Source organism: Clostridium sp. MCC344 (assembly GCF_018785365.1).
In the GTDB taxonomy this organism is placed as follows: Bacteria; Bacillota; Clostridia; order Lachnospirales; family Lachnospiraceae; genus Pilosibacter.
Map to the genome: position 1 here is coordinate 115344 of NZ_WQPQ01000006.1, position 57671 is coordinate 173014.

At 48.5% G+C, this 57671-nt stretch carries 61 protein-coding genes, 1 tRNA gene and 1 pseudogene (2 of these 63 cut by a window edge); 28 read left to right on the forward strand and 35 right to left on the reverse strand.

Annotation, left to right across the window (positions count from 1 at the left end):
* Positions 1-584, forward strand: the 3' portion of a protein-coding gene (gene larE, locus GPK90_RS01115; protein ID WP_215701933.1) for an ATP-dependent sacrificial sulfur transferase LarE. 247 nt of this gene lie to the left of the window's left edge; 584 of the gene's 831 nt are visible here — the last part of the coding sequence; the start codon falls outside the window, past its left edge; the stop codon is at positions 582-584.
* Positions 585-755: 171 nt separating this feature from the next.
* Here larE and GPK90_RS01120 read toward each other — a convergent pair whose 3' ends face one another.
* The gene (locus GPK90_RS01120; RefSeq protein ID WP_215701934.1) at positions 756-1010 is read right to left on the reverse strand and encodes a hypothetical protein; all 255 of its coding nucleotides are present in this window, start codon (positions 1008-1010) and stop codon (positions 756-758) included.
* Positions 1011-1132: 122 nt separating this feature from the next.
* Here GPK90_RS01120 and GPK90_RS01125 point away from each other — a divergent pair, with 122 nt between their 5' ends.
* Both GPK90_RS01125 and GPK90_RS01130 read left to right on the forward strand, forming a co-directional pair.
* Positions 1133-2347 (forward strand): metallophosphoesterase, encoded by a 1215-nt coding sequence (locus tag GPK90_RS01125; protein WP_215701935.1) that lies wholly within the window; start codon positions 1133-1135, stop codon positions 2345-2347.
* A gap of 60 nt (positions 2348-2407) precedes the next feature.
* On the forward strand, positions 2408-3583 hold the full coding sequence (locus tag GPK90_RS01130; protein WP_215701936.1) for a M20 metallopeptidase family protein: 1176 nt from the start codon (positions 2408-2410) through the stop codon (positions 3581-3583).
* A 57-nt stretch (positions 3584-3640) separates the two neighbouring features.
* On the opposite strand, the gene GPK90_RS01135 is transcribed toward GPK90_RS01130, so the two are convergent.
* The 5 genes from GPK90_RS01135 to trmB all read right to left on the reverse strand — a co-directional run bounded on the left by GPK90_RS01135 (position 3641) and on the right by trmB (position 6326).
* Entirely contained in the window at positions 3641-4609 is a 969-nt protein-coding gene (locus GPK90_RS01135; protein WP_015552862.1) for a P1 family peptidase, read from the reverse strand.
* Between the two features lie 260 nt (positions 4610-4869).
* Positions 4870-4942: transfer RNA gene (locus GPK90_RS01140), tRNA-Lys, on the reverse strand.
* A 192-nt stretch (positions 4943-5134) separates the two neighbouring features.
* The gene (trxA, locus tag GPK90_RS01145; RefSeq protein WP_215701937.1) at positions 5135-5452 is read right to left on the reverse strand and encodes a thioredoxin; all 318 of its coding nucleotides are present in this window, start codon (positions 5450-5452) and stop codon (positions 5135-5137) included.
* 16 nt (positions 5453-5468) lie between these two features.
* Positions 5469-5606 carry a hypothetical protein gene (locus GPK90_RS01150; RefSeq protein ID WP_166462232.1) on the reverse strand — a complete coding sequence of 46 codons (138 nt, stop codon included), beginning with the start codon at positions 5604-5606 and terminating at the stop codon, positions 5469-5471.
* A gap of 54 nt (positions 5607-5660) precedes the next feature.
* Positions 5661-6326: a tRNA (guanosine(46)-N7)-methyltransferase TrmB gene (gene trmB / locus GPK90_RS01155; protein ID WP_118531249.1), complete on the reverse strand. Its 666-nt coding sequence runs from the start codon at positions 6324-6326 to the stop codon at positions 5661-5663.
* 333 nt (positions 6327-6659) lie between these two features.
* Here trmB and GPK90_RS01160 point away from each other — a divergent pair, with 333 nt between their 5' ends.
* Positions 6660-7466: an SH3 domain-containing protein gene (locus GPK90_RS01160; RefSeq protein ID WP_215701938.1), complete on the forward strand. Its 807-nt coding sequence runs from the start codon at positions 6660-6662 to the stop codon at positions 7464-7466.
* Positions 7467-7580: 114 nt separating this feature from the next.
* Here the strand turns inward: GPK90_RS01160 and GPK90_RS01165 are convergent, their stop codons facing one another.
* Positions 7581-8495, reverse strand: a complete 915-nt coding sequence (locus tag GPK90_RS01165) for a LysR family transcriptional regulator (RefSeq protein WP_215701939.1) — start codon at positions 8493-8495, stop codon at positions 7581-7583.
* 274 nt (positions 8496-8769) lie between these two features.
* Between GPK90_RS01165 and GPK90_RS01170 the strand changes: the two genes are divergently transcribed.
* The 10 genes from GPK90_RS01170 (at position 8770) to GPK90_RS01215 (ending at position 18193) form a co-directional block, all read left to right on the forward strand.
* Positions 8770-9081, forward strand: coding sequence for a hypothetical protein (locus GPK90_RS01170; protein ID WP_015552856.1), 312 nt, complete (start codon positions 8770-8772; stop codon positions 9079-9081).
* A gap of 3 nt (positions 9082-9084) precedes the next feature.
* Positions 9085-10140, forward strand: a complete 1056-nt coding sequence (locus tag GPK90_RS01175; protein WP_015552855.1) for a V0D/AC39 family V-type ATPase subunit — start codon at positions 9085-9087, stop codon at positions 10138-10140.
* Positions 10141-10157: 17 nt separating this feature from the next.
* Positions 10158-12086, forward strand: a complete 1929-nt coding sequence (locus GPK90_RS01180) for a V-type ATP synthase subunit I (RefSeq protein ID WP_215701940.1) — start codon at positions 10158-10160, stop codon at positions 12084-12086.
* A gap of 39 nt (positions 12087-12125) precedes the next feature.
* Complete coding sequence (locus GPK90_RS01185; protein ID WP_015552854.1) at positions 12126-12557, forward strand: ATP synthase subunit C; 432 nt, start codon at positions 12126-12128, stop codon at positions 12555-12557.
* A 45-nt stretch (positions 12558-12602) separates the two neighbouring features.
* Positions 12603-12911 carry a V-type ATP synthase subunit F gene (locus tag GPK90_RS01190; protein WP_118531239.1) on the forward strand — a complete coding sequence of 103 codons (309 nt, stop codon included), beginning with the start codon at positions 12603-12605 and terminating at the stop codon, positions 12909-12911.
* A 73-nt stretch (positions 12912-12984) separates the two neighbouring features.
* Positions 12985-13566 (forward strand): V-type ATP synthase subunit E, encoded by a 582-nt coding sequence (locus tag GPK90_RS01195; RefSeq protein WP_346011192.1) that lies wholly within the window; start codon positions 12985-12987, stop codon positions 13564-13566.
* An 87-nt stretch (positions 13567-13653) separates the two neighbouring features.
* Complete coding sequence (locus tag GPK90_RS01200) at positions 13654-15420, forward strand: V-type ATP synthase subunit A (protein WP_215701942.1); 1767 nt, start codon at positions 13654-13656, stop codon at positions 15418-15420.
* Between the two features lie 14 nt (positions 15421-15434).
* Positions 15435-16832, forward strand: a complete 1398-nt coding sequence (locus GPK90_RS01205; RefSeq protein ID WP_215701943.1) for a V-type ATP synthase subunit B — start codon at positions 15435-15437, stop codon at positions 16830-16832.
* Positions 16833-16844: 12 nt separating this feature from the next.
* On the forward strand, positions 16845-17465 hold the full coding sequence (locus GPK90_RS01210) for a V-type ATP synthase subunit D (protein WP_215701944.1): 621 nt from the start codon (positions 16845-16847) through the stop codon (positions 17463-17465).
* A complete protein-coding gene (locus GPK90_RS01215) occupies positions 17462-18193 on the forward strand; it encodes a TIGR01906 family membrane protein (protein WP_215701945.1) in 732 nt (243 codons plus the stop codon). The genes GPK90_RS01210 and GPK90_RS01215 overlap by 4 nt, the downstream gene beginning before the upstream one ends.
* A gap of 119 nt (positions 18194-18312) precedes the next feature.
* Here the strand turns inward: GPK90_RS01215 and GPK90_RS01220 are convergent, their stop codons facing one another.
* The 8 genes from GPK90_RS01220 to GPK90_RS01255 form a co-directional block, all read right to left on the reverse strand.
* Positions 18313-19086: an SDR family NAD(P)-dependent oxidoreductase gene (locus tag GPK90_RS01220; protein WP_215701946.1), complete on the reverse strand. Its 774-nt coding sequence runs from the start codon at positions 19084-19086 to the stop codon at positions 18313-18315.
* A 28-nt stretch (positions 19087-19114) separates the two neighbouring features.
* Positions 19115-20269 (reverse strand): galactonate dehydratase, encoded by a 1155-nt coding sequence (gene dgoD / locus GPK90_RS01225; protein ID WP_215701947.1) that lies wholly within the window; start codon positions 20267-20269, stop codon positions 19115-19117.
* Between the two features lie 38 nt (positions 20270-20307).
* On the reverse strand, positions 20308-21480 hold the full coding sequence (gene dgoD, locus GPK90_RS01230) for a galactonate dehydratase (protein ID WP_215701948.1): 1173 nt from the start codon (positions 21478-21480) through the stop codon (positions 20308-20310).
* 14 nt (positions 21481-21494) lie between these two features.
* Complete coding sequence (locus GPK90_RS01235) at positions 21495-22259, reverse strand: MBL fold metallo-hydrolase (protein WP_215701949.1); 765 nt, start codon at positions 22257-22259, stop codon at positions 21495-21497.
* A gap of 26 nt (positions 22260-22285) precedes the next feature.
* Positions 22286-23365 carry a TRAP transporter substrate-binding protein gene (locus GPK90_RS01240; RefSeq protein WP_215701950.1) on the reverse strand — a complete coding sequence of 360 codons (1080 nt, stop codon included), beginning with the start codon at positions 23363-23365 and terminating at the stop codon, positions 22286-22288.
* A gap of 52 nt (positions 23366-23417) precedes the next feature.
* Positions 23418-24692: a TRAP transporter large permease gene (locus GPK90_RS01245; protein ID WP_215701951.1), complete on the reverse strand. Its 1275-nt coding sequence runs from the start codon at positions 24690-24692 to the stop codon at positions 23418-23420.
* Positions 24693-24695: 3 nt separating this feature from the next.
* The gene (locus GPK90_RS01250) at positions 24696-25196 is read right to left on the reverse strand and encodes a TRAP transporter small permease (RefSeq protein WP_215701952.1); all 501 of its coding nucleotides are present in this window, start codon (positions 25194-25196) and stop codon (positions 24696-24698) included.
* Between the two features lie 82 nt (positions 25197-25278).
* On the reverse strand, positions 25279-25959 hold the full coding sequence (locus tag GPK90_RS01255) for a GntR family transcriptional regulator (RefSeq protein WP_215701953.1): 681 nt from the start codon (positions 25957-25959) through the stop codon (positions 25279-25281).
* A 214-nt stretch (positions 25960-26173) separates the two neighbouring features.
* On the opposite strand from GPK90_RS01255, the gene GPK90_RS01260 reads away from it, so the two are divergent.
* The 5 genes from GPK90_RS01260 (at position 26174) to GPK90_RS01280 (ending at position 31270) form a co-directional block, all read left to right on the forward strand.
* Complete coding sequence (locus GPK90_RS01260; RefSeq protein WP_215701954.1) at positions 26174-27049, forward strand: hypothetical protein; 876 nt, start codon at positions 26174-26176, stop codon at positions 27047-27049.
* A gap of 14 nt (positions 27050-27063) precedes the next feature.
* Positions 27064-27828, forward strand: coding sequence for an SDR family NAD(P)-dependent oxidoreductase (locus GPK90_RS01265; protein WP_215701955.1), 765 nt, complete (start codon positions 27064-27066; stop codon positions 27826-27828).
* Positions 27829-27865: 37 nt separating this feature from the next.
* Entirely contained in the window at positions 27866-28504 is a 639-nt protein-coding gene (locus tag GPK90_RS01270) for a bifunctional 4-hydroxy-2-oxoglutarate aldolase/2-dehydro-3-deoxy-phosphogluconate aldolase (protein ID WP_215701956.1), read from the forward strand.
* 23 nt (positions 28505-28527) lie between these two features.
* Positions 28528-29502, forward strand: coding sequence for a 2-dehydro-3-deoxygalactonokinase (locus GPK90_RS01275; protein ID WP_252197319.1), 975 nt, complete (start codon positions 28528-28530; stop codon positions 29500-29502).
* A gap of 172 nt (positions 29503-29674) precedes the next feature.
* A complete protein-coding gene (locus GPK90_RS01280) occupies positions 29675-31270 on the forward strand; it encodes a D-alanyl-D-alanine carboxypeptidase family protein (RefSeq protein WP_215701958.1) in 1596 nt (531 codons plus the stop codon).
* Between the two features lie 127 nt (positions 31271-31397).
* Here the strand turns inward: GPK90_RS01280 and GPK90_RS01285 are convergent, their stop codons facing one another.
* Positions 31398-32372: a 3'-5' exonuclease gene (locus GPK90_RS01285; RefSeq protein WP_215701959.1), complete on the reverse strand. Its 975-nt coding sequence runs from the start codon at positions 32370-32372 to the stop codon at positions 31398-31400.
* Positions 32373-32625: 253 nt separating this feature from the next.
* Between GPK90_RS01285 and GPK90_RS01290 the strand changes: the two genes are divergently transcribed.
* Positions 32626-33030 (forward strand): VOC family protein, encoded by a 405-nt coding sequence (locus tag GPK90_RS01290; protein WP_215701960.1) that lies wholly within the window; start codon positions 32626-32628, stop codon positions 33028-33030.
* A gap of 126 nt (positions 33031-33156) precedes the next feature.
* On the opposite strand, the gene hcp is transcribed toward GPK90_RS01290, so the two are convergent.
* Entirely contained in the window at positions 33157-34794 is a 1638-nt protein-coding gene (gene hcp / locus GPK90_RS01295) for a hydroxylamine reductase (protein ID WP_215701961.1), read from the reverse strand.
* A 427-nt stretch (positions 34795-35221) separates the two neighbouring features.
* Here hcp and GPK90_RS01300 point away from each other — a divergent pair, with 427 nt between their 5' ends.
* Together GPK90_RS01300 and GPK90_RS01305 are read left to right on the forward strand one after the other, a co-directional pair.
* On the forward strand, positions 35222-36559 hold the full coding sequence (locus tag GPK90_RS01300) for a TrkH family potassium uptake protein (protein ID WP_215701962.1): 1338 nt from the start codon (positions 35222-35224) through the stop codon (positions 36557-36559).
* Positions 36560-36578: 19 nt separating this feature from the next.
* Positions 36579-37226, forward strand: a complete 648-nt coding sequence (locus GPK90_RS01305; protein ID WP_021904010.1) for a potassium channel family protein — start codon at positions 36579-36581, stop codon at positions 37224-37226.
* 157 nt (positions 37227-37383) lie between these two features.
* Here GPK90_RS01305 and GPK90_RS01310 read toward each other — a convergent pair whose 3' ends face one another.
* Positions 37384-37905, reverse strand: coding sequence for a succinylglutamate desuccinylase/aspartoacylase family protein (locus tag GPK90_RS01310; RefSeq protein WP_252197314.1), 522 nt, complete (start codon positions 37903-37905; stop codon positions 37384-37386).
* Positions 37906-38148: 243 nt separating this feature from the next.
* On the opposite strand from GPK90_RS01310, the gene GPK90_RS01315 reads away from it, so the two are divergent.
* The 5 genes from GPK90_RS01315 (at position 38149) to GPK90_RS01335 (ending at position 42519) form a co-directional block, all read left to right on the forward strand.
* Complete coding sequence (locus GPK90_RS01315; protein ID WP_215701963.1) at positions 38149-39138, forward strand: nucleotidyltransferase family protein; 990 nt, start codon at positions 38149-38151, stop codon at positions 39136-39138.
* A 67-nt stretch (positions 39139-39205) separates the two neighbouring features.
* On the forward strand, positions 39206-39883 hold the full coding sequence (locus GPK90_RS01320; RefSeq protein WP_252197315.1) for a DUF3990 domain-containing protein: 678 nt from the start codon (positions 39206-39208) through the stop codon (positions 39881-39883).
* The gene (locus GPK90_RS01325) at positions 39864-40523 is read left to right on the forward strand and encodes a helix-turn-helix domain-containing protein (RefSeq protein WP_118531220.1); all 660 of its coding nucleotides are present in this window, start codon (positions 39864-39866) and stop codon (positions 40521-40523) included. Before GPK90_RS01320 ends, GPK90_RS01325 begins: the two co-directional genes overlap by 20 nt.
* A 227-nt stretch (positions 40524-40750) precedes the next feature.
* The gene (locus tag GPK90_RS01330) at positions 40751-41182 is read left to right on the forward strand and encodes a MarR family winged helix-turn-helix transcriptional regulator (protein ID WP_215701964.1); all 432 of its coding nucleotides are present in this window, start codon (positions 40751-40753) and stop codon (positions 41180-41182) included.
* Between the two features lie 5 nt (positions 41183-41187).
* Positions 41188-42519 carry an MATE family efflux transporter gene (locus tag GPK90_RS01335; protein WP_215701965.1) on the forward strand — a complete coding sequence of 444 codons (1332 nt, stop codon included), beginning with the start codon at positions 41188-41190 and terminating at the stop codon, positions 42517-42519.
* A gap of 258 nt (positions 42520-42777) precedes the next feature.
* Here GPK90_RS01335 and GPK90_RS18910 read toward each other — a convergent pair whose 3' ends face one another.
* The 7 genes from GPK90_RS18910 to GPK90_RS01370 all read right to left on the reverse strand — a co-directional run bounded on the left by GPK90_RS18910 (position 42778) and on the right by GPK90_RS01370 (position 50237).
* Positions 42778-43017, reverse strand: a complete 240-nt coding sequence (locus GPK90_RS18910; protein ID WP_252197316.1) for a hypothetical protein — start codon at positions 43015-43017, stop codon at positions 42778-42780.
* Between the two features lie 183 nt (positions 43018-43200).
* Positions 43201-44556, reverse strand: a complete 1356-nt coding sequence (locus GPK90_RS01345; protein ID WP_215701966.1) for an amidohydrolase — start codon at positions 44554-44556, stop codon at positions 43201-43203.
* A gap of 83 nt (positions 44557-44639) precedes the next feature.
* Complete coding sequence (locus GPK90_RS01350; protein ID WP_215701967.1) at positions 44640-46358, reverse strand: adenine deaminase C-terminal domain-containing protein; 1719 nt, start codon at positions 46356-46358, stop codon at positions 44640-44642.
* 16 nt (positions 46359-46374) lie between these two features.
* On the reverse strand, positions 46375-47487 hold the full coding sequence (locus tag GPK90_RS01355) for an ABC transporter substrate-binding protein (RefSeq protein WP_021904005.1): 1113 nt from the start codon (positions 47485-47487) through the stop codon (positions 46375-46377).
* An 87-nt stretch (positions 47488-47574) separates the two neighbouring features.
* A complete protein-coding gene (locus GPK90_RS01360) occupies positions 47575-48615 on the reverse strand; it encodes an ABC transporter ATP-binding protein (protein ID WP_021904004.1) in 1041 nt (346 codons plus the stop codon).
* A gap of 13 nt (positions 48616-48628) precedes the next feature.
* Positions 48629-49411: an ABC transporter permease gene (locus tag GPK90_RS01365; RefSeq protein WP_021904003.1), complete on the reverse strand. Its 783-nt coding sequence runs from the start codon at positions 49409-49411 to the stop codon at positions 48629-48631.
* A complete protein-coding gene (locus GPK90_RS01370) occupies positions 49404-50237 on the reverse strand; it encodes an ABC transporter permease (RefSeq protein ID WP_118531193.1) in 834 nt (277 codons plus the stop codon). Before GPK90_RS01370 ends, GPK90_RS01365 begins: the two co-directional genes overlap by 8 nt.
* 174 nt (positions 50238-50411) lie before the next feature.
* Between GPK90_RS01370 and GPK90_RS01375 the strand changes: the two genes are divergently transcribed.
* A complete protein-coding gene (locus GPK90_RS01375) occupies positions 50412-51335 on the forward strand; it encodes a LysR family transcriptional regulator (protein WP_118531191.1) in 924 nt (307 codons plus the stop codon).
* A 79-nt stretch (positions 51336-51414) separates the two neighbouring features.
* On the opposite strand, the gene GPK90_RS19335 is transcribed toward GPK90_RS01375, so the two are convergent.
* The 10 genes and pseudogenes from GPK90_RS19335 to GPK90_RS01410 all read right to left on the reverse strand — a co-directional run.
* Entirely contained in the window at positions 51415-51546 is a 132-nt protein-coding gene (locus GPK90_RS19335) for a hypothetical protein (RefSeq protein WP_275950552.1), read from the reverse strand.
* Positions 51527-51706: a hypothetical protein gene (locus tag GPK90_RS01380; protein WP_215701968.1), complete on the reverse strand. Its 180-nt coding sequence runs from the start codon at positions 51704-51706 to the stop codon at positions 51527-51529. Before GPK90_RS01380 ends, GPK90_RS19335 begins: the two co-directional genes overlap by 20 nt.
* A 69-nt stretch (positions 51707-51775) precedes the next feature.
* Complete coding sequence (locus GPK90_RS01385) at positions 51776-52366, reverse strand: nitroreductase family protein (RefSeq protein WP_215701969.1); 591 nt, start codon at positions 52364-52366, stop codon at positions 51776-51778.
* A 96-nt stretch (positions 52367-52462) separates the two neighbouring features.
* Positions 52463-52573 (reverse strand): annotated as a pseudogene (locus tag GPK90_RS19480) (FUSC family protein); the annotation flags it as partial.
* 145 nt (positions 52574-52718) lie between these two features.
* Positions 52719-53471 (reverse strand): peroxide stress protein YaaA, encoded by a 753-nt coding sequence (yaaA, locus tag GPK90_RS01390; protein WP_118736265.1) that lies wholly within the window; start codon positions 53469-53471, stop codon positions 52719-52721.
* A complete protein-coding gene (bcp, locus tag GPK90_RS01395) occupies positions 53471-53926 on the reverse strand; it encodes a thioredoxin-dependent thiol peroxidase (RefSeq protein ID WP_118531187.1) in 456 nt (151 codons plus the stop codon). The genes yaaA and bcp overlap by 1 nt, the downstream gene beginning before the upstream one ends.
* Positions 53920-54078, reverse strand: a complete 159-nt coding sequence (locus tag GPK90_RS19700) for a DUF6219 family protein (RefSeq protein ID WP_483879993.1) — start codon at positions 54076-54078, stop codon at positions 53920-53922. Before GPK90_RS19700 ends, bcp begins: the two co-directional genes overlap by 7 nt.
* 123 nt (positions 54079-54201) lie before the next feature.
* Complete coding sequence (locus tag GPK90_RS01400) at positions 54202-54975, reverse strand: DUF134 domain-containing protein (RefSeq protein ID WP_215701970.1); 774 nt, start codon at positions 54973-54975, stop codon at positions 54202-54204.
* A 217-nt stretch (positions 54976-55192) separates the two neighbouring features.
* Positions 55193-56995 carry an ABC transporter ATP-binding protein gene (locus GPK90_RS01405; RefSeq protein ID WP_215701971.1) on the reverse strand — a complete coding sequence of 601 codons (1803 nt, stop codon included), beginning with the start codon at positions 56993-56995 and terminating at the stop codon, positions 55193-55195.
* Positions 56992-57671 carry the end of an ABC transporter ATP-binding protein gene (locus GPK90_RS01410; protein ID WP_142410742.1) on the reverse strand. The gene runs 1114 nt beyond the window's last position, so 680 of the gene's 1794 nt are visible here — the last part of the coding sequence; its start codon lies beyond the right edge, outside the window — the gene reads right to left on this strand; the stop codon is at positions 56992-56994. Before GPK90_RS01410 ends, GPK90_RS01405 begins: the two co-directional genes overlap by 4 nt.

Sequence of the window (57671 nt, forward strand, 5' to 3'; positions counted from 1 at the left end):
CCTTTGATGTGCTGACGGATAAAGTCGTAAAGAGCAATCCGAAAGACCGCTGTTACTACTGCAAGAATCAGGTATTCAGCGGAATCCTGAAAGCCGCAAAGGAGGACGGCTTTACCGAGATCATGGACGGAACGAATGCCTCCGATGACGCCGGTGACCGCCCGGGCATGCGCGCTTTAAAAGAAATGAAGGTACTGTCCCCGCTGCGCCTTTCCAGAGTGACAAAAACGGCACTCCGGGAATACTCCCGAAATGCCGGATTATTTACATGGAACAAGCCCGCCTACGCCTGTCTTGCGACGAGAGTTCCATCGGGAATTTCCATCGAATCTTCTGTATTAAAGGATGTGGAATGGGCGGAGAAATCCCTCTCCGACCTTGGATTCCGTGACTTCCGCGTCCGCGTGTACCCGGATCCTGCTGCCGGTGATACAAACCCCGACGCGCCGTGGTGTGCGAAGCTCCAGCTCACCGAGGACATGATCCCGAAGCTTATGGAGCAGCGGAAGGAGATCTGCGCGCTCTTAAAGCAGAGATTTAAGGATGTGACACTGGATCTTGTGGCGAGAACACCGTCGATGTAGGGAACGTCTCCCACATCTGTACATCAGATCTAATGCTCTGTATACGCAGATCAGCTAAAGTCTATAAAACAAGGAACGAGTATAACCGGCTTAACTTCACCGGTCATACTCGCTCTTAAAATATTTTTCACCCCGGAAACTTCCGGGCCTTTTTGTATACAGGATTTCTCTCTATGTCACCTCATTCAGCCACGCTACTGCCGCTTTGATCCCGTCCTCGCTGAACTCAAATTCCTGATACGTCTTTTTTTCATCTTCCGTCACAGAAAAAATAAACGGCCCCGGCCAGGTGACCGCCTGAATCTTATCCGGCTCGCCTTCCTCTCCGCTGATCTTCCGGATCATAAAATTCGTTCCCTTTTCACTTCCGGTAAATACTGTTTTCTTTAAATACGGAATGGAGATCATTCCTGTCAGATCGATCATAACAACCTCTTTTCTTCTTTTCCATTGCAAATTGCTAAAGTGTTCGCTATACTTACACCATAAACCACTTGTACAGGAATCATTATACACCATTCCTGTCCACGAAGCATCAGGAGTATCTCATGTTAGCTGTATTTTTATCTCCGATCTACCTGTTATTTCAGGCATACATTCTTTTATGGCTCTACGCCTGGGCGGATTCCTGCTCCCCGGCGCTTCATTCACTGTTTTTCAGGATCCCTGTCACAGTCCTCTATCTATTTTTTGCCGTCAGCCCGCTGACCGGATTTCTGATCACAAAAGAACCACTTCACCATTTTCTCCGGGTGATCAGCAACTACTGGCTCGGCACTCTGGAATATATCCTGCTTTTTATCATCACCTTCGACGTGATCCGCCGTGTCACCGGCCATTCCTTCTTTATGAAATACCGGTATCCGGCCATGCTGCATACCATGCCGAAAAATCTCGTGATCTTTGGCGGCTTTGTCATTGGCCTGATCCTTATGGTCAGCATTTACGGTGTCCTGCATGCAAGACGGGTCTATGTGCGGCAGGATCCGGTCGTCATCGAAAAGAGTTCTTCTCTTCCGGGACTTAAGATCGCCCTGATCGCGGATCTTCACCTTGGATACAACTCCACGAAGTCCCATGTAAGAAAGATCGTAGACACCATTAACTCCCAAAATGTCGATCTCGTCTGCATTGCCGGAGATCTCTTCGACAATGATTACGACGCGATCAAAGACCCGGATAAGGTGGCTGACATTCTATCCGATATCAAGAGCCGGTACGGCACATACGCCTGCTGGGGCAACCATGACGTAAGCGAGAAGATCCTCGCCGGATTCACATTTCCACAGAAGGAAACGATCGTCCGGGACGGGCGGTTTACGGAATTTCTGCACCACGCCGGTATCACGATGCTGGAGGACGAGACCGTCTGCATCAATAATGCATTCTATCTTGTCGGCCGCCGGGATAAGGATATGGCAAAAAAAGAACAGCTCCCGCGGAAAACCTTTGCTGAGATCACCGAACCACTCGATCCCTCACTTCCCATCATCGTCATGGATCACCAGCCGGGAGAATTGTCAGAGGCCTCCGATGCCGGTGTCGACCTGGACCTCTCCGGCCATACCCACGATGGGCAGATGTTTCCGGCAAACCTTGTGGTCCATTTTCTCTGGGAAAACGCCTGCGGAGTCCTGAAAAAGGGGTCTATGACGTCTATTGTCACCTCCGGTGCCGGTGTCTGGGGACCGGCGATGCGGGTCGGGACTAACAATGAAGTCGTGATCGCAAATGTGTCGTTTGATCCAGCCACAGACCAATAATCTGTTGTTCCTATAAGTTGTTCCTATAAATAGTATAAACGAGAAAAACGGAGGTCTTATATGAAAGAATTTGTCAAGTCCATCACAAGCCCTTATGAAAAAGAACTGATCGAAACACGCCGTTACCTGCACCGACACCCGGAGCTCTCCTTTCAGGAGACAGACACTGCCGCTTACATCCGCAGCACCCTGAATGCCCTGGGCGTCCCGCTGATGAAAGGGATCTCCGGAACCAGCACGGTCGCTGTCATAAAAGGCGAAAAAACCGGTCCATGCATCGCGTTCCGCGCGGACATCGACGCGCTCCCGGTGGAGGAAGAAAATGATCTCCCGTTTAAGTCCGAGGTTCCCGGCGTTATGCATGCCTGTGGACACGATATCCATACCGCAGTCCTTTTAACCTTCGCAAAGGTCCTCACAGCCCATCCAGAGCTTGTCCGTGGAACTGTGAAGCTGATCTTTCAGGCAGCCGAGGAAAAGCTCCCGGGAGGCGCTAAGGCGCTCTGCGAGGAAGGTGTCATGAAGGATGTCGATCTCATCTATGGTTTCCACTGTGCTTCCGCGTTTCCGCTCGGCACCATCGCCGTGACTCCCCGGGCGTATTCCGCAGCGATCGGTATTTATGAAGTGAAGATCCATGGAAAGGGCGGTCATGGCGGTTATCCGCAGAATGCCCTGAACCCGGTCCCCGTGGCCTGCATGGTCGGATCTGCTTTAAACCAGATCCTGGCTGAGAAAAAGAATCCGCTGGAAGGCGGTGTTCTTACGGTTTCCTATATAAATGGCGGCCAGTATCCGAATATCATCACGGACACTGTGACTCTCGGCGGCAATGTCCGCACTTTAAACAATGACCTGATCGACAAAGTCTTTGACTCCATCCACTCCATCAGCAGGGGGATCTGCGCCGGATTCGGCCTCACCTGCGATGTGACCACGACTCTGGGCTATCCGGCAGCCATCAACGTGCCGGAGGAGATCGAAACGGTCCGCAGTGTCACAAGAGACCTCGGATATACCGTCTACGAGCGCCCGGATGCCCTTGGCGGTGAGGATTTTGCCTACTATCTTCTTGAGAAGCCGGGTGCCTACTTCCAGATCGGAATGGCTGATCCCGAACGCCCGATTACCTCTTCCCCGCACCATAACTGCCATTTCCAATTAGATGAGCGCGGAATTTCAGAGGCGCTTGAGATGGAGCTTGGTCTGTACCTGCGCGTGACAGGACAGATGTAACCGTATAGAAAAAGCGGCTGTCATATCGGCAAAGTTTTGCCGGGCAGCCGCTCTTTTTTATAAATCCTTCGCTCCAACAAGTCCGTAGGCCGACTCCGCGCTCCTCACAGCCCTCAGGATCGCCTCCGCCATAACCTGGGCACCGAGGGTTCCGACCATATCCTGATCTGCCTTCACATCGCCCACAGACAGCGCGTAGATGCTGTCTCCGTCGGAAGAGGTATGAACAGGACGGATCGCCCGCGCATAACCGTCGTGGGCCATCCCGGCGATCTTGCAGAGGCTGCTCTTCGGGAATGCCGCGTTCGTGATCACCGCACCGATGGTCGTATTCTCTGTCGCGCCGGTGAACTTGTTCTTGACCACTTCATAGCTCTTATAAACAGCTTCTTCTGTGTCCGCAAATGTCTTCCTGTCCGCATTTAAAAGACCGGCCACCTTCTTTCCGTCCTTCCAGTCATAGATATCGCCTCTCGCATTCACCGCAACGATTGCGCCGACCTTCAGATCCCCAATCTGCACCGCATAGCTTCCGATTCCGCCCTTCATGCAGAGAGACTTGTCCCCCAGCTTTCCGACGGACGCACCTGTTCCAGCGCCGAAGTTTCCATCCTGATAATTATTCTTCTCCGCGCCCTCACACGCCGCGTATCCCATGGCCTTATCCGGTCTCGTCTTAAAATCCCCGACCATCAGGTCAAACAGGCAGGACTCGCATACAAGCGGCACCTTCGTGATTCCCACATCAAAGCCGATCCCGCGCTCTTCCAGATACTCCATAACGCCGCCTGCCGCGTCCAGACCGAACGCGCTGCCGCCGCTGAGTAAAACTGCCTGGATCACGTCAGCTGCCGCCATAGGCTTTAAAAGCTCCGATTCCCTGGATGCCGGACCGCCCCCGCGGACATCCAGCCCAGCTGCCGCTCCACGCTCGCAGATAATAACCGTACACCCGGTCCCCGCTTCTTTATTCTCTGCGCTGCCGATCCTGATGTTTTCGATCTCTGTGATTTTGATTTCTTTCATCCTTTTAATCTCCCTTTAATTACCTGTGATTCCGAAACAGGATCCCCTAAATGAGGATCCTGTTGGTAAATTTTTCATACACTTCTTCTATTTATATAGTATATCACATTTTTAAATTAAATTAAAATCATAAAATCGGGAATATATAACGGGTAACAAGTATTTGAACGAATGATATGATTATTGAATGATTCGATATCAGTGTAACAAAAAACACCGTCCCGGCGGCTTATCATCCGCTAAAACAGTGCTTTTTTTCGTGCACCTTCAGGGATTCGAACCCTGGACAAATAGATTAAGAGTCTACTGCTCTACCAGCTGAGCTAAAGGTGCTTGGTTTGTTGTTTTTCTTTGTTTTGTTTGCCTCATCCGTGGCACGTTTTGTATTATAGGATAAACCAAGAAAAAAGTCAACACCTTTTTTGAAATTTTTTTAATTTTTTTGTTTTTCAAAAAACAGGTACAAATAAAACGATTAAAAAAGCCAGCAAACATGCGGGTTTGCCGGCTTTTCCATTATATTTCCTACAACATCTCTTTGATCGCATTTTCCAGAACTTCTTTATCCTGAAGTCCAACGCTCTTGGAAAAAACTTCTCCGTTCTTAAAAAGGATGATCGTCGGGATAGACATAACTCCGTAGCGGGCAGCAATATCACTGTTCTCGTCTACATCGAGTTTGCCGATCTTTACTTTTCCGTCGTACTCCTCAGCGAGCTCTTCGATCACCGGAGCCATCATACGGCACGGGCCGCACCATGTCGCAAAGAAATCCACAACTACCGGGATATCGGATCCCAGAACATCAACATCAAAATTTGCGCTTGTAAATACTGCTTCCATGTTATTTTCTCCTTTTTTATTTTTTCTTTTTGCCGCAGACCACAGCGTTCGCCTCGTCAAAACACTTCTTGACCCGGATAATCTTCCGGTTCAGTTCTGTCTTGTCGCAGGTTGTCTGCGCGAGCCACCGCTTCAGACATGTCCACATACTCATCCGTCACACAGCCTTTTTGCCATTTCTCATTTAATATATGCAGACATTCCCGGCTTATTCAGCCTGTTTTGCGGTAACCTTCTTGTCGCGACAGGCCGTCAGCTTACAGATCGGCTTGCCCTCCGCGGAGAACTTCGTCTCGTACTCTGTCATAACATTTCCCTCGGCCATATCACTGTGGTGAAGATCAAATGTATGGGATGTCACCTGCCAGCCTGCCTCCGGAATGGATTCTAACGAATAGCGGAACAGGTCCTGATTATCAGTCTTAAACTCGATGATTCCGTCCGGCTGTAAAATCTTATCATACACGGCAAGGAAACGGTCCGATGTCAGACGGCGCTTCGCGTGGCGGTCCTTCGGCCACGGATCCGAGAAGTTTAAGTAGATCCGCTCCACCTCATTCTCCGCGAACACCTCCGTAAGCTCTAAGGCATCGATCCTCATAAAATAAATATTAGAAAGCTCCAGCTCCGCGCGCTTCTGAAGTCCGCGAAGCAGAACGCTGGAGTAACGCTCGATTCCCACGTAATTGATATCCGGATTCATCTGGGCAAGCTCCATGATGAATTTTCCTTTTCCCATTCCGACCTCAATGCGGATCGGATTATCGTTTCCAAAAAATTCATGCCACCTTCCTTTCAGTGACTGCGGATCCTGGACCACATATGGGCTCTCAGCAATCTCTTCTTCAGCGCCTTTGATATGGCGTAATCTCATAATGTATTTCCTCCTGATATTGCTTGTGTATCATTTTATCATTGAAAGCCTTATTTTGCAAGGTAACAGTGACGCGCAGAATTTTTCTTTCAATATATCTTTTGGAAACAGAGAATTCTTAAATTGTTCAAAAATTTTTCGTGCAATTTTCCTACTGTTCCAGTATAATAAAGATAATGGCTGACAAAATCGCTCTTTTCGTGTCTGCGATCGTTTCATCAGGCGCACAGCATTACATAGAAGAAAACGGCATCTGTGAGTATCCGGCACCTTCACCGGCACCGGATTTTCACCTTCACGCGCCGTTAAAATACATAAAACGGAGGGATTTATATGGCAAGAAACGACATTCCTAACGGATGGGATAAGATCCGTCAGAATGTTCAGGAGACCGAGCGTCTCATGGGACAAAAACAATACAACCAGTCCATGATCAAAGCAAAACAGACCGTGGAATACATGGTTAAGCTCCAGTGTGATCAGGCGGGAATCATGGAAAGCTCTATGGATTCTATGATCCGCGAGCTCTACAACAACGGCTGGATCTCAAAGTCCACCGCCGAGCACTACTTACAGATCTACGACATCGGCACAAAAGCCGCCAAAAACGGCGATAACGGTGCCTACAATGCAAACCAGGCCTACCACGTGCTGTCCCAGGAGATCTACTCCTTTGCAGACAACGGAAAAGCGGCCCGCGGCAGACGCCCGTCCGGGGCCCGTTCCCAGCAGTCAAGACGAGCTTCCGGTTTCGGGCGCTCCGGAAGTGGCATCCAGCCCACAGACCTCTTAAAGTTTGTCGTCCCGATCGTCCTCGTGATCATCCTGATCGTCCTGATCCGTGTCCTCACGCCGAAGAAACCGGCTACAGAGGAGACCTCCGCACCAGTGATCACAACGGAAGCAGCAGAGACCACAGCCCCGGAGACTGAACCGGAGAGCACAGCTTCCGGCTCCTCCTACAAGACAACAACGACCTTAAACGTCCGCAAAGAACCGTCCACCGACGCGGACCGCATCGGAAAACTGGACCCAGGCGCATCCGTTGAATATCTCCGCGACCACGACGATACCTGGGCCGTCATCAAGTACAACGGACAGGAAGCCTATGTCGCGAAGGAATTTCTGACAGCGGAGTAATAACTTATTGGAATATCAAATTCAAAAAGCTCTAAAGCCAATATTTAGGGCGGGATTCCGATGGATCCCGCCCTATTGCTGACTTCAGAGTTCTTTTTCATTTATACTACATTCTTACACCGTCACATCTCCCATCCCCGACGGGTCTTTCTCAAAATACTTACAGAAATAATTCACAAACTCATCCACCACCGGCTTATTTTTCGCCTGCTCAAACACTGTGACCACAAGATCACGCCTGCAATTCGGGTAACGGATCGGGATCAGGACAACACCGTGCCCCGGCTTTCCGCCCCAGGCCTTCTCCGGCCAGAAGCCGATTCCAAGCCCTGCCGCGATCAGGTTTCGCACCGACTCGGGACTATTGCTCTCGAACACCGCCTGAGGACGGATCCCCGCTCTCCTGCAGAAATCATCGCAGATCCCGCGGAGCTGCCAGCCGTTTCCGAGACGGATGAAATTTTCTTCCTTCACTTCCCGCAGATCGACGGTCTTATGCTTCGCAAACTTTGAATCCGGCGGCACTGCCAGAAAAATCTCCTCCCGCAGATATTCCCGTCTTACCACACCATCCGGAAGTTCCTGCGGATGCGGAGGCGTCACAGATATAGCGATCCTTGATTCGATATGGATATCACAGTTCTCCGTCATCTCAAGCTGGGATACCTGAAACTGGACATCCGGTTTCAGGGCCCGATAGGAAATAATACTGTTCGTAATGAGGTTCGACGCGGACAGGAAATTTAAATAGATCGTGCGCTCCGATGAATAAACCGACTCCCAGAGCTCATCCTTTAGATTATCGATGGATTCCAGAATCGAGATCAGGCGTTTTTTCAGGAGTTTCCCCTGTTCGTTGAGCTCGATCCGGTGATTTTTCCGGTCAAAAAGGCTTATGCCGAGCTCCGTCTCCAGACGCTTGATGGACTGGGACAATGCCGGCTGGGCAATATGCAGATCTTCTGCCGCTTTTGTCAGATTTTCATACCGCGCTGCCGCCAAAAAATACCGAAACTGCTGGATTTCCATATCATTCCCCCTTTTTCTTTCGCGCCTTAACGATTTTGTTAATTTTGTGCTAATTTTTCGTTCATTTATGGCATTTTCGTTTCATTATAACATTCATGTTATAACAGCATAATTATTATATATTTGAAATTTCTGATTTTCAAGTTATATTATGATGTTACCGGGGTCAGACACCCAGGAAAACCTGACTTGAATTTTACCGCATAAAATTCCCGGGTATCTGGCCCCATCCCCCTGGATGAGGGAAAATCCTTCTCAGAAAGGAGACAAATCAATGAACAATATCATCAATCAGCTCTCCCAGATCGAAGAAAAGACTGTCGCGATCTTAGACGGCGCTGCCGACAAGAAAAAAACTCTTGCAGCAGAATATGAGGCAAAGACGAAACAGTTTGACGAGGAGCTGAATCATGAAACCGAACTGGAAATCCAGTCCATGCGCCAGAAAATGGAGGCAGAAGCCGCCGCGGAGCTTGACAGGCAGAAAACCGCCGCCGGTGACCAGATCGCCCGCCTGGAACAGCATTACGAAGAAAAGCATTCCTGGTATGTGGACTCCCTCTTCCGTTCTATGACCGAGGTGTGATCTATGGGAAGTCTCATCACTTACAGTGCGATCGCTGCCAAGCTTGCCGCGATGCGCGGGCATTTCCTCACGGATGATGAGTTCTCGGTCCTCGCGGGAATGGAGAATGTACCGGCTGCCGTCGAATACCTGAAAAGTTCTCCCGCCTATAGGGATGTTTTTTCCGGTGTCGAAAATGAGGAACTCCACAGAAGTAAGATCGAAGAGCTTTTGTGGCACTCCCTCTACGGTGATTTCTCAAGGCTGTTCCGATTCGCAAACGGAACCCAGAGAAAATTTCTGGATCTCTACTTTCTCCATTTCGAGATCGATGTCATGAAACGGTGTCTGAGGGACGCGGTTTCCGGAAAACGCTCAGATTTGAACTTTAAGAGCTTTGAGCCCTTCTTCCGAAAGCACTCCCACCTGGATTTCACCGCTCTGACTGATTCAAAAGATCTGGACGAATATCTGGACAGCATTCAGAACACCCCTTATTATGGTCCGTTAAAGGACTTAAAGGATCAGGGCATCACTTCCCTGTCTGAGTTCGAATCTGCGCTGGACATCCTGTACTTCATCCGTTTCTGGAAAAGTTTAAAAGACCAGCTTTCAAAAGACGACCGGGAGGCCATCGCCGACTGTGCCGGTGAAAAGATCGATCTTTTAAATATTGAATGGCTCGCAAGAGCGAAACGCCACTACAAATTATCTGCCGATGCCATTATGGAGCTTCTGATCCCCGTATGGCACCGTTTAAAAAAGTCTCAGGCAAGAGAGCTTGCCGAAGCGCCATCTATAGAGGAATTTGACCGGATCCTAAAGGGGACCCGCTACGGAAACCGGATCTTTCGGGCATCCGGCGAACAGCAGGAGAATCCGGAACTGCATTCCCTGTTCCGGGCGCTTCTGGATGCTGTGTACAGCAAATCCGGACGGAATGATCCATATTCCGCGGCTGCGTTAAACAGCTACTTCTATTTTAAGGAAGAGGAGATCAGAAAAATCATCACCACCGTTGAGGGGATCCGTTACAGCCTTGGCAGTTCAGAAATTCTCACCTGCCTGGCAGAAAGTTAGAAAAGGGGGTATGCTTTGTGATCGAAAAAATGAAATTCGTCAGCATCTCCGGGCCAAAGAACGATCTGGACCGAATGGTCAACCAGTATCTCTCCCACTATGAGATCCAGCTGGAAAACGCGCTGACCGAATTAAGATCCGCATCAAAATTAGAACCATATCCCGGAACCAATCCATACCGGGAACCGCTTCAGAAAGCGCAGAAACTTCTCGCTTCCTGTCCCGGCGCAAAACAGCAGGAGATTTCCACCGGAACAATGCCCGTGGAGAACGCCATCACACTTGTAAATGACATGGATACGGAGCTCGCCGCCTCCGATGAGGAGCGGGAGTCCTTAAAGGCAAAAGAAAAAGAAGTCTCTTCCCTGTTGGAGCAGGTACGCCTGTATGTGGAACTGGACTTCGATATTCCGGCAATTCTGAAGCTGAAGCACATCAAATACCGGTTCGGACGCATCAGAAAGGAAAGCTTCCCGCAGCTTCAGGCATTCGCCGACCGCTCGGATGAGACGATCCTGTTCAAATGCCACGAATCAGACCACTATATTTCTTTGCTCTACTTCACACCGGATATCACCTCCGACCGGATCGACACCGTCTTCTCGTCCCTGCAGTTCGAGAGGATCTATCTCCCGGATGAGTACGCCGGAACCCCGAAGACCGAGGTCGAACGTCTGGAAAACGAGCTTGCAAATCTGAAAGCAAAGGAACAGGCTCTGGACGCAAAAGATTCCGGGTACCTGCTGACGAGACAGACCAGTCTCCGGGATGCCAGCCAGGTGCTGAAATCCTATGAAGCAAACTTCAATGTGAGAAAGTATGCGGCATGCACCCATGATAAGGATCATCCGTTCTACATTCTCTGCGGCTGGATGACAAAAGAGGACGCGGAAGCTCTCCACAGGGACCTCGCAAAGGACGCGGACACCTTCTTCGTCTTAGAAGACAGCAAAGAGCACGTGACCAGCATTCCGCCCACCAAGTTAAAAAACATTCCGCTGCTGCGGCCATTTGAGATGTTCGTAAAGATGTACGGACTTCCGTCCTACGACGAGTTTGATCCGACGCTTCTGATCGCCATCACCTACTCCATCTTCTTCGGCTTCATGTTCGGAGATGCCGGACAGGGACTTGTCCTTCTGATCGGAGGTTTCCTGCTCTATAAGTTCAAAAAGATCGATCTGGCAGCCATCATCTCCTGCTGCGGATTCTTCTCAACGATCTTCGGATGCCTCTTCGGAAGCGTCTTCGGATTTGAAGATGTGATCCCGGCGCTGTGGTTAAAGCCGACCGAAGCCATGACGGATCTTCCGTTTGTGGGTCGTCTGAACACCGTGTTCGTCGTTGCCATTGCTCTCGGCATGGGAGTCATCCTCTTTACGATGATCTTAAACATGACTACGAGCTTTAAGAACCATGACACCGAAAAGACCTGGTTCGATACAAACGGTCTCGCAGGCTTTGTCTTTTATTTCAGTCTTGCAGCCACCATCGTGATGTTCATGAGCGGACATACACTTCCGGCGGCAGCGATCCTGATCATCATGTTCGTCCTGCCGCTTCTCGTGATGTTCTTTAAGGAACCGCTCACAGCAGTTCTGGAAAAGAAATCTGAGAAGATCTCCGGTGGCGTGGGAATGTTCATCACACAGGGATTTTTCGAGCTGTTTGAGGTACTCTTAAGCTACTTCTCCAACACGCTTTCCTTCGTCCGTGTGGGTGCATTCGCCGTCAGCCATGCAGCCATGATGCAGGTTGTTTTAATGCTCGCAGGCGCAGAAACCGGAGCACCGTCCATACCGGTCATTGTTCTCGGAAACCTGTTCGTGTGCGGCATGGAGGGCCTGATCGTCGGGATCCAGGTACTCCGTCTCGAGTACTACGAGCTGTTCAGCCGGTTCTATAAGGGAAGCGGCCGGGAATTTAAACCGTTCTACGAGAAATAAAAATAAATGGTAAAATACAGATTTTAGGAGGTCATCGTCATGACAATCGCAGTAAAACTTCTTTTAACCGTTGCACTTATCTTCAGTATTGCAGTCCCCTTCGGAGCTTTCGCCGCAGGTGAAAAGACGAAAGGACGCTATAAAACAGCCCTCGCGGCCAACACTGTAATGTTCTTCGGAACCATGCTCTTCGCCGTCTGCGTACTCTTTGGCGGCACTGCATTCGCAGCCGAGTCCACAGCTGCAGCCGGCGGCATCTCCACCGGTATGGGCTACATCGCAGCTGCTCTTTCCACCGGACTTTCCTGTATCGGCGGCGGCGTTGCCGTTTCCGCGGCAGCATCCGCAGCACTTGGCGCTATCAGTGAGGATTCCTCCATTCTTGGTAAATCTCTTATCTTCGTAGGTCTTGCCGAAGGTGTCTGCCTGTACGGACTTATCATTTCCTTCATGATCATCGGTAAACTTTAATGCCTGACAACATGGCTGAACTATTACCAGGAATGGAGACCGGCTATGAGAATGTATTTGATCAGCGATAACACTGACACGCTGACCGGCATGCGGCTGGCGGGCGTGGACGGTGTGATCGCAAACGAAAAAGGAACGCTGGAAAAGGCGTTGAACGAAGTGTTAAAAGACAAAAATATCGGGATCATCCTGCTCACCGAAACGCTCGGAAAGAAGTATCCTGAGCTGGTTAAGACGGTACGCACAGAACATAAAAAGCCGCTTCTCATCGAAATCCCGGACCGCCACGGAACAGGACGGCGGCCCGATTTCATCACGGCATATGTAAATGACGCGATCGGACTAAAGTTATAGTATGCACACAGCGGTTCCGTCCGCAGGCGACAGCGATCCGGAACCGCTGCAGATCGATATTGGAATCAAGGAGGTGGCTGCTTTGACAACCGAAGAAAAATTACAGCATTTTGAAGACATCTGCACAGGCGACGCATTAAAGAAATACGAGCAGGCAGTCTCTGATTATACTGCTTATGAGGAAAAGATCCTGAATGAGCATAAAGAAAACGCCAGAAAGCAGGCAGCATTGCAGATCGCTGCCGAAAAAGAGCGGATCGCACGGGAGACCAACAAGAACCTGTCCTTAGGCCAGATCGAGATCCGCCGTTCCTACAGCAGAAAAGATGAGGAACTCCGCGGAAAAGTCTTCTCTGAGCTTCGCGACAAACTGGCGCGGTTCATGGAGACCCCGAAATATGACGCACTCTTAGAGGCGCAGATCAAAAAAGAAAAAGCATTTGCAGGATCCAGTGAGATCCACATCTATATCGACCCGTCCGACAAGGAAAAGCAGAATCTTTTATCCTTAAGGACCGACTGCGACATCCGCGTCAGCCAGTACCCGTTTCTCGGCGGCACGCGGGCCGTCATCGCCTCGAAAAATATCCTGATCGATAACTCCTTTGAGACGAAGATCAAAGAAGCTGAACAGGACTTCCAGTTCTCACTGTAACTGTGCGATACGTTTCCGCGGGCAACGCGGTACACGCGCAGACCTGCCGGACAGTTACTTTTTATAACATTTTTGGAGGAAATCAACATGGCTGCAAAAGGCACAATTTACGGAATCAACGGCCCGATCGTCTATATTGCCGGTGATTCCGGTTTTCAGATGAATGAGATGCTCTACGTCGGAGAGGCAAACCTCGTCGGCGAGGTCATCGGACTGACCTCCGAACGCACAACGATCGAGGTCTATGAGGAGACCACAGGTCTGAAGCCCGGAGAGCCGGTCACAGGAACAGGAGCTCCTGTCTCCGTCACACTTGCCCCCGGCATTATCACAAATATTTTTGATGGAATCGAACGTCCGTTAGCCGCTATCAAAAAATCAAGCGGCTATTATATTGACCGCGGTGTTCATGTAACATCCCTTGATACAGAAAAGAAATGGCAGACCCACATGACCGTAAAGCGCGGTGATCATGTCTACGGCGGCACCATCATCGCGGAGGTCCCGGAGACGAGAGCCATTACCCATAAAGTCATGATCCCGCCGGATCTGGAGGGCGATGTTCTCTCCGTTGTCTCCGACGGTGAATATACGATCAATGATACACTGCTCACGATCATGACAAAGGACGGAACGGAAAAAGCGATCACTATGACACAGAAATGGCCAATCCGCATCCCGCGTCCGACCGTAAAGCGCTATCCGGCATCCAAACCGCTGATCACAGGACAGCGTATCCTTGATACCCTGTTCCCGCTCGCAAAGGGCGGCACGGCGGCGATCCCGGGCGGATTCGGTACCGGAAAGACCATGACCCAGCACCAGATCGCCAAGTGGTCCGATGCCGATATCATCATCTACATCGGTTGCGGCGAGCGTGGAAATGAAATGACACAGGTTCTGGAGGAGTTCAGCGAGCTGATCGACCCGAAGAGCGGAAACCCACTGATGGAGCGGACTACTCTGATCGCCAATACCTCCAACATGCCGGTTGCCGCCCGTGAGGCGAGTCTTTACTCCGGCCTGACACTTGCAGAATACTACCGCGACATGGGATACAACGTAGCGATCATGGCAGACTCCACCTCCCGTTGGGCAGAGGCTCTCCGTGAGCTCTCCGGCCGTCTGGAGGAAATGCCGGCCGAGGAAGGTTTCCCGGCTTATCTGGCATCCCGGCTGTCCCAGTTCTATGAGCGTGCCGGAATGGTCCAGAACTTAAACGGAACGGAAGGTTCCGTATCCATCATCGGAGCCGTATCCCCGCAGGGCGGCGATTTCTCCGAGCCGGTCACACAGAACACCAAGCGTTTCGTCCGCTGCTTCTGGGGACTTGATAAGAACCTCGCCTACGCGAGACACTTCCCGGCGATCCAATGGCTGACCAGCTACTCGGAATACCTCACGGATCTTTCTTCCTGGTACTCTGAGCATGTGGATAAAAACTTTGTCAATTACCGTAACCAGCTCGTCACGATCCTGAATCAGGAAAGCAGCCTGATGGAGATCGTAAAACTGATCGGATCCGATGTTCTCCCTGATGACCAGAAGCTCGTTCTCGAGATCGCCAAGGTTATCCGTCTCGGTTTCCTTCAGCAGAACGCTTTCCATAAGGAAGATACCTGCGTTCCGCTGAAAAAGCAGTTTAAGATGATGGAGATCATCCTTTATCTCTATAAAAAATCCCGTGCCCTCGTTGCCATGGGCATGCCGGTATCCGTCCTCAAAGAAGAAAAGATCTTTGAGAAGATCATTGCCATCAAATATGACGTCCCGAATGACCGTCTCGACATGTTTGACGACTATAAGAAGCAGATCGATGACTTCTACAATTCCGTCATCGAGCGCAACGCATAAGGAGGCAGATCACAATGGCAGTCGAATATCTTGGCCTTAGTTCCTTAAACGGCCCTCTTGCCGTCCTCGAAGGCGTTTCCGGGGCATCTTATGATGAAATCGTGGAAATGACCGTCGACGGAAAAGAAAAGAAGCTCGGACGCATTATCGAGGCGTACGAGGATAAAGCCGTGATCCAGGTGTTTGAGAGCACCGGAAACATGGCATTGAAAAACACTCATACCCGTCTCACCGGACATCCGATGGAGATCGGCGTCTCCGCCGATATGTTAGGCCGTACCTTTGACGGTCTTGGAAATCCCATCGACGGTCTGGGACCGATCTTAGCTGATAAAAAACTGGATGTAAACGGAAAGCCGTTAAACCCGGTGGCCCGTGAATATCCGCGTAACTACATCCGTACCGGTATCTCCGCCATTGACGGTTTGATGACCCTGATCCGCGGACAGAAGCTCCCGATCTTCTCCGGAAACGGACTTCCCCACGACCAGCTGGCAGCGCAGATCGTCATGCAGTCCTCCCTGGGAGACAATTCCGATGAAAAGTTTGCCGTCGTATTCGCAGCTATGGGCGTCAAGTACGATGTTGCCGAATACTTTGAACGTACCTTCCGTGAGAGCGGCGTCCTGGACCATGTTGCCATGTTTATCAATCTTGCAAATGACCCGGTCGTCGAGCGTCTGATCACACCGAAGGTTGCCCTTACCGTTGCCGAATACCTGGCTTTTGAAAAGGGCATGCATATCCTGGTCATCCTGACGGATATGACCTCCTACGCTGAGGCGCTGCGTGAGGTCTCCTCCTCAAAGGGCGAGATCCCGTCCCGTAAGGGATATCCGGGATACTTATACAGTGATCTGGCATCTCTCTATGAGCGCGCCGGAATCGTCGCCGGAGTCAACGGATCTGTCACACAGATCCCGATCCTTACCATGCCGAACGATGATATCACCCACCCGATCCCGGACCTTACCGGTTACATCACAGAAGGTCAGATCGTTCTGGACCGCGGCTTAAACGGTCAGTCCATCTACCCGCCGATCAGCGTGCTTCCGTCCCTGTCCCGTCTTATGAAGGACGGCATCGGTGAGGGATTTACCCGTGAAGATCATCAGGATGTGGCAAACCAGCTGTTTTCCTGCTACGCAAAGGTGGGCGACGCGAGAGCCCTCGCATCTGTTATCGGTGAAGATGAGCTCTCCCCGATCGATAAAAAATATCTGGAATTCGGCCGGGAATTTGAAAAACGGTTCATCGGACAGGATATCCATGACAACCGTACCATCATCGACACCTTAAACATCGGCTGGGAGCTTTTAGGACTTCTTCCGAGAGAAGAGCTCGACCGTATTGACACGAAGATCTTAGACAAGTATTATAAACCTGCAGACGCCGCTTCAGACGCTTCATAAGGAGGGGATCTCATGAATCCGAACACATTCCCCACCAAGGGAAATCTGATCCTTGCGAAAAACTCCCTCGCCCTTGCGACTCAGGGGTACGGACTGATGGATAAAAAGAGGAACATCTTGCTGCGGGAGCTTATGGGCCTGATCGATCAGGCAAAAGTGATCCAGTCCGAGATCGATTCCACGTTTACCGCCGCCTACCGGGCGCTCCAGAAAGCCAATATTGAGATGGGAATCCACTATGTGGAGGAGATCGCAGGTTCACTTCCCGTCACGGATGATATCCGGATCAAGGCGCGCAGCATCATGGGAACGGAGATCCCGCTTGTCGAGTATACACCGTCAAAAGATGAAAAACCGCCTTATTCGTTTTACAGCACCAGCGATTCGCTGGACGAGGCGCGGATCGCCTTCGAGCGCGTGAAGGAACTGACCGCAGACCTCGCAACCGTGGAGACATCCGCCTACCGTCTTGCCGAGAGCATTAAGAAGACCCAGAAGCGGGCTAATGCATTGAAAAACATCACGATCCCGTCCTACCAGGCACTTGTGAAGGACATCACCAACGCCCTGGAGGAAAAAGACCGCGAGGAGTTCACAAGACTAAAAGTAATCAAACGGAGTACCACGAAATGACAAAAACAGCAACGACCATTACCTACGCCGCCGGGATTTTCACCGCGTTCTGGCTGATCATCGCGTTCCTTATCACGTCCGTTGAGGCGGTCGCCTACTGGACGCCGGGATATTATGAGAAGGAATACACGAAATATCAGGTTCTGAATGATCTTCCTGAGATGACCATGGATGATCTTTTAGACGTTACCGATGAAATGATGGCATTTCTTCGCGGAAAGCGTGAAAACCTTCACGTATACACCACCATGGGCGGGGAATACCGGGAATTCTTCAATGACCGGGAGATTGCCCATATGGAGGACGTGCGGGGACTCTTTATCGGCGGATTATGGCTTCGCCGGATCGGGATCCTGATCACCCTATGCTTCGCGTCCCTGGCTTATTTCTGGGGGCATAAGAGTGCGGAGCGGACCGCGGCGTTAAAACGCCTGATCCCGAAGTCCCTCTGCGTCGGCACTGGCGCGGTCTTTGCCGTGGCTTTAGTTTTGATCGGCATTATATCCACAGACTTCACGAAATATTTTATTGTTTTCCACAAGATCTTCTTCAATAATAACCTGTGGATCCTCGATCCCCGCACCGACATGCTCATCAACATCGTGCCGGAAGGTTTCTTCTTTGACACCGCCGCACGGATCGCGTTGGTGTTTGCGGTGATCGTTGTGGTGTTTTTTGTTGGGAATTTTGTGTTATATAAACGTGCTGACAAGACCTATCATGTATAAAAGATTACGCCTTGACACATTCGGGTGCCCCGCATGACCGTCTGCGTCAATTTGTAATCTTCACGTGAATACAAAAATCTCCACTGCCCCTTTCCAGCAGTGGAGATTTTTGATTTTTATTAACTTCTCATATAACAGCCGCCGTTTACATCCAGCACCGCGCCTGTCACATAGTTCGCCTCGTCTGATGCAAGATATACACAAGCATAACCGATATCCTCACATGTTCCAAGACGTTTTACACAAGAAATATCGATTGCCTTTTGGAGACGTTCCGGATTTCCCGTAACAAGAATTGCCTCAAGAGTCTCTGTCATATGGGTTCCAGGCGCCACACAATTGACGGTGATCCCATCAAGGGCAACAGAACGGGCAAGTGTACGGGCAAATCCCTGCTGTGCGGCTTTTGCCGATGCATAATGAACCTGTCCAAACAGTGCTCCCTGCTGTCCCACCATGGATGAGATCATGATGATCCTGCCATGTTTCTGCTTTCGCATGATCGGCACAGCATATTTACTGCACAGAAATCCGCTATCAATATCCGTGTTCAACACCCGATGCCACTCCTCAAATGTCAGATCATCGATATTATGGTTGCTGTTGATTCCCGCATTATTGACCAGAATATCCAGGCGGCCAAACTTCTGGACGATTGCATCCATCATTGCGGATACAGCTTCTTCTTTGCTGACATCTGCCTGAATAACAAGTGCTGTTTTTCCTTTGCCGCGCACATATTCAGCTGCTTTCTCCGCCTTTTCCTTTGAACTTTCAGACACATAGTTGATCACCACATCCGCTCCAGCATCTGCCATACAGCGCGCTATTGCCGCTCCCAATCCTTGTGAAGAGCCAGTAACAAGTGCCACTTTTCCTGTTAAATCAAACATATGGATGCCTCCTCTGAAAATTTTCGGTCTACCAATCTGCTACACTGCCGTCTTCATGGAAGAGATGCGGTGTATCCCATGTTCCATCAAACTGCAGGTCCTTCAGCGCATCCTCATCAACTTCAATGCCAAGTCCAGGTCCATCCGGAATTCGGATACAGCCATCCGATTCGATCTTAAACGGCTTTTTCAGGATTCCTGCCCCCAGATCTTCATGCCCTGGCATTCCCGGATGTTCCTGCGCCAATAAATTCGGCACAGAAGCATCCAACTGCAGGCATGCCGCCAAAGAAATCGGTCCAAGAGGATTGTGCGGCGCAATCTGCATATAATAAGTTTCAGCCATTGCCGCAATTTTTCTCGCTTCAAAAATACCGCCGCAGTGACACAGATCAGGCTGTACTACAGACACTGCCTGCTTTTCGATCAGTTCCCGGAATCCCCATTTCGTAAACAGCCGTTCACCTGCCGCGATCGGAATCTCTGTACTGCGGGACACCCGGACCATCTCATCCACATTCTCAGGTAAGACCGGCTCCTCGACGAACAACGGATAATAAGGTTCCAACGCTTTTAACAGGCGCACAGACATGGCTGGACTCACACGGCCGTGAAAATCGATCGCTATATCCACCTTTTTCCCCACGCGTTCCCGGATAGCGGCAAAGCGCTCAACCACTTTATCTACCATCTCCATGTTATCGATCGGTTTGATCGGTGGAATGATGGAATATTTCATGACTGTAAATCCATCTTTCAAGCGCTGATCCGTAATTTTCAGCATATCCGGAATGGGGTAATCTCCGGCAATCGCCGTAGGTTTCAAATGTCCATATACCCGGACTCTGTCCCGGCAGGAGCCGCCAAGCATCTGGTATACCGGCATATTATAATATTTACCCTTGATATCCCATAATGCCATCTCAATTCCAGATATCGCACTGCAAAGGATAGGACCGCCGCGATAGAAAGTCCCCCGGTACATCATCTGCCATAAGTGTTCGATTTTCATAGGATCCGCCCCAATTAAGATCGGGCGAAACTCATTAACAGCTGTTTCGACCGTCCGTGCCCGTCCTTCAACGACCGGCTCTCCCCATCCTGTAATTCCTTCATCTGTCTCAATCTTTAAAAACATCCATCTTGGACGCAGATGAATCATCTTCAGATCTGTAATTTTCATGTCCTCACCTCTAATGCAAAACTATGTTAATCAGAACATCAAATTCCTTCAAAATAGAAACTCGTTTGATCTTTCGGTCGAACATTGGTAAGAGTTCCCTTATAATGCCGGAGATCGATCGGCTGGAACGGATATTTCATGCAGTTCTCCTCGTTTAATTCGAGTCCCAATCCGACTCCCTCTGGTATATGGATCTGGCCATGGTCAAATACAACCCGTTCATTCGTCAATTCTCTCCGCCAGCTGACGTCGGTCAGACAAATTTCCAGAATCCGAAATCCCGTCAGGCTGGCCGCGAGATGCAGCGTTGCGGCATTTGCTACCGGTCCACTGGGATTATGCGGTGCTAACGCAATATAACAAGGCTCCGCCATCGCTGCCATTTTTCGAATTGCTGAAATGCCCCCACAGTGGCTGACGTCCGGCTGCGCATAGTCCGCGCAGCCCTTTTCCAGGAATTCCCGGAACTGGTTTAAACTGTAGATGCGCTCACCTCCGGCAATGGGAACCAGTGATTTTCGATGAACCTCTGCCAGCGCGTCCAGATTATCCGGCGGCGTCGGTTCCTCAAAAAACATAGGATCAAATGCCTTCAGCTCATTTGCGATCTTAATCCCCGTTGCAATATCAAACCTGCCGTGTCCTTCAATTAAAAGATCAATATCTTTTCCAACTGCGCCGCGGACTGCTTCTACGATCTCCAACGACCTGCGAAGCTCCGCGCTTGACATATTCATATATGCTTTTCCAAACGGATCCCATTTTAATGCGGTAATTCCTAATGACACTGCTTTCTTCGCTGCCTGTGCGAATTCTTCCGGCGTTTTTGCCCCTGCGAACCACACATTTGCGTACATGCGGATACTGTCCCGCACTTTTCCTCCCAACATCTCATAGACTGGGACTCCACAGGTCTTCGCCTTGATATCCCAAAGCGCGATATCAATGGCGGAAACCGCACTCTGCAATACAGGCCCTACCCGCCAATAGGAATCCCTGTATAATTCATGGTCGATCCGTTCTACTTCCCTGGGGTCCTGTCCGATCAGGACACGCTTGATATCCTCGATCGCACCCAAAAGAGCATGTTCCTTATATTCAAGTGTTCCCTCTCCGATCCCACTCACGCCTTCGTCCGTTTCGATTTTGACAAAAACGAAATTGGTTCTATAAGTAAAAACATTGAATGTCCTGATATTCGTTATTTTCATTTACAGTCCCCTCTTTACAGCATATACTCCCGATAATGATCCGGAATCCTAATAATACCGCGCTCTTTTTCATCGAAAGCAGCGATAAATTCTGAAACATTGCATCCGTATTCTTTGAACATATCCCAATGCATCGGGTACACAGTTTTAGGTTCCAACATCCTGGTCAGTCTTGCCGCATCAACCGCATTCATATTGTATCCCTGGCCATTGATCGGAAGGAGCAGCGCATCTGCGCCACGCGGCAGATCCATGAGAAGTTTTTTATGATACATCGTATCACCCGTATGGCAGATCACTTTGCCATCGCCTTCAATCGTTACACCAATCGGACGTTCATCAGAATGAGCAGCATAAGTAGAAATAAAGCGGACTCCCTTCAATGTAATTTCTATATCCCTGTCAAAAAGCATATAATCCTGCGGATTTTTTTCATATCGTCTGCGAAGTACATCTAAGACATTTAATGGTGCCAATATTGCGATCTTCCCATTTTTTTCTATGATCTGATCAATCGTCTCCATATCTGTATGATCCCCGTGCAGATGTGTCAGAATTAAAACATCCACATGGTTCAGGACTTCACCATTGATAGGAATCTGCCGTTTAAAGCTTTCGCCTTTTTCTTTACGAAGAGAATCTGATAAGTACGGATCTATCAGTATTGTCAGTCCATTTTCTGATCTCAGACGATATCCTGCCTGTCCTAACCACATGATTTTCATTTTAGACCTCTTTTCTGATTGGATCAGCATACCCTGCAAGACATGCTGATCCAACCCATGGGAATCTGATCCATCAAAAATTATTTTTTATTTACGACTGCGAGTGCATCATTCAGAAGATCTGTATAACCACCATCTTCAGCTGATTTCGTCCAATATGGAGTAAACAGATCGATCAGTTCCTGACGATTCTCAAACTCCGTGATCGTGCAGCCCGCATCTTTAAGCTTCTGCTCATAGCTGTCTTCACCATCCATAACTTTCTGGTTCAGCTCTTTCTGGCATTCAGCCCAGCAGTCTTTCATCAGTTTCTGTGTATCCGGACTCAGGCTGTTCCACTTGTCAGCATTGATGATCGGTCCAATAATGGAGATCATATGGTGAGACAGGCAGATATTGTTTCCAAGTGTATAGAATCCCTGTGTATAGAAAGCTTCCAGACCAGATTCAATTCCGTCTACCATACCGGATTGCATTGCTGTATATGCCTCAGACCACGGGACAACAGTCGGGCTCATTCCCAGTGTCTCAAATGTGTCCAGATAGATCTGTGCACCCGGGGAACGTAATTTGTAGTTCTTGCAGTCTGCAACGGATCTGATCGGGGTCTTCGTACACATATTTCGGAAACCATTCCATGTCCATCCCAACGGTACAATGCCTAATTGCTCCTCTGCCATACTGTCTAACTTCTTTCCGACATCCCCATATAATACTTCTCCGGCTGTATCGTAAGAATCAAACAGAAATGGCAGACAGGTCAGAGTATACGCGCTCATGGAATTGGATAACTGTGAAATATCTCCCAGACACATATCCAATGTTCCAAGCTTAACAGCATCCTCCGCATCACTGGAATTATAAAGGGACGCTGCCGGATAGATATCAATCGTAATTGCGCCGTCGGATTTTTCTTTCAGCATGTCAGCCCATTCCGTCAAAGCTTCATGGATTGGCTGGTCCACCGCATTATGATGGGAGAGCTTTAATGTAACCGTGTCATACGTAGGGGTCGTCCCCGCGGCAGAAGTGGACTCAGCCGCAGCAGCTTTCGTTTCATCAGCTTTTGTCTCTCCAGATGTACTGGAAGTACTGCTGCCGCAGGCCGCCAGTGACAAACACATAACAGGAGTTAACAGCATAGCAATCATTTTTTTCATAGATATTTCCTCCATTTTATTTTTCCGGATCCATCCGGTATCTTCAGATCAACTAACCAAACAGGCTTGGCAGCAATGTTACCAATGCCGGAACAAAAATAACCAGGATCGTAACGCCGTAGTTCACAAGCAGGAATTTCCATATTTGTTTCACCGTTTTACTAAGCGGCGTATCTGTAATACTGGAAGCAATGTACATCAGGAGTCCAACCGGCGGGGACATTCCTCCCATATCCAGTGTAAGAATGCAGACCATTGCGAAATAGATCGGATCAAAATTATACTGAAGGATCAGCGGGCTGAATACCGGAATCAGCATCAGCATAGCCGCGTTGGAATCAATAAACATACCGGCAATAAACAGTACCACACTGATGAAAAGCATGATGATAACTTTGTGTGAAACAAATGCGCTGGTAAGTGACAAAATAACTTTTGACATATTATAGTTTGTCGCTAATGTTCCAAAAATTCCTGCAAAAGCAACAATGATCATACAGTTGACCGTTGCGTGTACGGCATCCATCAGGCAGTCTTTCAACACTTTCACATTCAGTGTCTTTTTTATGATTCCATAGATAATGCTGTATGTACATGCCAGAACTCCAGCCTCCGTAGCGGTAACAACTCCCAGCATGATTCCAAAAATAATGATACACGGCATAACCAACGCCGGAGCCGCATAGATCGTGTTCTGACCAAGGACCTTAAAACCAGCAAACTTTGTTTTGCTGATGTTGTTCCGCTTTGCATACATGTAATTGACCAACATATACCCTACGGCAATCAACAGGCCCGGGATATAACCGGCGAGAAACAACTTATTGATCGGTATGTTTGTAACACCAGAGTATAAAACCATCATGATGCTTGGCGGAATGATCGGACCCAGAGCACCGCAACTGGCAACCAGTGCGCACGCATAACCGTCATCATATTTTTCTTCCCGCATCATTGGAACCAGCATGGATGCCAGCGCAGAAGTATCGGCATTGGCCGAACCGGATACTCCGGCCATTACTACGCCGGATACGATCGCAGCGTCACCAATACCACCGGTCGTATGTCCTACCAGGCTCTTTGCCCAGTTGACAAGTATCTTTGTGATTCCACTTTTCTCCATCAGTGTTCCGGCAAGCATGAAAAACGGAACCGCCATCAGCGAAAAGGAATCCATCGATGTGAACATTTTCTGGGAAAGAACGATTCCAGGCAGAGCCGGATCCACGATCAGGCAGGCCACCACAGAAACCGCCATCGCGTAGGCCACCGGCATTCCAATTATCAATAAGACCACAAAGGCGCCGAACAGTAATCCCAACATCATTTATCACCGACCTCCTTCCTTTTTACTATTTTTCAATGCGATAATATGATTTACGATCACCTCAATGCTGAATATACAGATAAGCGCACCGCACACCGCCTGAGATGCATACATGATCGGCGCCGGGATCCGAATTCCCTCCATTAACTTATTTGCAAACTTCTCACAGAGCTGGATCGTATATACACAGTAAAGTGCGCCAAAAAGACCAATCAGAATCTCGCAGATCAATTGAAGGATCTCCTGAACCATATAAGGCAATTTCGTCACGACCAGATCAAATCCAAGATTCTTTCCTTTTCGAACGATCAGCGGCGCATACAGCATTAACATCCAGATAAACAAGTACCGGCAGAACTGTTCACTCCACCAAATCGGCGCATGCAGAACATATCTCGCGATAACGCTGATCAATGTCATCACTGTGAAACCACATACTAAGATACAGCATACTGCTTTGATGACATTTTCAACTGCATCAAAAATTTTCTTGATTGTTTTCACCTTTTCTTCCTCCTATATTTGATATTTGATATTTTAGAGTTTGAATAAATCCCCCCGCTCCTTTTTTGCTGTATGCTATTATTTACTTTCCCTGGCTAAACTGTGTCATGAAATTTTCCAACGCAGATTTGATATGTTCATCCACAGCCATCTTAACTAAAAGAACATCCTTTTTCTCCAGCGCCTCGATCAGCTTCTCATGCTGTTCAATACCAGTACGAATGCGCTCCGGCACCGGTATATATTTCTTACGGATCGTACTGATGATCTCATGATAATGCGTATACATTTCAAGTGCCTTCTGATTTTTGCTGTGCTCCATGATCGTACTGTGGAACTTAGTATTTAAATCCACATACTCGGCAGCTCCGTACGGCAGATCTACAATTGCACGAATCTGTTCATTGATGCAGCGGAGTTTTTGAATGACCCCCTGATCGATCTCATCTAACGCAGTCTCATACAACAGACATTCAAGAGCACGCAAAACACCATATACATCGCGCACAAACTGCTCATCAATACGCAAAACTGTTGCGCCCTTATACGGATTGATCTCTAAAAGATGTTCTCCCTCTAAAGTACGAAACGCCTCACGAACCGGCATCGGGCTGACACCATACCGCTCAGAGATCTCTTTGATAGTAATGCGGCTGCCGGTTTCAAAACGATTATTAATAATATCTTCCCGTAACTTTTCAATAACCTTTGTCGCAATTGTCTTATCCGCAACGATCTTATCTTCTGCCATCGTATTTTTCATCCATTTTCATCCCCATTTTTCAATCGATTTTTCTCTATGTGATGATAGTATCATGGCCATAGTCAAAAGTCAAATGCAGAAATGCACAAATTTGATATTTGATATTTGATGTTATTGCACAATGACTTTTTGTGCAGTATGTGGTATTATCTTTGTACTATGAAACCGTATGTTATAATTTTGCACAATATTTTCAAAGGAGGAAAGGGATAAAATGGAACATAAAGAGATTACTCTCTCCAATAAATCTATGCAGGTTCAGGTCCTTCTTGATTGGGACTACAAAGGATCACGCTACGATTGGGGGGGAACCGTTGGACAGGTAACTGTAAATGATCATACCTTTCTGTCTAAGGAGCAAAATTCCGATGGAACCACCGGACTTGGAGGCGTCGGTTTAACAAATGTATGGGAGTGGAAAGACACCAGTATTTATGACAGGACCTCAATGGCTGACTATTTTCCGCTGCCAGGTGTCGGACTTCTAAAAAAAGCAGATACCTCTCCATTCTTATTCACAAAAGCATATCAGGTCGAACCCTATCATCGTCAGATCTCTATTACAGAAAACAGTGTAATGATTCGGACTCTTCCTTATTTTTGCCAGAATGTTGCTATGGAGACCGTGAAATCCTACCGCATAGAGGAAAATAAACTAATTGTTTCTTTCCATATAACAAACACCGGAGCTGAAGAAATACACGCAACTGAATTTTGCCATAACTTTTTCCAGTTTGATAATCATACCATCGATGAAACATATTGCCTGCGTTTCCCATACTCCATCTGTCCAGAGCTGCGACGCGGAGAACTGATCCTCAGCCGTGACCGCTATCGACTCGGCGCCTTTGATTCTCCAACAAACTCTACAGCCTTTTGGATCAATGGCTGGGAGGGACTCCAGAGTCACTGGATGGAGCTCTCCAACAGCGAGCTCTCCATGTCTGTTCTCATAGAAGACAATTTCCCTGTCTGCCGCTTTTACAGTTGGAATAATCCCTGGGCATTTTGTCCAGAAACATTTGCACCAATTGATCTTGCACCCGGAGAAACTACTTCGTACTCCCGTGTTTATCATTTCTACGCATAAAAGGAGGAAAAATTATGACAAAAACAGCTCTTGTTACTGGTGCCGGACGGGGCATCGGAAAAACTATCGCAATTGAACTTGCAAAAGCAGGCTATGATGTTTGTGTTACTTATTGTGGAAGTGAAGCGCAGGCCATGGATACAAAGTCCCAGATCGAATCTCTCGGACGAAAATGTATCGCCGTTAAAGCCGATCTGTCTAAAGTCGAAAGTATTCCGCCTTTATTCGACACTTTTGAAAAAAACTTTGGCGCATTGAATCTTTTAGTCAACAATGCCGGAATTACAAAATTCAAATCATTCCTGGATGTTGACCCGGAGATGTTTGAAGAATTAACGGCTGTTGACTATCGCGCAACCTTCTTCTGTGCACAGCAGGCAGCGAAAAATATGATTGCTCATCAGACAAAAGGCTGTATCGTAAATATCTGCAGTAATCACCGTGCCATGAATTTCCCAATTGCAAGTGTTTACGGTTCTGCAAAGGCTGCAGTTTACAAATTAACACAGCATATCGCCTTAGAGCTTGCTCCCTATGGCATTCGTGTAAACAGTATTTCTCCGGGATACATTAAAGTAACAGATCCAAATATTGTTTCCGAACGCGAGAAAATGATGGTATCCAGAATTCCTCTTGGCCGAATCGGACAGCCTGTAGAAATTGCAAATATGGTGCGTTTCCTCGCTTCGGATGAAGCACAGTTCATCACAGGCAGTGATATGCTGGTTGACGGCGGAGCGCTTCTTCCTGCACTTATGGACAACACCTATATCAAATAAACAGCTGCTGCTTCTCAATTTCGGGGGAATATAAATTATGACAACTTTAGAAGAGATTTTAGACGGGAAAATTATCACAATTCTAAGAGGACTTGATAAAGAAACAACATTAAAAACAGCAGATGCCCTTCTTAAGGGCGGAATCCATCTCATTGAACTTCCGTTTGATCAGACAAAACCGCTTTCCTACACAACCGATAAGATCCAGGCTGTATGTGAACACTTAAAATCAGAGCATGTTCTCGTCGGTGCCGGAACTGTTCTTACTGCGGCACAAGTACAGGCGGCCCATGACGCAGGCGCTTCTTATATCATTACACCAACAACCTGCAGAGATGTGATTGAAAAAACAAAAGCTCTGGGAATGGTTGCCATGCCAGGGGCAATGACACCGACAGAGATTGAACAATGTTACCATTGGGGCGCTGATATCGTAAAAATTTTTCCGTCCGACAATCTCGGACCGGCTTATATCAAAGCAGTTCGCGGACCATTAGGGTATATCCCTATGGCGGCCGTTGGCGGCGTGGATCTCAATAATATCCAGGATTTCTTTAAAGCGGGCGTTTGTTCCGTAGGAATCGGCGGAAATATTGTGAATAAAAAAATGCTTGAGGCAGGCGAATATGATAAGATCACAGAACTCGCAAAAGCCTACATAGAAAAAATACAGTAATGGGGTGCAGGCAAATGTATGTGATGTATTATGACTGCGGAACTACAAATACAAGAGGGTACCTGCTGAAAAACAACCATGTTGTCCAACAGGCTGCCGAACAGATCGGTGCAAAAAATTCCGCATTAGAAAAAGATAATCATCGGTTGCTGCGGGAATTATTTGTAATTTACGAGTCTTTACTAAAAAAAGAAGGAATTTCAGATTCTAACGTACAGGAAATTTATCTTTCCGGCATGATTTCAAGTCCGTCCGGAATCGTTGAGGTCGAACACCTCTCAACCCCTGTCAGCAGAGACCGGTTAAAGAATTCGATCGTAGAATATTATGACCAAAAGCTCTTCCAACGTCCATTAAAAATCATACCAGGAATTAAAACTGTCCGTTCCGGTATAAAAGTTCCGATATGCGAGACTTCTTCTATTAATATGATGCGCGGTGAGGAGACCGAAGTTTTTGGAATTTTACATGAAAATTCCGAGTTGAACAATGGAACATGCATCCTGATTCTGCCTGGAAGCCATACACAAGCAGTACTTCTTAACGACGGAATCATCACAAATATCTCATCCAACATTACTGGTGAACTATTTCAGGCAATTACAAAAGAAACGATTCTTGGAAGCAGTGTTTCTGGGGACGGTTCCTGGGAAATCAGTGCTGATATGGTTTGTCTCGGTGCCAAAAACACTCATCTCTATGGTTTTAATCGGGCTTTGTACATCCTGCGTGTTCAGGACCTCTTTACAGGCGCGTCTTTAAATGAACGAAGATCTTATCTGGAAGGCGTATTAAATGTTGGGGTCATGGACGCGGTTCAAAAAATGGTGGGCAATGACGGAGAAAAGATCCGATTGATCGTTGCAGGTCATAAAATCCAGGAAAATATATACACCGCCCTTTGCCAGAATTTATACCCGCATTTTGAAATATGCAATATCAAAAATCAGAACGATATGCCTTATTCGGTAAATGGAGTATTAGCAATGCTAAAATAAAAACCTCAATGACGGGCTGCCGCGCCATGGCAGCCCATTTCTTTTCCCCCGCTCCTGTCTCCTCCCAAGATTTTCTTTACTTGAATCGTGAATTCCGCTATAATGAGGGAAAATAACGGGTAGACCATGACCGGACCCGTCATGGTCTACCCGGCAAAAAAGGATTTTATTCATGAAACGAATTTTAAGTATTTTTCTCTGCCTGGCTCTGATCCTGGGATTTGTGCCGAGGGAGACGGCATATGCGGCGGTGGAGTGGCCGTCAGATATCTCGATCTCGGCGGACGGCGGAATTTTGATGGATATCAATTCAGGTGCAGTTCTGTTTGAGAAGAACAGCCACGAACCGTATTACCCGGCAAGTATCACAAAGATCCTGACAGCTCTGATCGTGATTGAAAACTGCGGACTGGACGAGACCGTGACGTTCTCCAACACAGCGGTAAATACGCTGGAACCGAACTCTTCAATTCTTGGCGCACGGGCCGGAGATACGTTAAGTGTCCGTGACTGTCTCTATGCCCTGCTTTTACAGTCTGCGAACGAGGTTGCAAACGCCCTGGCGGAACACTGTGCCGGCAGCATGGACGCTTTCGCCGAGAAGATGAATGAAAAGGCGGCAGAACTTGGATGCACCGACTCCCATTTTGCGAATCCGAGCGGTCTGAATGACCCGAACCACTATGTCTCCGCCTATGATATGGCGCTGATTGCAAAAGCCGCGTTTAATAATCCGACCTTTGTGGAGATCGACTCTACGACCTATTACGACGTCCCCGCGGGAAAATTAATGCAGTACCCAGATGGCTGGCGCTATTATGCCCACCACAGAATGCTGCGCCGAAATGACTCCCTGTACTATGATGGGGTCATCGGCGGAAAGACAGGTTATACTTCTCTTGCGGGAAACACTCTGGTGACATGTGCGGAGCGCGACGGAATGAAGCTTGTTGCTGTCGTTCTGAACGGGCATCAGACCCACTATTCTGACACAAAAGCGCTGTTTGACTACGGATTTAAAAACTTTAAGTCCGTTCCGGTGGCGGATCAGGACAGTACTTACAGCAAAGTAGCGGATGACCTGACGATCTCCGGTATCTTTTCCGGAAGTGCCACGAGACTTACGGTAAATAAAAACAGCGCGGTGACTCTTCCGGCGGACGGAAGCTTCTCTGATGTAACTTCCACCCTGGACTATGATCTCACCGATGACGCTCCGGACGGAGCGATCGCGCGGATCGATTACCAGTATGGGGATAAGCTTGTCGGACAGGCCTACCTGGAAGCTTCTGTGACGCAGGGGTATGTGCCTGGAGCTGTCAAAAAAAGTGATTCTGCGGCTGAAACGGATGCGGATAGTACCGTGTCCGAGAACGCCAATACCAATATTTCCGATACAGAATCCCCCTCTGAGACCGCTGCTGCCGGAACTTCCGATAAACAGACTGACCGTTCCAGTAAAAAGACAGATAAAAACAAAACATCCTGGACTTCTTCTCCTGCTTTCAGCATTATAAAGAAAGTCATGATCATTATCGCCGTTATTGGAATCATTGGCGGTATGATCTTTGGAGTCATGATCTATCAGGAAAATAAAGCCCAGAATGAACGTATTCTCCGCCATCAGAGACGTGAAAAACGCCTAAAAGAATGGGGATACTCTTCCACTGAATTTGATATGATTATGGAAGAACATTTACGCTCAAAAGCCGGAATTAAACAGCCGGGTTTCTGGGAACGGATAAAAAATCGTTTTAGAAGGCGATAGGTCGTTTTATGCAAACTAAAGAAGGAGTAGAGGTACACTTTTAATGTCTCTGCTCCTTCTCTTCTTTTAAATATTTTTCAGGGCTAAGCCTCTTATTTTCACTGTCCTATATTCCGGCACGCCGCCTTTATTCCGCCCCATGCAGCTTCTTCTGTCTGCTTTTTTCCGCCCGGCGGATCCGGGCCTCTTCTTTCTTCTGGAATACAGCTTCAGCGCCTTCCTCGTCCACCGGTTTTACGGTCTTCACGGCAAAAACTCTGCCGTCCTCCGACTTTTTCATCCGGATCTTGCCCTTCATCATGCCGTGTTCCGGGCATGTGGCAAGGCACAGATAATAGCGCTGGCCTGAGGAAAACCAGCGGATCTTCTTCCGCAGCATCCGGCGGCATTTCGTACAGACGATATCCGTCACCCGCTTTTCCTCCATCGCCTCCTCCTTCGTGTCAAACATCTGTGACACGAACTTCGTGTACTCCGGGAACCGCAGCGTGAACTCCTCATCCTCGCTCTCCGGCGGCAGATAATAATCCACGGACACATAATCTTTCACGGAATCAAAATCCATCGCCTGCAGCACCCGCCCCGTATATTCCGCGTCCCCCAGTGCCCGGTGGAACGGCGCGTCCACATCAAGTGCAAAGGACTCCACCGCTTCATCAAGCGAAATTCTCGCCTTTCCGTCCTGATAGCACAGGCTGTACAGTTTCTGGACATCATAAAAAAGGAACGGTTTCGGGAACGGGATCGTCATCCCATGATAGACCATGTTCCTCTGCAGTTCCGTAAGATCCATACTTCCCCAGGTGCAGAATATACAGTCCTCGCCGCACCATTTAAGGAAATCCTCCATCACCGCCGCAAACGGCTCTCCATCCCGCTCTAACTCTTCGATTGAAACATGGGTCACCTCAGAGATGATCCGGTGCATCTGGCGGTACACGCAGGGACGGATGATCCGGTGAAACTCCGCAACCTTCTCACGCTCTTCATTCAGTTTTACTGCTCCGATCTCAAAGATCTCAAAAGGAAGCCGCTCCACAGACGCTTCTTTACCGCCCGGGTTCTGGTTCCATTCCAAATCAAATACAATAAAATTTTTCATAATACAAGAGTATAGCACAGTTTTTTCTGCCCGTCACTGAGAAAATTGTTGCTGTACACGGGCAGGGATCAGTCGCTTACTTTTTTCTTGCACTCTGTTTCAAATAATCCTATAATAAGCATAGTTTGAAATAGAAAAACTACAGCAACAGCGTTTCCGCCTCTGTAGGATCACTCAGGTAAGACCATCTGCTTCTGATCTGGTGCTTTTATCTGGAGATTTGCTGTGCTGGAACGCGGAAAGGATTCTTATCATGAAACACATCACAGGACTTGCACATATCGCACTTTTCACAAAGGATCTTGAAGCATCCGTAAAATTTTACGAATGTCTTGGTGGAAAAGTAACCGGACAGGCTGATGTCCAGAAGCCACTCGGAACAAACCACATCAAGATCGTCAGCATGCCTGGCTTTGACCTCGAGATCATCGAGCCGCATGACGGCACTGATGTGACCGCCCAGGGCGGTCTCTTCCCGCACATCGCAATCGAAGTCAATGACATCGACGCTGCCATCGCAGACTTAAAGGCAGCCGGGATCACAAGCTTCCGGGGCGGTGTCGACAAGGCAGCTGACCTCCCGATCTTCGGCGGCATCCGAAACGCGTTTTTTATTGGACCGAACGGAGAACAGCTGGAGCTTTTACAGCATCTGTAAAATTCGGTTGACCGCAGATAATGCGGATCACTGTAATTTAAGTACATAAGTAAAGTCCCCGGATAAGGAACTACCGCAGCTGGTCAACTGACCGATGGCACATTCCCTATCCGGGGGCTTTTTATCTTATCCCAATAACGCCTTCAAATCCTCCTCCGGTGTCGTCACCGGACCGATTCCGTAGTTCTCCACAAGGAAATTCAGGATATTCGGGGAGAGGAACGCCGGTAAGGACGGGCCGAGGCGGATATTCCTGATCCCAAGATGCAGGAGTGTCAGGAGAATACACACTGCCTTCTGCTCATACCAGGAAAGCACGAAGGACAGCGGAAGCTCGTTCACCTCGCACCCAAACGCCTCCGCCAACGCCATAGCCACCTTGATGGCACCGTAGGCATCGTTGCACTGACCCATATCCATGATCCGCGGGAGACCGCCGATATTTCCAAGGTCCAGATCGTTAAAGCGGAACTTGCCGCATGCCAGTGTCAGGATGATGCTGTCAGCCGGAGTCTGCTTTACAAACTCCGTATAGTAGTTTCTTCCCGGCTTCGCGCCATCACAGCCTGCAACGAGGAAGAAATGGCGGATCGCGCCGGATTTTACCGCGTCGATGACCTGATCAGCCACAGAAAGGATCGTTCCATGTCCGAATCCTGTCATGACCTGAGTTCCGCCGTTAATTCCCGTAAACTGGCGGTCTTCCTGATATCCACCGAGTTCCAGCGCCTTCTCGATCACCGGGGTAAAGTCTTTCTCATCATCGATATGAACCATTCCCGGATATGCTACGACCTCCGTCGTGAACACGCGGTCCGCGTAGGATTTCTTCGGCGGCATCAGGCAGTTTGTGGTAAAGAGGATCGGAGCCGGGATATCCGCAAATTCCTTCTGCTGATTCTGCCATGCAGTTCCGAAATTGCCCTTTAACTGCGGATACTTTCTGAGCTCCGGGTAAGCGTGGGCCGGCAGCATCTCGCCGTGGGTGTAGATGTTAACGCCTTTTCCCTCTGTCTGCTTTAAGAGAAGCTCCAGGTCCTTGAGGTCATGTCCCGTCACAACGATAAACGGTCCTCTTTCTACCACAAGCGGTACGCTGACCGGGATCGGAGTCCCGTAAGTTCCCGTGTTTGCTGCGTCCAGCATCGCCATGCAGGTGAGGTTCACCTCGCCGACCTTCAGGACCGTCGGGAGCAGGCTTTCGACGGTACCGTCTTTTGCGATCTCCCGGAGTCCCGTTAAGAAGAACTGGTTTACCGTCTCATCAGATGCCCCCAGCATCAGCGCATGGTACGCGTACGCCGCCATACCCTTTAATCCGAACAGGATCAGGGATTTCAGGGAGCGGATATCAGGGTCCATGTCCCACAGCAGACCGAGATTATAATCATCCGTATCTTGCACACTTGCTGCCGCACCTGACTCTCCCGCTGCCTTTTCGCGCGGTCCTGCACTTTTCTTCACCGGCGCTGCGAGCAGCCGCTCCTTCTCCCTGTGCGTCTTCTCAATCTGCGCCCGGATCGCGTCATCATCAAAGCTTACATTCGTAAGTGTCGTAAAAAGCCCCTCGATCACCGTGCGGTACACTCGATCTCCCGGACATTCTACGCCTTCTGCCGCTCTCGCAAGCCCGATCATCGCACCTACAAGCTGGTCCTGCAGCCTTGCTGTCTCCGCCGTCTTTCCGCAGACACCCGTGCTCCCGGTACATCCCGCGCAGCCTGCGGTCTGCTCACACTGATAACAGAACATTTTCTGATCCATTTCATATACCTCCATATATTTCCCCGACTCTTCCCGCGTGTCTCCAGGCAGCCCATACAAGCAGCCAACACTGTCTTCGCAGTTTTGCCGATCTCAAATTATCCTGACACGCCTGCCGTCCCTGCGGCAGCCATAACCGATAAGTCATCATGTTTCCCTGTCCGGCACCGCCGAACCATGTACGCATTATATCCGCGAAATCAGCTTTCGTATGTTGTAATTACAACATTTTTAAACAGACCACCTGGAAATAATTTCCACACGTCCACCTCTCACACTTTTCGCAGACCAGAACGGATCCAGCCGCTCTTTATAATTTCCTGTGCGAATCAGGAATTTTCAGAACTTTAAAATCCATAAATTTCGCTTTTCTTTACATCCATAAACGTTTATAATGGAACAAATGCTTTATGAAAGGATTCAGATTATGTTTCGTATTCTTTCCGCTTTCAGGCGGTTAAATTCATTTCAGATCATTGTTTTAGGCTTTGCCTTCGTGATCTTGCTCGGCGCCGGCATCCTGATGCTGCCGGTATCCTCCGCGGACGGAAGCTGGACTCCATTTGTAAATGCCCTGTTTACCTCCGTCACCTCCGTCTGCGTGACCGGTCTTGTGGTCTGTGACACCGGAACCTACTGGTCTTCTTTCGGACATGCCGTAATTCTGCTTCTGATCCAGACCGGCGGTCTCGGCGTTGTGACGATCTCGGCTTCCTTTACGATCCTCTCCGGAAAGAAGATTGGTCTTTCCCAGCGGAGTATCATGGCGGAATCGGTCGCTGCCCCTCAGCTCAGAGGAGTTGTCCGCCTGACCGGTTTTATTGTAAGAGTCACTCTCGGTATCGAACTGATCGGCGCTCTCCTGATGGCACCTGTATTCTGCCGCGATTTTGGTCTTTTCCGGGGACTCTGGATGTCTTTATTCCACTCCGTATCCGCATTCTGCAACGCCGGAATCGATCTGCTTGGTGTCCGGGGAGCATATTCCTCCCTGACATCCTACGCATATGACCCGCTGATCAATCTCGTGATCATCCTGCTTATCGTGATCGGCGGAATCGGTTTTCTGACCTGGGATGATATTTACAGAAACCGGCACCATATTTCCCGATACCGGATGCAGAGTAAGGTCATCCTCTCCTACTCGCTGGCACTGATCTTTATCCCGGCTATCCTCTTCTTTTTTCTGGAATTTCAGGATATCCCGGCCGGAAAACGGATCCTTGTATCCTTATTCCAGTCGGTGACAACGCGAACTGCCGGTTTTAATACAGCGGATCTTTCCTCCATGCGGGAATCCGGCCAGTTCCTTATGATCCTTCTCATGCTGGTCGGAGGAAGTCCGGGATCCACCGCCGGCGGAATCAAGACGACCACTCTGGCCGTTCTGATCTCCTGCGCGACTGCTGTCTTTGCCAGAAAGGACAGCCCGGAAATGTTTAAACGGCGCATTATCCCCGATATTGTCGCCACAGCGATCGCGATCCTTTTCATGTATACAAGCCTCGGTATCCTGTGTGCCATGACGCTCAGCATTCTGGAAAGCCTGCCTCTTATACCGTGTCTGTTTGAGGCGATTTCTGCGCTTGCTACGGTAGGCTTAAGCTTCGGGATCACCCCGACACTTTCCGTTCCATCGAAGCTGATCCTGATCGCATTTATGTTCATCGGACGCGTTGGCGGACTCACGATCATCTACGCGACCATGTCCGGGTACAAGATTCAGTGCGGAAAATTCCCGCAGGAAAAAATTTCCGTCGGATAATATATTTAAGGAGAAAATTATGAAATCAATTCTTTTGATCGGCCTCGGCCGTTTTGGAAAACATGTTGCCATGCATCTTCACAACCTCGGACATCAGGTCATGGCCGTTGACAGTACGGAGGAACGCGTCAACGCAGTCCTTCCCTATGTGACAGAAGCACAGATCGGTGACAGTACAAACGAGTCCTTCCTTTCCTCTCTGGGAATCCGCAATTTTGATGCCTGCATCGTCGCGATCGGCGATAACTTCCAGAGTTCCCTTGAAACAACGTCTCTCTTGAAGGAGCTCGGCGCAAAGCTCGTTGTCTCCCGCGCTTCCAGTGATGTTCACCAGAAATTTCTTCTGCGGAACGGTGCCGATCAGGTCGTCTACCCGGAACAGCAGCTTGCGAAATGGACTGCGATCCGCTTCAGCTCCAACCACATTCTTGATTTTGTCAATCTGGAAGGCGACTACGATATCTATGAGGTAGATCTTCCGGAACGCTGGGTCGGTATGAGCGTAGGTGAGATCGATATCCGGAAAAAATACGGCATCAACATCATTGCCGTCCGGCGAAACGGCACTCTGGATTTCTCCGTCAAGCCGGAAACCGTCTTTGAAGACGGCAATACGATCCTGGTTCTCGGACAGTATCGAGAGCTGCAGAAATGCTTTAAAATTTAATATCCTGTTTGTTCCAATGCGCGCCGGCGAAACCTGCCGCCGGCAGCTTCTTTCGTATACATGGCAGCATAAAAAGCCATTTTATGGATATCTCCTGACTTCCAGGACTTTCCCATAAAATGGCTTTTTATTGACATTTTTATTTCACATCTATCATTTATCTATCCACATATTCCCCATAAGCGATCAGCGGATCCCCTGTCTTCACGCCAAGACCCACCGTCTGGTACAGAATGATTCCCGGATAGTCTGCCCGATACTCTAGTAAAAGGTTTCCCCAGATATCTCTCACCGTTCCCAGAACCGCACCTCCCGCGAACGTATCTCCTGCGGAAAATACCGGATACCACAATCCATCTGTCTCTGCCTCCAGATACTCTGCTCTGGTCACATTTTTCTGCTGCACTGTATGAACCTCTTCACCGGAAAGAAGTCCCATGCGGATCATAATATTCTTCACATCCCGCTTATATGCCTGAACTTCGCTGTCCGTAAATCTTCCGCCGCCTCCGCGCTCCATGAGGATCGCAGGAAGACCTCTTTGGCAAGCGCTGCTATACGCGCCGGTGGTCGCTGTGGAGCTGGCACGCACTTCCATATCCGCTGCCATTGCCATGTTCGCAGACACCCTGGCGATCTTTTCTCCTGCTTCTGCACAGATCATTCCGATCTCCAGCATATTTCTGCCACTTCCTGAGCATATTTTCTGCCGCGCGGTTCAGGCTCCCATACTCCACCGCCGCCGCAAAATATTCCAGCTGTTTGATCTCCATTTTTAATTCCTTCCCGTTCATAAACATGCGCTGCCGTACGGTTGTCTGTGATATGTTAGCATAGGCTAACTTTCAAGGCAAGCAATTTTTCTTGCCAATGACGGTAATTCTGGTAAAATGTAATTATCTACGACAGAGGAGTGACATCCATGGTTACATTAAATGATTATCTTTATTCCGGCGATACCATGTTCAAAATTTTAAAAAACTACAGCCAGGACCTGAAGAAAGAGGCAAAATGCACCGGCAATGAGATCGACCTGATGCATGCGAACTTTCTGCTCCAGATCCGGGAGCTGCTCGAGCACAATGATTTCCTTACTGCCCAGTCCCAGAAGATCCGGGAATTTTATATCCATATGGCGAAGGAATATCCACTTTTGGCCTTTAACTTCAAAGGGCGCATCAAATCCCTGATCCGCGCGGAGGCAAAGTTCAACGGCTACATTGTTGAATATATCTACGATTACTATATGGAAAATAAGGCCTACCCGTCGATTTCCGAGCTCAAGCAGCGCCTCAGCTGTTTTCGGGACCTGATCGCGTACCGGATCGTGACTTCCCTGCCGAAATGCTATCTGAAAGCTGACGAATCTCAGGAAGAAGCTGACCTCCGATACCTCTACCAGATCGCCAACGAACTTCCGGGCTTTCTCGAAGAGCGGGGATTTACCGCGGAACCGGCCTACGGTGTGAAGAAAAGCACCTCGCCGTTATTAAACGATGATGTGAAGCCTTACTATCGCGACTATGTCTGTGGAAATACTTCTGAGGACTACCAGTCACTCCACATCACCTTCTACGACAACAGCTCCCGCAGCTACATGGAAGTCCAACTCCGCACCAAGCACATGGATGACATCGCAGAGATCGGTGTTGCCAACCACTTAAGCTACGAGAAGCGCCAGGAGGGCGAGCGTGCCCGCCGCGACGAGATCCCTGTGGGCGAATGCGTCTACTTTGACGAAGCCTACGAGCGCTGCCGCCGCCTCGTAACCTTAAACCTCGCCGACCTCGACGTAAACATGTTCTCCGCCATCAATAATGACCTCGTAAACGATGGCTGCGGCCTCTACCGCGGACGCCTGATCCTGCCCTATGAGCATTTGTCGAGACATCAGAATGAGCTGGTGGATTAGAGTTGCCGCAATTTAAGTTGCTTTTTATACTCCTGTGGGAGTATAATCAAATCAGGAGGTGGATCTCATGGAAAAAATGATCTATCATGGTTCTGATCATATTATCGAACACCCTGAATTCGGATATGGCAAAACATACAATGATTATGGAACAGGATTCTACTGCACTGAAAATCCAAATATGGCAAAAGAATGGGGTGTTGGCATTGATCACAACGGTTATGCCAACCAATATAAAATTACATGTGATGGTCTTTCAATTTTTGATTTAAACGCATCTAAATACACCATGCTGCACTGGCTTACGATTCTGCTGGAAAACCGGGAATTTGATACTTCCACACCACTTGCTGCTGAATCAAAAGAATATTTGCTTACCACCTTTCATACAGATTATAAAGCTGCAGATATCATTGTCGGTTACCGGGCTGATGACAGTTACTTCTCTTTTGCATCTGACTTTATTAATGGCGCAATCTCCTACCGCCAGCTTTGTAACGCTATGCGTTTAGGAAAACTTGGACAACAGTTTGTACTCAAAAGCGAGGCAGCTTTTAATCGTCTTGAATTTATTGGCTATGAAATTGCAGACGCAAAAGAATGGTACAAGAAAAAAGCGTTTCGTGATCAATCTGCACGCCGTCAATATTTTGATACCGAACGAAACCACCGACAACGGGGGGATTTATATATCACCACTATTTTGGATGAGGAGATGAAACCTGATGATCCACGCTTACGATAAAAGTTATCTCTCTTCCGCACAAAAAAATCTTGCCCGAATGTTGGATTATATGGTCAACGATCTTAAACACTCTCTGGAAACTGTATGGCAGTGGTTTTTAATGAGCAAGACCTCTCATCGCTTTGAACGGGGCGACTGCTCTGTTCTGTCCGGAATGTCCGGCGTGGAACTTGCACGCATGGTTTTGCAGGAATCAGGTCAGTCTATTCCTGATATTCGTCCATCCTACGCCTGTGACCGTAGCCCGGAATACTGGACGGGCTGGGCTATCGCCTACTATCAATGGGACACAGGGCTGCATTTCGATGAAATCGAACGCGCAGTTCATATCAGCGATATTCGTCTCTTGTATACACCTTATCATGAAATGGATATCCGCCAGTTTGTAGATAAAATGAATGAACTTTATCATGATTCCAGCCCTGATACGAACTTAAAAGCATTACGTACTCTTTCGGGATTCACTCAGGCTGAACTGGCCGAACAGACAAATATTCCATTACGAACGATTCAACAATACGAGCAGCGCCAGAAAAATATTAATAAGGCTCAGGCTGAAACTCTTCTTCGGCTTTCTCGGGTATTAAACTGCAGTGTGGAAGATTTGATGGAAAAAGTTCCTGTCTCAGATCCTATTTAACATCTTAAATTTATGCATTTTCTAAACCTGCCCTTTTCGGACAGGTTTTTTATTTCTATATCCGGTATTTCACTTTCTGAACTATCCTTGACATTCCTCTGGTTCTGCCATATATTTAGGTTCCGAAGTAATATTTACATTTGCTTTTTCTCGTAGAGGAACTGCTTATGCTACATGATCCAGGGGATCTTAAAGCTAAAATCCCATTATAGGAAAGGATTTCTTACATGGACATCGGAAAAATCATCAACCATCTCTCCAGCCGTCTCCGTTCCCGATCACAGGAAGTACATACAAAGCTCGGAATCGGAAACGCACAGGGAAAGATCTTAAACTTTATTCTGGTGGAATCGGCGCTTCATCCGGTCTATCAGAAAGATATTGAAAAAGAATTTTCTCTCCGTCCGCCGACCGTGACGGAGATGTTAAAGTCCCTGGAAGCCAGAGAACTCATCCTCCGGATCCCGGGTGAGCAGGACGGACGCTTTAAGCGGATCGTTTTTACCGAGAAAGCTGCTGCCGTGAAGGACGCGCTGAACAAAGAGATCCACGAGACGGAAGAACTGCTTCTGCGTGGAATCTCAGAAGAAGAATTGAAGGAATTTATACGAATAACAGAAAAAATGCTGCAGAACCTGGAATGCAGCGAACGAGGTTAAACATCATGAACGACAACGAATTAATGAAATCCATGCCCATCCCCCAGTCCGTCGCCAAAATGGCGATTCCCAGCATCATCAGCAGCCTGGTCACCGTCGTCTACAACATGGCGGACACGTTCTTCGTCGGGCAGACCGGCGATCCCTTACAGGTTGCGGCAGTCAGCCTGACAAACCCGATCTTTATCTTATTTATGGCCTTTGCCAACATGTTTGGCATGGGCGGAAGCGCCGCGGCGTCCATCGCCATGGGCGAGAACAACAAAACGCGCATGAAGCAGGTCTCCTCCTTTATCACCTACGCATCCCTCGGTGTCGGCATCCTCTTCGCCGCCCTGTTAGTCCTCTTCATGCAGCCGATCCTCAACATCTTCGGCGCAAACACGGAGACTTATGATCTTGCGAAAGGATATGTTTTCCATATCTCCTACGGCGCCCCGTTCATCATCTGGTCCGCTGCCGCGAGCTTTGTTGTCCGCTCCGAAGGCTCCAGCCGTGAGGCCATGATCGGCAGCATGATCGGAACTGTCGCGAATATCGTTCTGGATCCGTTCATGATCAGCATTCTCCATATGGGCGCCGCCGGTGCCGCCATCGCGACAACGATCGGAAACATCCTGGCAAGCGCCTACTACCTCTGGTACTTCATGAAAAAGAGCCCGAACTTTTCGATCCTGCCGAAATATTTCAGCCTTGAAAACCGCCTCGCTTCCATGATCTGCTCCTGCGGATTCCCGACAGCGATCTTCTCGGTGCTGATGAGCCTGTCCACGATCATCTTAAACCAGATCCTGGTGACCTACGGGAACGCCCCTGTGGCCGCTATCGGCATCGTATTTAAAGCCAACATGTTTATCACCTTCCTGCAGATGGGCCTCGCAAACGGCGTACAGCCCCTCTTAGGCTACAATTTCGGTTCCGGTGACACAAAACGCTTCCATGGTGTCGAATCCTACACAAAGAAATGCTGCCTGATCGTCGGCGTTCTGGCAACCGCCCTGTTCTTCATCTTCCGCCGCCCGATCCTCCAGATGTTCATTAACGATGAGGAAGTCATCCGGTACGGTATAAAAATGCTCATCGCCTACATGATCTCCGGCCCGTTCATCGGTATCCTCTTCACGAACATGAACTGCATGCAGTCCGCCGGAAAAGCGCTCCCGGCAACGATCCTTTCCGTCCTCCGTCAGGGTGTTCTCCTGATCCCGGTGCTGTACCTTTTAAACGGCCTCCTCGGGTTAAACGGCGTTATCTACGGTCAGGCCCTGACTGACTGCATTACGGTGCTTTTATCTATCGTTTTCTGGAGAAAACTGTCGCATAATCTGTACGCGTAATTTCATGCCAGCCATGCAGTCACAGTAAAAAGTCCGTTCGAAACAAGCGTAATATGGAAGAGACACATTAACATATCAGTTAGTGTGCTCTCCCTCTTTTTGTAGTCTGTCTCCTTACCTTTTTAAATATTGCATATTGCCGTTCTAATTCCCTATTCTCATCCAATATCATTCCCTTTGCTTCTAATATTCTCTCAACCGCCTGGGCAGGATCCATCGTATGATACGGCAAAAACAATCCTCTTAATTCTTTCGGTTTTACAATTTTATAGACCCATAATCTGTAGCTCCGTACTCTTCATCCACCAACTGCAAAATATCACTTGCCTGAATATTTCTTTCAAGAACCGATTCATTATCCAGACTTTTTGCAATCTTACTTCTCATAAACCGCCTGCTAAAGATCTCTGAACTTGAATCCATTTTATCGATTGAATTTTCAAATGCTGCTGCCTGAAGTTCACATAGAAGTAAGCCATCTTTATCTATCTTTTTCACTGTCACTCGCCTCTTTACACCAAAATCTCATCAATATATCTGCCTTTTCCCCTATATTGCTTTCTTGCTTATAACATATTACTTAAATAAGTTTGTTCTTAAAATACCCGGAACAGACTTTTCATTGTAATAAAAAAACGACTGATTTTACATTCACAATAAAATCAGCCGTTTTTCTATCTTCTATACCAGATTCTTCATATCCTTAAACGCCGTCCGCTCCATCTTCTCCCGAAGGTCATTCCTGATCTTCGCGAAGTCCTCACGGACAAGCTTCTTTTCTTTTACGAGGCACTCACCCGCAACATAAACATCTCTCACATTCGATGCAATCGCGCTATACACAAGAGCCGAATACGGGTCGTATACCGGGAACATATTGGGGGAATCAGTCTCTACGAGGACGAGATCCGCCTGTTTTCCGGGCTCGATGGAACCGGTGATGTCACCGAGTCCTAACGCTCTCGCTCCCTCGATGGTCGCCATGGAGACGACCTCTTTTGCCGGGAACGCGCTGCGGTCGTGGAGCTCATTTTTGTGGAAGTTCTCGCACATCCGCATCTGGATGAACAGGTCTAACGTATTTCCGCTCGCCGGACCGTCGGTACCGAAGCCGACGGACATGCCGTGCTTATGCATCAGTGACACCGGGGCTACGCCCTTTGCGGCCTTCGTGTTGGAGGCGATACAGTGGGCCACGGACGCTCCGTGCTTCGCGAGGATCTCCACATCATGTTCCGTTGTGCGGATGCTGTGGGCCGCCAGCGTATTCGGTCCGAGGACTCCGATATGCTCCATAAACTCGATGGGCGTCATGTTATACTGTTCCCTCAACTGGGTCATCTCGTAGTCCATCTCCGCCACATGGAGCGTAAATACGGTTCCCGCCTTTACATCCTCCTCATAGGCCCTCTTTAAGGTCTCAGGGCTGCAGGTCGTCGTTCCGTGGGGCGTGATCGCTCCGGAAACACGCGGGTGATCTTTGTACGCCTCGATCAGTGCGATTCCACGCTCGATGGCCTCATCCGCGTTCTTACTGTCGCAGGAATCCTTTTCCATCACCGTCTCACCGGCGATTCCGCGGATCCCCATCTCGTCCATGACCTTCGCCACGACTTCCTCGAAATAGTACATGTCAAGCACTGTCGTCACGCCGGAGAGCAGCAGCTCGCCGATGGCGTATCTCGTGGAAAGCCTGGCCATCTCCGCGTCCATGGCCTGATTCTCCATCGGAAGCAGGAACACCCGCAGGCGGTCCTTGCAGTCGTCCCCGAGACCGCGGAACGGGATCATTCCGAGGTGGCAGTGGGTGTTCACAAGACCCGGAATCACGATGGCGCGCTTCGCATCGATCTCTTCGAAGGTCTCGCCCGCTTTTAAGATCCCCTGCGCAGTAAGCTCCTGAAGCGTTTTCTCAAGCTCATCTTCCGGACCTGCTGCCAGGATCTTCGTATCCTCAAACATTACATAACCATGATCCCAGACATCACCTGCCGCGTTCATCGTCACAACAATGCCGTCTTTGATAATCTTCTTCATCGTTCTAATTTCATCCTTCATAATTTCGATCTGATCCGGCTCTTCCACTACCCGGGGAGAAAAACCGGCGGCGGGCCGTAAAACTACTTCCCGTACTTCTCAACCAACGGCACATGTTCCTGCCCCGGCACCGTCAAAAGCCCGTGATCCGTGAGCTTTAACTTCGGTGAAACCGGCAGACAAAGCGTGGACATGGACATGATCACGTTGTTGTTCACATATCCGAGACCTTCCATCGCCGCCCGCACTTCCTTTAATTCTTGTCCAAGAACCTCGACGGGCTGATCCGACACGATGCCGCCGATCGTAAGTCTCGCCTCTGCCAGGGATCTTCCTTCAGAGAACACCACATATGCCCCCTGGAGCTCCAGGACGCGCCTCTGGGCCAGTTTCATATCGTTCTCATCTGTTCCCAGGACAAACAGGTTATGGCTGTCGTGGGACCACGTGGTGGCCACAGCGCCCGGTTTCGTCAGCGCGCCCTCCACAAATCCATATCCGACATTTCCATTCTTGCCGTACCGCTCGAAAACGACTGCAAGGGAAAGTCCCGTCGACTTCCAGTCAAGCACACCGTCCTTCACCTCGACTCTGCGCTTCACCGGCGTGGTCGCCGTTCCGAAGGTACCGATCTTCATGACATTGACTTCCGCCCATTTCGCGTCCGGATCTTCCGCCTTTAACACAAAGTCGGAGATCTCCGCCGGACGGCAGTTGATCGTGTGGTAGAAAGAAGCCGGGAAACTGCACGCCGCAGCTTCTGCCGCACCGTAAGCCTCCTCGTCCTTGCAGTACACACACTCGCCCTTCTTATAAACCACAACCGGATCGATCCCATCCAGACTGTCCAACAGCATAAAGTCTGCGATCTTCCCCGGCGCGATCATCCCTCTGTCATCCAGATGCATCCGCCGCGACGGTGTCCAGGTCGCGCAGTAGATCGCCTTCTCCATCGGCATCCCCACCCTCACAGCCGTCTCGATAATCTTATTGAGATGTCCGGTCAGAAGCTTATCTGCCATCGTGTCATCCGTCACCAGCGCCACATTCTCATAGAGTTCATTGTCGCAGACAGTCTTCACGACCTCCGGCGTCAGGGATTTGAACTGCAGCTCCAGAAACATCCCAAGCTCCGTCTTCTCCATCACTGACTGTGGAGTCTGCTGGGTGTGGTCCGCATCAACACCTTCATAGATAAAGCGGTTAAGATCCGCCCCCGTAAGTCCCGGGCAGTGCCCCTCGATCCTAAGATTCTTTCCCGCGTTCCGGCACACATTGATGAGATCCCTCGTCCGGCTCTCGCCTTCTGCTGAGAGATCCTTATAGTTCATGATCTCTCCAAGGCAGAGAACTCCATCTAAGGATGCCATCTCAGAAATTTCCTTTACACCAAGTGACGCCCCAGCTGTCTCTAACTTCTCATTTGTCGCCGGTACACTGGACGGGATCGCCCAGAAAATGTCCTGCTTCGTCTTCTGTGCCATAAAAGCCCGGATGCCGTCCATGCCGAACACGTTCGCCATCTCGTGGGCATCGGCAACCACCGTTGTTACTCCATATGGAAGCGTGATCCTTGAAAACTCGCCCGGATATGTCATCGAGCTCTCGATGTGCATATGGATATCCACGAGACCAGGCAGCATGTATCTGCCTTTGCCGTCGATCTCCCGCACTCCCGGATATGAAATTGCAGGGGAAACGCAATAAAACTTTTCCCCTGCAACTGCCACATCCCGCTTTTCAAAACACTGTCTGAAGGTCTGATAGACCATGACATTTTTCAGAATGAAATCGGGTCTCATATAAAATTCCTCGTTATTAGTTGTTGATCGTTCTGTTCCACTGGTCGATCCAGTTATTTAAGATCGGGTTTACAAAAGCATAGTCAACAACCTTAACTTTTGCAGCCTTGTCGCCGTAGGTCATATCCTTGGACTCTTCCTCAGTGAATGTAACGTCCTTGTTTGTCGGTGCCTCGTTTAATGCCTTACCAGTCTTTGTCTGAAGCTCCTCGCTGATACGGTAGTTGATGTACTCGTAAGCAAGCTCCTTGTTCGCACAGTTCTTTGTTACGTTGATGGTGTTGAAGTTAGCGTAAGCTCCGTCCGGTGTAACGTAAACAAGTGTCGGGTTAGCGGCTACGATCGTCGGAACGCCGAAGTCACCGACAACTGCTGCTGCAACCTCACCGGATGTGAACATGTTGATCAGGTCGGAAGACTTTGTGTAAGTCTTAACAAGGTTCGGCTTTAAGTCAGCAAGTGCCTTGAAAGCAGCCTCGCCGTTGTCTGTTGTTACGTCAACGCCTGCGTGGTCGCTTGCAACGTAAACCATAGCCGGTCCGAATGTTGTTGTGATCTCCGGGATGGAAACCATGCCTGCAAGGCGCTCGTCCCAAAGGTCATCAAAGCTTGTGAGCTCAAATCCTGTAAGCTCCGGATTGTAGATGATACCGATGCTGTTAATAGTGTACGGAACACCCTGTCCTGCCTCTGCAATCTCCTTTGCAGCCGGGATCAGCTTCTCAGCATTCGGGATCTTGCTTAAGTCGATCGTATCGAAAAGTCCCTCGTCAGTGCCCTTCGCTGTCATAGCCTGGGAGAGCTCAATCACATCGATGGTGGAGTTCGGGTCTGCTGCTAACTTTGTATAACGGTCGTTTGTGCCGCCTGTCTCAGTAACGATCTCACAGCTGAACTCGTTCTCAAACGGTGTGTAAACCTCTTCTTCGGAGATATCTTCGCTGAGGCCGTATGTGGATAATACGAGCTTCTGTGCGTCTCCGGAAGCTGCCTTTGTCTCTTCTGCGGAAGAAGCTGCCTCAGAGCCTGCTGCCTGGCTTCCTGTTGCTGTGGTCTCTGTTGTGGATGCGCCGCCGCAGGCGGTAAGCATCATTGCTGCGCAAAGTACAACTGCTGCTGTTTTTTTCATGGTTTTTCTCCTCTTTCTCTCTTTTGAGATAATATTTCTTCGCGTTGACAGAATCTCTGCCCCCGCGATGGATCACTAAGTTAATTTTTATCTTCTCACGAGGATCAGTTTATCCTTCGGCAGATACAGCCGGATCTCCTCGCCCTCTTTATAAACATGGTCAGTTCCCATATTTACCTTCAGGACACCGGCGGAAGTCTCAACCTCGTACTGGTAGCTCTTCCCAAGGAATGTGCGGACACCGATCTTACCGCTTAAGACATTCTCTGTCTGAACATCATCTGCCAGACAGATATCGTCCGGGCGGATCGTTCCCGCGAATTTCTCGCAATCGAGATCCATGGAAGTTAAGAACTCGCTTCCATCCGGTGCTGTGTAGACGCCGTCCTGCTTTTTCGCAAGCTCAAGGAAGTTCTCGAAACCGATGAATCTCGCGACGAACTCTGTCGCCGGTCTCCTGTAAATGTTCTCCGGTGTGTCAAACTGCTCGATGACACCGCCGTTCATAACGGCCACCTTGTCGGAGATGGAGAAGCATTCTTCCTGATCATGTGTAACGAACAATGTGGTGATTCCAAGGCGCTTCTGGAGTCTCTTGATCTCCACACGCATGGAAAGTCTTAATTTCGCATCAAGGTTGGATAACGGCTCATCCAAGAGCAGTAACTTTGGCTCGATGACAAGTGCTCTCGCGAGGGCAACTCTCTGGCGCTGTCCGCCGGACATCTGCTTCGGGAAACGATCGGCAAGCTCTGTCAGACCGCAGACCTCAAGGATCTCCCTGACCTTCTTGTCGATCACATCCTTGTCCATCTTTCTTGTTCTGAGTCCGAACGCTACATTGTCATAAACGCTTAAGTGCGGGAACAGGGCGTAGCTCTGGAATACCAGACCGAACTGACGCTTGTGGACCGGGACCTTTGTCATGTCCTCACCATCTAATGTGAAGGTTCCGCCCTGCGGGTCGATAAAGCCTGCAACGACGCGGAGTGTCGTGGACTTACCGCATCCGCTGGGTCCTAAGAGGGATACGAGCTCGCCCTCCTCGACTTCCAGATTCAGCCCCTTTAAGATCTGTTTCTTTTTATCGTAACTTACGTCGATTCCATTTAAACTCATAAAAGCCATGGTCATATTCTCCTTATTTCGCCAGGGCTGCAATACCCAGTGTGCGGTCTACGATCACCATGATGACTACGGTAGCTGCCATTAAAAGTACGGAAACCGCCGATACGGTCGGATCATAGTTGTATTCAATATAGTTCATCAGTGTTGACGGGAATGTGGAAACTCCCGGTCCGGATAAGAACATGGACACCGGAATGTTGTTGAAGGAATTGATGAACGCCAGCATGAATGCTGAGGAAATTCCGGAGGTCACATTTGGAAGAACGACCTTGAAGAACGCCGCTCCCTTCGGGCATCCGAGGCTCCACGCCGCCTCCTCGATCGAAAAGTCGAACTGCTCCATCGAAGAACCGACTACGCGGATCACATACGGAAGTGTCACCATAAAGTGTCCTGCGAGAAGTCCCGCGAACACCGGGATCCTAAGTGTCAAGATCAGGCACTGGTACATAATAAAGCCGATTACAATTCCCGGAACGATGGTCGGGGAAAGGAAGATGGACTTTAATAACTGCTTTCCTTTTAAACCGGATCTCGCCAGCGCATAAGCCGCCGGGATTCCGACCAGAAGAGAGATGCATGTCGCGAGGAGCGCGACCTCAAGGCTGGTCAGGAATGATCTGCGGAAAGACTTTAACGCGAACACGTTCGCGAACCATTTCGTCGAGAAGGACTCGATCGGGAATGTGATGGCGCTTCCGCCGCCGAATGCTGTTACGGTGATGATCAGTAACGGGATCATCAAAAATGCAAATACGATCGCTGCCCATATGGTCAGCACTTTATTTTTACGCATAATCTTCACCTCTGCGGTCCAGCCGTGCGGCCAGAGCGTTAAATCCTTTGATCACAACCAGGGTTACAACGATCATGATGAGGGCGATCACGGACGCGCCGGTCCAGTCACTGACGGACATCGCTCTCTGGTAGATCAGGGTCGCCATGACCATGTTGGAGTTGCCGCCTAATAACTGCGGCGTCGTGTAAGCGGTCAGGGTTCCGGTAAATACCAGAATACCGCCGACGATGATTCCCGGAAGACTCATCGGGAAGATGACCTTCATGAATGCTTCGCTTCTTGAAGCTCCGAGGCTCTGTGCCGCCTCCATCATGTCATCATCGATATTTTCCATAACACCGGCAACTGTCACGATCATTAACGGCAGGAACAGGTAAACAGAACCAATGATGATGGAAAAATCAGTGTAGAGAAGCTTCATCGGCTTCTCGATCAGTCCCATAGCGATCATTGCCTTGTTGATGATCCCGTTGCTGCCGAGAATATTGATCCATGCAAAGCTTCGGATAACGGAGTTCGTCATCATCGGGAAGATCGATGCAGAAAGGAGAAGTCCTCTCCACTTCTTATCACAGCGGCTGATGAAATACGCCGTCGGGATACCGCCCACCATACAGACAAAGGTGGTGATGACCGCGATCTTCACGGTTCTCAAAAAGATCTTTCTGTAATACTCGTCCTTAAAAAAGTCCACATATGCGCTGAACGGGTAATCTCCCGTAAACACGCTTGGAACCAGAACGCGAAGCAGCGGGATCATCAGGAACAGAAATAAGATCACCAGTCCCGGAACCAGCATGCACCATGCACTGCTCTTTTTCATTGGTTTGCCCCTTTCTTAACTGTGCGTAATAAATTTTAATTAGTGTTTCTTATAAATATTTGTTTTTTCATCAATTACACTTATATTTTACATTCATTATAAAAAGTGATATACTATACGTCAAATACATATTATCTATAATTTTTATGCAGTAAAGCTATGAGGAGGCCCCGTATGGAATTAAAAGAAGCCCGCTATATCCTGGCGATCGCCCGCCACCAGAGCATCGGCAAAGCCGCCGAATCCCTTTATATCTCCCAGCCGTCCCTGAGCAAGTACTTAAAGAACCTGGAAGAACGTCTCGGCGCTCCGCTGTTCAGCCGCCACGAAAACCGCTACTACCCGACCTACATGGGTGAACGCTACCTCCACTACGCCGAACAGATCGTTGCCTGCGGCGATGAGTGGATGCAGGAATACGACGATATCGCTCACCGCCAGCGCGGCCGTTTAAACATCGCCGTGCCGATCATGATGGGCAGCACGCTGATCGAACCGATGTTGGCGCCGTTTCATAAACGATACCCCTATGTGACCTTAAATATCATGGAAGCAGTAAATTTCATTGCGGAGAACAGTCTGGAGACCTCATCCATCGACCTGACCCTTTACAATATCCATGAATTTCCCGAGACCATGGATTACCAGATCCTGCGCTCTGAGGAGATCGTTCTGGTCCTGCATGAAAACCATCCTCTCGCCGCCAAAGCCATCACCCGCCCCGGCTTCCGCTACCCGTGGCTGGACCTTTCCCTATTAAGAGATGAAAACTTCATTCTCCTCTACCCGGACCAGAACACTGGCGGCATCGCCCTGGATCTCTTTCAAGAGTATAACATCAATCCACCGGTCTCTCTCCACACGAGAAACTCCTCTATGTCGATCCATCTGGCCATGGACGGCGTCGGCGCTGCCTTCGCCCCGGAGAGCTATTTCCACCATGAAAACCAGTACACTGGAAACCGCGCCCTCTGCTTCTCCGTCGGCCATAAACCGGCCCTCACAACTACCATCGCCGCCTATCGGAAAAACCGGTATCTGCCGCAGCATGCGAGGGATTTTCTGGAAATGATCCGGGAATATTGCCGTGAGAAATAAAACGTTCTCCCAGAAGCTTATATCTATCTGCAAAGTGCGCCGTCTGGCGCACCTCGTAAAAGAAGCCGGACACTCTCTTTCAGTATCCGGCTTCTTGCTGCGAATCTTCTGGCACCCGTTCCAGATCATCGATCACGGTTGTTGATATGTCCTTCGGCATTACATCCAGAACATTGGACAGGATCACTCCATCAAACGAGTTCTGTTCCACACCCAAAATCCAAAATTTTCGTTGTTTTTTCAGCAAATAACTTCAAAGCTTCATCGAACATGGGTTCCACCTTTAAATCCAGATTTCTCAGATCCACCGGTATACATTCCTCAAAAACCCGGTTCCACATTTCTATTTCCTGCTCATATGCTTTCTTCAAAGCTGATCATCTCCAATATGAATTTTATCTCTTCGTTGTTTGGCAGTTTAAAATTTCTCTAAGATTTCTTTATCTATACTCGACAACATCTCTTAATGCTTTTCGTGGCCTTTTCGGCGGAGCTTCATTTGCAGCTCCAACGGCAACAATTCCTGTCAGCTGGTTGTCTGTTCCGATAAATTCTATCAGCTCATTATAGGCAAAGCAGGTATTGGCAATCCATAATGTACCTAATCCATATCCGGTCGCTGTCAATATCATATTCTCAACAGCCGCACCGATCGACAGCGAATCGCAAATTTCTACGATCCGTTTTTCTCTCTCGATGCTTGCAAATGGTGTATATTGATTTGTATTAAGCACTGCTATAAGGCACGGCGCCTCCTGCATGATTCTGACTGTATTTTCAGCATCGGGGATTGCAAATGCCCATTCCGGCATAAGTTCATGTGTGATTTTTTCTGAATTTATACCATGGCGCATAACCTCAACCAGTTTATCTTTCTCTTCTCCCTGATATACGATAAATTTCCATGGCTGCCGGTTTTTGGCTGATGGCGCAAGAGTAGCACTATATATGATCTCTTCGATCAGCCTCCTGTCAATCTCATCGGATCTATATTTTCTTATACTTCTTCTGTTCTCAATTTCTCGTATCATAGTCTTCTCCGTAAATTTTGATTTCAATGTTTTTTCCAGTCAATACATTTCTGACCACCGGACATCGTGTACCACTTACTTTCTTTCCAATCCACCTCACTCTGCATCTGCGGTCACCCCGGTTTCCTTTTTGTTCGACGTAAACAAATAAAACATAGCACAAAATACAAATGCAAATACAACGCCGAAAACATTCTGAATCACTCTCTGCAATATTCTCTCATGTATTATACATTATATGAATCATTTTGTGTTTCTTTTCAGGTCGTCACCCGGTTTTCGGCATCAAAAAAACGCCATACTCATCACCATTCCGGCAATGAGCAGACGTTTTATATTTTGTCCGCAGATTCTACTTTATGATTTTTCGCTCAAAAACATACTCCGTCTCCGATGACAGATTTCCTCTGAAAGTATATCCAAGTCTATCAAACTTTTGTATATCTACAGGATTTTCAATATTATTCTCTGCCATGAATCTAACCATTTCACCGCGGGCCATCTTCGCATAGGTACCTTTTGTAACCAGCTTATCACCTGACAATTCACAGAATGTAATCGTGATGTAGTTATCTTTATCCGATAGATACCTTTCTATGCATTTTGAATATTCTTTGGATGCCAGATTTATGATAGTCCTGCTGTCATCAATTACTGAATGATATAACCGGTCCCCCCAGTAATCATATAGATTTGTTTTTTCTTCAATCTCAGCTTTTGCCTGCATTTCAAGACGATAAGGAGTCACACCATCCATCGGCTTTAAAATGCCATAAAACGCAGACAGGATTCTTAAATGATTTTGCAAATACTCAAACTGCTGGATTTCAAACACAGATGGTGCCATATATTGAAATGCAATCCCTTCATATGCTAAAACAGCCGGAGTAAGTCTACTGTAAAGATCCATTTTTTCCAATCTGTTAAAGTTCTGCTCTGCAATCTTGTCATTACATTTCCAGATAGTTTTCAGTTCCTCTTTTGATTTGCTTTTCATCCAGCTCAATACTTCTGCTGTCTTATCAATAAAGACAGGTAGTTCAACCGGTGCTATGTTATCAGTATCTACAATCATCTTTTTTGCAGGTGACAATATGATCTTCATTATACCAATTCCTTAAGCATATTTTCAGGATCATCTGCCGCCTTGACTTTATCATTGGCTTTGATGATAATCCCTTGTTCATCGATAAGATATGTCGTTCTTACCACACCCATGGAAACCTTTCCATAATTTTTCTTTTCTTTCCATACATCATATGCTTCGATCACCTTGCGCTCTGGATCTGCCAAAAGTGTAAATGCCAATCCATATTTTTCCTCAAATTTCTTATGTGAAGCTACGGAATCCTTACTTACCCCAAGAACAACTGCTCCTTTCTCGGTGAATTGAGGATAACGCTCGGAAAAACCACATGCCTGCTTTGTACAGCCTGCCGTGTTATCCTTTGGGTAAAAATATAAAATTACTTTTTTTCCTGCATAATCACTTAATTTATGCATTTTCCCATTCTGATCCGGCAGTTCAAAATCCGGTGCTTTGATTCCTGACTCTAACATTTACTATTCCTCCGCTTCTGTATTTTCCACCTGTTTTCTTGTTTTTTATTACCTGAAATCATTTTATGTCCCGTATACATAGACATAATCATACATATAAGAGAGCTGCATGCAAAATACTTAATCACTGTAGCGATTGATACAGCATTCACGGGCTTTAACTACCATATTGAAAATGTAATCTGCCATTTTATCAAATAATACAAAAGAATGTATCACGATAATTCTTCCATTACCTTGACGCATCCTTTCGTGCTAGCATAATTATATCCTTCCTAATGACAGCTGTGACTTCCACATCCATGCTCACCACATGTATGTTCTTCCCCATGGTTGTGCTCATGATGAGAACACTTCACATCCGGATTATAATCAAGTGTATCATTGATAAAAGCTTCTACCGCTTTATCCGCATCTCCTGAAACTCCTCCGAAAAGCTTAATGCCTGCTGCCGCTAACGCGGTCTGAGCACCTCCTCCGATTCCGCCGCAGATCAAAACATCTGCATTTAATGCATTAAGAACTCCTGCCAATGCACCATGTCCGCTTCCATTCGTATCTACTACTTCTGAATGTACCACTTTTCCTTCCTCTACATCGTAGATCTTAAATGTCTCTGTGTGTCCAAAGTGCTGAAAAATCTGTCCATTTTCATATGTTACTGCTATTCTCATGATATCTTCTCCTTTTTCTACTGCATATTTTTGATATATCTCCTGCTTATAACATCCTCCAAGGTTGCAGTTACTGCTCTGACCATCACAGATTCTAAAATCCCCACCTTCTATTCTGAGCGGATGTCCATCAATTAGAGCATCTGCTATTTTCTTCCTGGCAATCTCGTAAATTCGTTGAACTGTTGTTCTTGCGATCTGCATAGATTCTGCACACTGCTCCTGACTATAACCTTTCTTGTCCAAAAGACGAATTGTCTCGTATTCATCTACCGTCAGAACAATGGGTACTTTTTTCTCAGTATCATCTGCCGGAAAGAATTCTAAAACATTCGGGAAATGGCAGACTTTCCTGCATTTTACTGGTCTCGGCATAAACTGCTCCTTTTTCGCTTTTCTTATATATTAGTTCTATAAAAGGCATATGTCAATAACTCTTTTTGACATATGCCTTTTTCAAATCAGCTACTGTTCCTGCAGGGTATCTGAATCGTACTTTCAAAACCATCATCTTTACATATGAAATAAAGTTTTCAACTGACATGTCCAGTCAGTTGTCCCACTTTGGCAAAGAACGATCCGCAGCCCTCATCTAATACCACTTTCCCTGTTCACGATACAAAAACGCATACTTCCCACCAAACTTTATCAGTTCTTCATGCGTTCCCTGCTCGACGATCTTTCCCTTGTCAAACACAAGAATCCGATCGGCAAGTTGGGCCGAGCCAATTCGGTGGGTTACGATAAACGCCGTCTTCCCCTCCGCCATCCTTGCAAACATGCGGTACAAACGGGTTTCCTCCAGCGGGTCGATACTGGCCGTCGGCTCGTCCAGCACAATCATGTCATGCTCCTTATAGAGTCCCCTGGCAATGGCGATCCGTTGCCACTGGCCACCCGAAAGTTCGGCACCACCAAACTCCCGGCCGAGAAGCGTCCCGAATTTCTCCGGATACAGATCGGAGTTCCCGTACTCCACTCCAGCAAGAGACGCAGCCCGTTCCATCTCCTCCGCATCCCGACATTCTAGCTCCTTCAAACAAATATTGTCATCCAGTCGCATCCGGTATTTCTGGAAATTCTGGAAGACTGCAGACTGAGAGACAAAACTGTCCCGTTCCCGCAAAATCCACCCAGAGGAAGGCTCATACAGTCCCAGAACAAGCTTTACGAAGGTAGTTTTTCCAGCTCCGTTTTCACCAACGACCGCAACCGTCTCCCCCTTCCGAATCCGAACCGATATTCTATCGAGAGACGGTCGGTCGGCATTGGGATAGGCAAAAGAAACGTCTTCCACAATGACGGCACAGCTTTCCCTGCCGCTTTCACTTTCCTCTGCAATACAGCAGCCGTCAGAAGCTCCTCTGACCTGGCCATCGTCGGCCGCAAACCCATTCTGCCGGCAAAACTCAAGATAATTCCCTACTGACGCCATGTGTCGTGAAATATTTCCGGCGCTTCTCGCCACGATGTTCTCCATGAACCGGAAAATGGAATCAATGGAAGTGAACACCGCCGCAAACGCCCCAGCCGAGATGTTCCCGGAAAGCAACGACCGCACCAGAAGAAAGAGCACTCCGAGATATCCCAGAAGAGTCAAAACACGCATCAAAAGCTCTGTTCGATACAACCTGGAATCTGTCTCCCATAGCTTCTTATCATACTTTGCAAGCACCGCCCGAAATCGTTCCATGAAAAAGCCGACAGCTCCCAGCGTCCGAGTCTCCTTCCAATACCTCTTATCAATCATGCAGTCCGAATAATGCCGGTACTCCCTCTCGAGAGCTGCCGTCTCATCGGTCAGCCGCCGATACGCCTTTCTTTTTATCACCTGGGCACACACCATAGGACTAAAGATAAACAGCAACGAAAGAACCAGGATCGGATCCAGGCGGTACAAATACACCCCCATGAACGCCACATACGGCAGATTGAACATGGCAATCGAAATCACGGCTCTGAGAAGCTGCACGGTCCCGTTGATTCCTTGCCGGGCTTTCTCAATCGTTTCCAGAGTCGTCTCCTTCTCGAACTCATACAGCGGCAACTGCGCCGTCTGTGTGTGAAACTCTCTTGTCAGCGTGTTCACTGCCCTAGGATTGAAAATATGCTGCCCAATAAAATTGCCAGCTCCATTCAGTACCTGCACATAGACCGCGGCCGCTCCTACCCACAGAGCTCCAGAATAAGCGGCCTGGAGTGAGTTTCTCTCCACAGCGCTCTGTAATCCGTCAAAAAACACCTGTCTTGCCAGTGTTTCTAACGCCCACGCCGTACCGTGTAGAACATTCACGACAAGAAACAGCAGAAACACAACAGGCATGGCTCCGGCGATCTTTAGAAATAAGTGAACTACTGCGGAGACCCCGATAAAACATTCTTTTTGTCTCTTCATCCCTGATACCAGCTCCTTTGACTGTCGTACATCTCCCTGTACAACCTGTTTTCTCTGTACAGCGTCTCATGGCTTCCTGAACCGGAAACTCTCCCGTTCTCGATCACAAAGATAACGTCTGTCTGTCTCGCGCTTGCCAGCCGATGACTGATCGTAACAGAGGTATATTTCTGGTTAATGATACGGAATTTTTCGTACAGCGCACTCTCTGCAGCAGGATCCAACGCCGCCGTCGGTTCATCTAAAATCTTCACAGGGCGGTCGCTCACAAGACACCGGGCGATTGCCACCCGTTGCCACTGCCCGCCGGACAGGTCTTCCGAGTCCCTCACGATCTTCCCCAGTTTCGTCTCCATCCCATGCTTTAAGTCAGACACGATCTCGCCTAACTCCATCATATCGACAACATCTTGAAAACGAACCAGATTGATTTCGTCTCCGCACAGTTTTTCCACATCCCCGATGGCAATATTCTCATAGAGCGAAAGTCCATATCTGGCAAAATCCTGATAGACAATAGAGAAAAAACCTGCGATCCGTCCGGGGCCCCACTCCCGAATATCCGTTCCGTTAATCAGAATTTGTCCCTCATAATCATCATATAGCCCAGCGATCAGCTTCGTAATCGTAGTCTTCCCACACCCGTTTACGCCGACAAATGAATAGCTTTTCCCGG

Coding starts and splice junctions, on each gene's coding strand:
- GPK90_RS01120 (WP_215701934.1), bottom strand. CDS start 1,010: ATGATCGATCTGACAGGAATGATCTCCATTCCGTATTTAAAGAAAACA.
- GPK90_RS01125 (WP_215701935.1), top strand. CDS start 1,133: ATGTTAGCTGTATTTTTATCTCCGATCTACCTGTTATTTCAGGCATAC.
- GPK90_RS01130 (WP_215701936.1), top strand. CDS start 2,408: ATGAAAGAATTTGTCAAGTCCATCACAAGCCCTTATGAAAAAGAACTG.
- GPK90_RS01135 (WP_015552862.1), bottom strand. CDS start 4,609: ATGAAAGAAATCAAAATCACAGAGATCGAAAACATCAGGATCGGCAGC.
- trxA (WP_215701937.1), bottom strand. CDS start 5,452: ATGGAAGCAGTATTTACAAGCGCAAATTTTGATGTTGATGTTCTGGGA.
- GPK90_RS01150 (WP_166462232.1), bottom strand. CDS start 5,606: ATGAGTATGTGGACATGTCTGAAGCGGTGGCTCGCGCAGACAACCTGC.
- trmB (WP_118531249.1), bottom strand. CDS start 6,326: ATGAGATTACGCCATATCAAAGGCGCTGAAGAAGAGATTGCTGAGAGC.
- GPK90_RS01160 (WP_215701938.1), top strand. CDS start 6,660: ATGGCAAGAAACGACATTCCTAACGGATGGGATAAGATCCGTCAGAAT.
- GPK90_RS01165 (WP_215701939.1), bottom strand. CDS start 8,495: ATGGAAATCCAGCAGTTTCGGTATTTTTTGGCGGCAGCGCGGTATGAA.
- GPK90_RS01170 (WP_015552856.1), top strand. CDS start 8,770: ATGAACAATATCATCAATCAGCTCTCCCAGATCGAAGAAAAGACTGTC.
- GPK90_RS01175 (WP_015552855.1), top strand. CDS start 9,085: ATGGGAAGTCTCATCACTTACAGTGCGATCGCTGCCAAGCTTGCCGCG.
- GPK90_RS01185 (WP_015552854.1), top strand. CDS start 12,126: ATGACAATCGCAGTAAAACTTCTTTTAACCGTTGCACTTATCTTCAGT.
- GPK90_RS01190 (WP_118531239.1), top strand. CDS start 12,603: ATGAGAATGTATTTGATCAGCGATAACACTGACACGCTGACCGGCATG.
- GPK90_RS01200 (WP_215701942.1), top strand. CDS start 13,654: ATGGCTGCAAAAGGCACAATTTACGGAATCAACGGCCCGATCGTCTAT.
- GPK90_RS01205 (WP_215701943.1), top strand. CDS start 15,435: ATGGCAGTCGAATATCTTGGCCTTAGTTCCTTAAACGGCCCTCTTGCC.
- GPK90_RS01210 (WP_215701944.1), top strand. CDS start 16,845: ATGAATCCGAACACATTCCCCACCAAGGGAAATCTGATCCTTGCGAAA.
- GPK90_RS01215 (WP_215701945.1), top strand. CDS start 17,462: ATGACAAAAACAGCAACGACCATTACCTACGCCGCCGGGATTTTCACC.
- GPK90_RS01220 (WP_215701946.1), bottom strand. CDS start 19,086: ATGTTTGATTTAACAGGAAAAGTGGCACTTGTTACTGGCTCTTCACAA.
- dgoD (WP_215701947.1), bottom strand. CDS start 20,269: ATGAAAATTACAGATCTGAAGATGATTCATCTGCGTCCAAGATGGATG.
- dgoD (WP_215701948.1), bottom strand. CDS start 21,480: ATGAAAATAACGAATATCAGGACATTCAATGTTTTTACTTATAGAACC.
- GPK90_RS01240 (WP_215701950.1), bottom strand. CDS start 23,365: ATGAAAAAAATGATTGCTATGCTGTTAACTCCTGTTATGTGTTTGTCA.
- GPK90_RS01245 (WP_215701951.1), bottom strand. CDS start 24,692: ATGATGTTGGGATTACTGTTCGGCGCCTTTGTGGTCTTATTGATAATT.
- GPK90_RS01255 (WP_215701953.1), bottom strand. CDS start 25,959: ATGAAAAATACGATGGCAGAAGATAAGATCGTTGCGGATAAGACAATT.
- GPK90_RS01260 (WP_215701954.1), top strand. CDS start 26,174: ATGGAACATAAAGAGATTACTCTCTCCAATAAATCTATGCAGGTTCAG.
- GPK90_RS01265 (WP_215701955.1), top strand. CDS start 27,064: ATGACAAAAACAGCTCTTGTTACTGGTGCCGGACGGGGCATCGGAAAA.
- GPK90_RS01270 (WP_215701956.1), top strand. CDS start 27,866: ATGACAACTTTAGAAGAGATTTTAGACGGGAAAATTATCACAATTCTA.
- GPK90_RS01275 (WP_252197319.1), top strand. CDS start 28,528: ATGTATTATGACTGCGGAACTACAAATACAAGAGGGTACCTGCTGAAA.
- GPK90_RS01280 (WP_215701958.1), top strand. CDS start 29,675: ATGAAACGAATTTTAAGTATTTTTCTCTGCCTGGCTCTGATCCTGGGA.
- GPK90_RS01285 (WP_215701959.1), bottom strand. CDS start 32,372: ATGAAAAATTTTATTGTATTTGATTTGGAATGGAACCAGAACCCGGGC.
- GPK90_RS01290 (WP_215701960.1), top strand. CDS start 32,626: ATGAAACACATCACAGGACTTGCACATATCGCACTTTTCACAAAGGAT.
- hcp (WP_215701961.1), bottom strand. CDS start 34,794: ATGGATCAGAAAATGTTCTGTTATCAGTGTGAGCAGACCGCAGGCTGC.
- GPK90_RS01300 (WP_215701962.1), top strand. CDS start 35,222: ATGTTTCGTATTCTTTCCGCTTTCAGGCGGTTAAATTCATTTCAGATC.
- GPK90_RS01305 (WP_021904010.1), top strand. CDS start 36,579: ATGAAATCAATTCTTTTGATCGGCCTCGGCCGTTTTGGAAAACATGTT.
- GPK90_RS01310 (WP_252197314.1), bottom strand. CDS start 37,905: ATGCTGGAGATCGGAATGATCTGTGCAGAAGCAGGAGAAAAGATCGCC.
- GPK90_RS01315 (WP_215701963.1), top strand. CDS start 38,149: ATGGTTACATTAAATGATTATCTTTATTCCGGCGATACCATGTTCAAA.
- GPK90_RS01320 (WP_252197315.1), top strand. CDS start 39,206: ATGGAAAAAATGATCTATCATGGTTCTGATCATATTATCGAACACCCT.
- GPK90_RS01325 (WP_118531220.1), top strand. CDS start 39,864: ATGATCCACGCTTACGATAAAAGTTATCTCTCTTCCGCACAAAAAAAT.
- GPK90_RS01330 (WP_215701964.1), top strand. CDS start 40,751: ATGGACATCGGAAAAATCATCAACCATCTCTCCAGCCGTCTCCGTTCC.
- GPK90_RS01335 (WP_215701965.1), top strand. CDS start 41,188: ATGAACGACAACGAATTAATGAAATCCATGCCCATCCCCCAGTCCGTC.
- GPK90_RS01345 (WP_215701966.1), bottom strand. CDS start 44,556: ATGAAGAAGATTATCAAAGACGGCATTGTTGTGACGATGAACGCGGCA.
- GPK90_RS01350 (WP_215701967.1), bottom strand. CDS start 46,358: ATGAGACCCGATTTCATTCTGAAAAATGTCATGGTCTATCAGACCTTC.
- GPK90_RS01355 (WP_021904005.1), bottom strand. CDS start 47,487: ATGAAAAAAACAGCAGCAGTTGTACTTTGCGCAGCAATGATGCTTACC.
- GPK90_RS01360 (WP_021904004.1), bottom strand. CDS start 48,615: ATGGCTTTTATGAGTTTAAATGGAATCGACGTAAGTTACGATAAAAAG.
- GPK90_RS01365 (WP_021904003.1), bottom strand. CDS start 49,411: ATGCGTAAAAATAAAGTGCTGACCATATGGGCAGCGATCGTATTTGCA.
- GPK90_RS01370 (WP_118531193.1), bottom strand. CDS start 50,237: ATGAAAAAGAGCAGTGCATGGTGCATGCTGGTTCCGGGACTGGTGATC.
- GPK90_RS01375 (WP_118531191.1), top strand. CDS start 50,412: ATGGAATTAAAAGAAGCCCGCTATATCCTGGCGATCGCCCGCCACCAG.
- GPK90_RS01385 (WP_215701969.1), bottom strand. CDS start 52,366: ATGATACGAGAAATTGAGAACAGAAGAAGTATAAGAAAATATAGATCC.
- yaaA (WP_118736265.1), bottom strand. CDS start 53,471: ATGAAGATCATATTGTCACCTGCAAAAAAGATGATTGTAGATACTGAT.
- bcp (WP_118531187.1), bottom strand. CDS start 53,926: ATGTTAGAGTCAGGAATCAAAGCACCGGATTTTGAACTGCCGGATCAG.
- GPK90_RS01400 (WP_215701970.1), bottom strand. CDS start 54,975: ATGCCGAGACCAGTAAAATGCAGGAAAGTCTGCCATTTCCCGAATGTT.
- GPK90_RS01405 (WP_215701971.1), bottom strand. CDS start 56,995: ATGAAGAGACAAAAAGAATGTTTTATCGGGGTCTCCGCAGTAGTTCAC.